51 protein-coding genes and 2 pseudogenes (1 of these 53 cut by a window edge) are annotated in these 56,294 nt (G+C 64.1%); 28 read left to right on the top strand and 25 right to left on the bottom strand.

What is annotated here, in order from left to right:
• From sbmA to ACFX5Q_RS16590, 3 genes are all read right to left on the bottom strand, one after another.
• A protein-coding gene (sbmA, locus tag ACFX5Q_RS16600) for a peptide antibiotic transporter SbmA (protein WP_404279683.1) crosses the window boundary here: on the bottom strand, positions 1 to 590 show its 5' end (the start). 670 nt of this gene lie to the left of the window's left edge; 590 of the gene's 1,260 nt are visible here — the first part of the coding sequence; it begins with the start codon at positions 588 to 590; the stop codon falls past the left edge of the window.
• 121 nt (positions 591 to 711) lie between these two features.
• Positions 712 to 1,869 (bottom strand): YbfB/YjiJ family MFS transporter, encoded by a 1,158-nt coding sequence (locus ACFX5Q_RS16595; RefSeq protein WP_404279681.1) that lies wholly within the window; start codon positions 1,867 to 1,869, stop codon positions 712 to 714.
• 287 nt (positions 1,870 to 2,156) lie between these two features.
• A complete protein-coding gene (locus ACFX5Q_RS16590; RefSeq protein WP_404279679.1) occupies positions 2,157 to 2,360 on the bottom strand; it encodes a hypothetical protein in 204 nt (67 codons plus the stop codon).
• Positions 2,361 to 2,458: 98 nt separating this feature from the next.
• Here ACFX5Q_RS16590 and ACFX5Q_RS16585 point away from each other — a divergent pair, with 98 nt between their 5' ends.
• The 3 genes from ACFX5Q_RS16585 (at position 2,459) to ACFX5Q_RS16575 (ending at position 5,098) form a co-directional block, all read left to right on the top strand.
• On the top strand, positions 2,459 to 3,373 hold the full coding sequence (locus tag ACFX5Q_RS16585) for a LysR substrate-binding domain-containing protein (RefSeq protein WP_404279677.1): 915 nt from the start codon (positions 2,459 to 2,461) through the stop codon (positions 3,371 to 3,373).
• Between the two features lie 83 nt (positions 3,374 to 3,456).
• Positions 3,457 to 4,713: an aminopeptidase gene (locus ACFX5Q_RS16580; RefSeq protein WP_404279675.1), complete on the top strand. Its 1,257-nt coding sequence runs from the start codon at positions 3,457 to 3,459 to the stop codon at positions 4,711 to 4,713.
• Positions 4,714 to 4,735: 22 nt separating this feature from the next.
• Entirely contained in the window at positions 4,736 to 5,098 is a 363-nt protein-coding gene (locus ACFX5Q_RS16575; protein ID WP_404279673.1) for a DUF488 domain-containing protein, read from the top strand.
• Between the two features lie 30 nt (positions 5,099 to 5,128).
• On the opposite strand, the gene ACFX5Q_RS16570 is transcribed toward ACFX5Q_RS16575, so the two are convergent.
• The gene (locus ACFX5Q_RS16570) at positions 5,129 to 5,476 is read right to left on the bottom strand and encodes an ArsC family reductase (protein ID WP_404279671.1); all 348 of its coding nucleotides are present in this window, start codon (positions 5,474 to 5,476) and stop codon (positions 5,129 to 5,131) included.
• Between the two features lie 176 nt (positions 5,477 to 5,652).
• On the opposite strand from ACFX5Q_RS16570, the gene ACFX5Q_RS16565 reads away from it, so the two are divergent.
• Together ACFX5Q_RS16565 and ACFX5Q_RS16560 are read left to right on the top strand one after the other, a co-directional pair.
• Entirely contained in the window at positions 5,653 to 6,006 is a 354-nt protein-coding gene (locus ACFX5Q_RS16565; protein ID WP_404279669.1) for an ArsR/SmtB family transcription factor, read from the top strand.
• Positions 6,003 to 6,482: an SRPBCC family protein gene (locus ACFX5Q_RS16560; protein WP_404279666.1), complete on the top strand. Its 480-nt coding sequence runs from the start codon at positions 6,003 to 6,005 to the stop codon at positions 6,480 to 6,482. Before ACFX5Q_RS16565 ends, ACFX5Q_RS16560 begins: the two co-directional genes overlap by 4 nt.
• A gap of 96 nt (positions 6,483 to 6,578) precedes the next feature.
• Here ACFX5Q_RS16560 and ACFX5Q_RS16555 read toward each other — a convergent pair.
• The 8 genes and pseudogenes from ACFX5Q_RS16555 to ACFX5Q_RS16520 form a co-directional block, all read right to left on the bottom strand.
• Positions 6,579 to 6,866: pseudogene (locus ACFX5Q_RS16555) on the bottom strand (SnoaL-like domain-containing protein); the annotation flags it as partial.
• A gap of 250 nt (positions 6,867 to 7,116) precedes the next feature.
• Positions 7,117 to 8,100, bottom strand: coding sequence for a 2-dehydropantoate 2-reductase (locus ACFX5Q_RS16550; protein WP_404279664.1), 984 nt, complete (start codon positions 8,098 to 8,100; stop codon positions 7,117 to 7,119).
• Positions 8,100 to 9,620: an acyl--CoA ligase gene (locus ACFX5Q_RS16545; protein WP_404279662.1), complete on the bottom strand. Its 1,521-nt coding sequence runs from the start codon at positions 9,618 to 9,620 to the stop codon at positions 8,100 to 8,102. Before ACFX5Q_RS16545 ends, ACFX5Q_RS16550 begins: the two co-directional genes overlap by 1 nt.
• Positions 9,613 to 10,311, bottom strand: a complete 699-nt coding sequence (locus ACFX5Q_RS16540) for a fumarylacetoacetate hydrolase family protein (protein WP_404279660.1) — start codon at positions 10,309 to 10,311, stop codon at positions 9,613 to 9,615. The genes ACFX5Q_RS16545 and ACFX5Q_RS16540 overlap by 8 nt, the downstream gene beginning before the upstream one ends.
• Positions 10,311 to 11,063: an ABC transporter permease gene (locus ACFX5Q_RS16535; protein ID WP_404279658.1), complete on the bottom strand. Its 753-nt coding sequence runs from the start codon at positions 11,061 to 11,063 to the stop codon at positions 10,311 to 10,313. The genes ACFX5Q_RS16540 and ACFX5Q_RS16535 overlap by 1 nt, the downstream gene beginning before the upstream one ends.
• Positions 11,064 to 11,072: 9 nt before the next feature.
• Positions 11,073 to 11,876 (bottom strand): ABC transporter ATP-binding protein, encoded by an 804-nt coding sequence (locus ACFX5Q_RS16530; protein ID WP_040584280.1) that lies wholly within the window; start codon positions 11,874 to 11,876, stop codon positions 11,073 to 11,075.
• Position 11,877: 1 nt separating this feature from the next.
• The gene (locus ACFX5Q_RS16525) at positions 11,878 to 12,705 is read right to left on the bottom strand and encodes an ABC transporter permease (protein WP_404279655.1); all 828 of its coding nucleotides are present in this window, start codon (positions 12,703 to 12,705) and stop codon (positions 11,878 to 11,880) included.
• A gap of 9 nt (positions 12,706 to 12,714) precedes the next feature.
• Positions 12,715 to 13,710 carry an ABC transporter substrate-binding protein gene (locus ACFX5Q_RS16520; RefSeq protein WP_120014187.1) on the bottom strand — a complete coding sequence of 332 codons (996 nt, stop codon included), beginning with the start codon at positions 13,708 to 13,710 and terminating at the stop codon, positions 12,715 to 12,717.
• Between the two features lie 189 nt (positions 13,711 to 13,899).
• Here ACFX5Q_RS16520 and ACFX5Q_RS16515 point away from each other — a divergent pair, with 189 nt between their 5' ends.
• A complete protein-coding gene (locus ACFX5Q_RS16515; RefSeq protein ID WP_192183030.1) occupies positions 13,900 to 14,592 on the top strand; it encodes a FadR/GntR family transcriptional regulator in 693 nt (230 codons plus the stop codon).
• An 85-nt stretch (positions 14,593 to 14,677) separates the two neighbouring features.
• Here the strand turns inward: ACFX5Q_RS16515 and ggt are convergent, their stop codons facing one another.
• From ggt to ACFX5Q_RS16470, 9 genes and pseudogenes are all read right to left on the bottom strand, one after another.
• Entirely contained in the window at positions 14,678 to 16,264 is a 1,587-nt protein-coding gene (gene ggt, locus ACFX5Q_RS16510) for a gamma-glutamyltransferase (RefSeq protein WP_404279652.1), read from the bottom strand.
• Positions 16,265 to 16,283: 19 nt separating this feature from the next.
• Positions 16,284 to 16,505, bottom strand: a pseudogene (locus ACFX5Q_RS16505) (ABC transporter permease); the annotation flags it as partial.
• Between the two features lie 45 nt (positions 16,506 to 16,550).
• Positions 16,551 to 17,978: an aldehyde dehydrogenase family protein gene (locus ACFX5Q_RS16500; protein ID WP_404279650.1), complete on the bottom strand. Its 1,428-nt coding sequence runs from the start codon at positions 17,976 to 17,978 to the stop codon at positions 16,551 to 16,553.
• A gap of 34 nt (positions 17,979 to 18,012) precedes the next feature.
• Positions 18,013 to 19,098 (bottom strand): ABC transporter ATP-binding protein, encoded by a 1,086-nt coding sequence (locus ACFX5Q_RS16495; protein WP_404279648.1) that lies wholly within the window; start codon positions 19,096 to 19,098, stop codon positions 18,013 to 18,015.
• The gene (locus tag ACFX5Q_RS16490; protein WP_404279646.1) at positions 19,088 to 19,696 is read right to left on the bottom strand and encodes a cupin domain-containing protein; all 609 of its coding nucleotides are present in this window, start codon (positions 19,694 to 19,696) and stop codon (positions 19,088 to 19,090) included. The genes ACFX5Q_RS16495 and ACFX5Q_RS16490 overlap by 11 nt, the downstream gene beginning before the upstream one ends.
• A 199-nt stretch (positions 19,697 to 19,895) precedes the next feature.
• Positions 19,896 to 20,966, bottom strand: a complete 1,071-nt coding sequence (locus ACFX5Q_RS16485; RefSeq protein ID WP_404279644.1) for an ABC transporter substrate-binding protein — start codon at positions 20,964 to 20,966, stop codon at positions 19,896 to 19,898.
• 26 nt (positions 20,967 to 20,992) lie between these two features.
• Complete coding sequence (locus ACFX5Q_RS16480; RefSeq protein ID WP_404279642.1) at positions 20,993 to 21,826, bottom strand: ABC transporter permease; 834 nt, start codon at positions 21,824 to 21,826, stop codon at positions 20,993 to 20,995.
• Positions 21,823 to 22,710 (bottom strand): ABC transporter permease, encoded by an 888-nt coding sequence (locus ACFX5Q_RS16475; RefSeq protein ID WP_404279640.1) that lies wholly within the window; start codon positions 22,708 to 22,710, stop codon positions 21,823 to 21,825. Before ACFX5Q_RS16475 ends, ACFX5Q_RS16480 begins: the two co-directional genes overlap by 4 nt.
• A gap of 84 nt (positions 22,711 to 22,794) precedes the next feature.
• Entirely contained in the window at positions 22,795 to 24,078 is a 1,284-nt protein-coding gene (locus ACFX5Q_RS16470; protein ID WP_404279638.1) for an NAD(P)/FAD-dependent oxidoreductase, read from the bottom strand.
• Between the two features lie 229 nt (positions 24,079 to 24,307).
• Between ACFX5Q_RS16470 and ACFX5Q_RS16465 the strand changes: the two genes are divergently transcribed.
• From ACFX5Q_RS16465 to ACFX5Q_RS16445, 5 genes are all read left to right on the top strand, one after another.
• The gene (locus tag ACFX5Q_RS16465) at positions 24,308 to 25,465 is read left to right on the top strand and encodes a fumarylacetoacetate hydrolase family protein (RefSeq protein ID WP_404279636.1); all 1,158 of its coding nucleotides are present in this window, start codon (positions 24,308 to 24,310) and stop codon (positions 25,463 to 25,465) included.
• A 300-nt stretch (positions 25,466 to 25,765) separates the two neighbouring features.
• Positions 25,766 to 26,698, top strand: coding sequence for a substrate-binding domain-containing protein (locus ACFX5Q_RS16460; protein ID WP_404279634.1), 933 nt, complete (start codon positions 25,766 to 25,768; stop codon positions 26,696 to 26,698).
• Positions 26,699 to 26,820: 122 nt separating this feature from the next.
• Positions 26,821 to 27,807: an ABC transporter permease gene (locus ACFX5Q_RS16455; protein WP_404279632.1), complete on the top strand. Its 987-nt coding sequence runs from the start codon at positions 26,821 to 26,823 to the stop codon at positions 27,805 to 27,807.
• Positions 27,808 to 27,810: 3 nt separating this feature from the next.
• Positions 27,811 to 28,605 carry an ATP-binding cassette domain-containing protein gene (locus ACFX5Q_RS16450; RefSeq protein ID WP_404279630.1) on the top strand — a complete coding sequence of 265 codons (795 nt, stop codon included), beginning with the start codon at positions 27,811 to 27,813 and terminating at the stop codon, positions 28,603 to 28,605.
• A gap of 50 nt (positions 28,606 to 28,655) precedes the next feature.
• The gene (locus ACFX5Q_RS16445) at positions 28,656 to 29,678 is read left to right on the top strand and encodes a LacI family DNA-binding transcriptional regulator (RefSeq protein WP_404279628.1); all 1,023 of its coding nucleotides are present in this window, start codon (positions 28,656 to 28,658) and stop codon (positions 29,676 to 29,678) included.
• A 299-nt stretch (positions 29,679 to 29,977) separates the two neighbouring features.
• Here the strand turns inward: ACFX5Q_RS16445 and ACFX5Q_RS16440 are convergent, their stop codons facing one another.
• Entirely contained in the window at positions 29,978 to 30,559 is a 582-nt protein-coding gene (locus ACFX5Q_RS16440; RefSeq protein ID WP_404279626.1) for a TetR/AcrR family transcriptional regulator, read from the bottom strand.
• Positions 30,560 to 30,804: 245 nt separating this feature from the next.
• On the opposite strand from ACFX5Q_RS16440, the gene ACFX5Q_RS16435 reads away from it, so the two are divergent.
• Genes ACFX5Q_RS16435 through ACFX5Q_RS16425 form a run of 3 tightly spaced genes read left to right on the top strand, consistent with a single transcriptional unit; the run spans position 30,805 to position 35,407 of the window.
• Positions 30,805 to 31,056: a hypothetical protein gene (locus ACFX5Q_RS16435; protein ID WP_404279624.1), complete on the top strand. Its 252-nt coding sequence runs from the start codon at positions 30,805 to 30,807 to the stop codon at positions 31,054 to 31,056.
• Positions 31,050 to 34,238 (top strand): efflux RND transporter permease subunit, encoded by a 3,189-nt coding sequence (locus tag ACFX5Q_RS16430; RefSeq protein WP_404279622.1) that lies wholly within the window; start codon positions 31,050 to 31,052, stop codon positions 34,236 to 34,238. Before ACFX5Q_RS16435 ends, ACFX5Q_RS16430 begins: the two co-directional genes overlap by 7 nt.
• Before the next feature lie 17 nt (positions 34,239 to 34,255).
• The gene (locus tag ACFX5Q_RS16425; protein WP_404279620.1) at positions 34,256 to 35,407 is read left to right on the top strand and encodes an efflux RND transporter periplasmic adaptor subunit; all 1,152 of its coding nucleotides are present in this window, start codon (positions 34,256 to 34,258) and stop codon (positions 35,405 to 35,407) included.
• 72 nt (positions 35,408 to 35,479) lie between these two features.
• Here the strand turns inward: ACFX5Q_RS16425 and ACFX5Q_RS16420 are convergent, their stop codons facing one another.
• On the bottom strand, positions 35,480 to 36,415 hold the full coding sequence (locus tag ACFX5Q_RS16420) for a LysR substrate-binding domain-containing protein (protein ID WP_404279618.1): 936 nt from the start codon (positions 36,413 to 36,415) through the stop codon (positions 35,480 to 35,482).
• Between the two features lie 106 nt (positions 36,416 to 36,521).
• Between ACFX5Q_RS16420 and ACFX5Q_RS16415 the strand changes: the two genes are divergently transcribed.
• The 8 genes from ACFX5Q_RS16415 (at position 36,522) to ACFX5Q_RS16380 (ending at position 46,263) form a co-directional block, all read left to right on the top strand.
• On the top strand, positions 36,522 to 37,310 hold the full coding sequence (locus tag ACFX5Q_RS16415; RefSeq protein ID WP_404279616.1) for a 2OG-Fe(II) oxygenase: 789 nt from the start codon (positions 36,522 to 36,524) through the stop codon (positions 37,308 to 37,310).
• 99 nt (positions 37,311 to 37,409) lie between these two features.
• Positions 37,410 to 38,102 (top strand): GntR family transcriptional regulator, encoded by a 693-nt coding sequence (locus ACFX5Q_RS16410; protein WP_404279614.1) that lies wholly within the window; start codon positions 37,410 to 37,412, stop codon positions 38,100 to 38,102.
• Between the two features lie 33 nt (positions 38,103 to 38,135).
• Positions 38,136 to 39,239, top strand: coding sequence for a mandelate racemase/muconate lactonizing enzyme family protein (locus ACFX5Q_RS16405; RefSeq protein ID WP_404279612.1), 1,104 nt, complete (start codon positions 38,136 to 38,138; stop codon positions 39,237 to 39,239).
• A gap of 1 nt (position 39,240) precedes the next feature.
• A complete protein-coding gene (locus ACFX5Q_RS16400) occupies positions 39,241 to 40,425 on the top strand; it encodes a mandelate racemase/muconate lactonizing enzyme family protein (RefSeq protein ID WP_404279610.1) in 1,185 nt (394 codons plus the stop codon).
• Between the two features lie 248 nt (positions 40,426 to 40,673).
• A complete protein-coding gene (locus tag ACFX5Q_RS16395; protein ID WP_404279607.1) occupies positions 40,674 to 42,338 on the top strand; it encodes an ABC transporter substrate-binding protein in 1,665 nt (554 codons plus the stop codon).
• 70 nt (positions 42,339 to 42,408) lie between these two features.
• Complete coding sequence (locus ACFX5Q_RS16390; RefSeq protein WP_081482077.1) at positions 42,409 to 43,362, top strand: ABC transporter permease; 954 nt, start codon at positions 42,409 to 42,411, stop codon at positions 43,360 to 43,362.
• Complete coding sequence (locus ACFX5Q_RS16385) at positions 43,359 to 44,243, top strand: ABC transporter permease (RefSeq protein ID WP_404279604.1); 885 nt, start codon at positions 43,359 to 43,361, stop codon at positions 44,241 to 44,243. Before ACFX5Q_RS16390 ends, ACFX5Q_RS16385 begins: the two co-directional genes overlap by 4 nt.
• Positions 44,236 to 46,263 carry a dipeptide ABC transporter ATP-binding protein gene (locus ACFX5Q_RS16380; RefSeq protein WP_404279602.1) on the top strand — a complete coding sequence of 676 codons (2,028 nt, stop codon included), beginning with the start codon at positions 44,236 to 44,238 and terminating at the stop codon, positions 46,261 to 46,263. The genes ACFX5Q_RS16385 and ACFX5Q_RS16380 overlap by 8 nt, the downstream gene beginning before the upstream one ends.
• 7 nt (positions 46,264 to 46,270) lie before the next feature.
• On the opposite strand, the gene ACFX5Q_RS16375 is transcribed toward ACFX5Q_RS16380, so the two are convergent.
• Positions 46,271 to 47,191: a LysR family transcriptional regulator gene (locus tag ACFX5Q_RS16375; RefSeq protein WP_404279600.1), complete on the bottom strand. Its 921-nt coding sequence runs from the start codon at positions 47,189 to 47,191 to the stop codon at positions 46,271 to 46,273.
• 114 nt (positions 47,192 to 47,305) lie between these two features.
• Between ACFX5Q_RS16375 and ACFX5Q_RS16370 the strand changes: the two genes are divergently transcribed.
• The 5 genes from ACFX5Q_RS16370 to ACFX5Q_RS16350 all read left to right on the top strand — a co-directional run bounded on the left by ACFX5Q_RS16370 (position 47,306) and on the right by ACFX5Q_RS16350 (position 53,997).
• Positions 47,306 to 48,961, top strand: coding sequence for an ABC transporter substrate-binding protein (locus ACFX5Q_RS16370; RefSeq protein WP_404279598.1), 1,656 nt, complete (start codon positions 47,306 to 47,308; stop codon positions 48,959 to 48,961).
• A 2-nt stretch (positions 48,962 to 48,963) separates the two neighbouring features.
• Entirely contained in the window at positions 48,964 to 49,854 is an 891-nt protein-coding gene (locus ACFX5Q_RS16365) for a DUF427 domain-containing protein (protein ID WP_404279596.1), read from the top strand.
• 609 nt (positions 49,855 to 50,463) lie between these two features.
• The gene (locus ACFX5Q_RS16360) at positions 50,464 to 51,786 is read left to right on the top strand and encodes an NAD(P)H-dependent oxidoreductase (protein WP_404279594.1); all 1,323 of its coding nucleotides are present in this window, start codon (positions 50,464 to 50,466) and stop codon (positions 51,784 to 51,786) included.
• A 21-nt stretch (positions 51,787 to 51,807) separates the two neighbouring features.
• Positions 51,808 to 53,301, top strand: coding sequence for an FGGY-family carbohydrate kinase (locus tag ACFX5Q_RS16355; protein ID WP_404279592.1), 1,494 nt, complete (start codon positions 51,808 to 51,810; stop codon positions 53,299 to 53,301).
• Positions 53,302 to 53,394: 93 nt separating this feature from the next.
• The gene (locus tag ACFX5Q_RS16350) at positions 53,395 to 53,997 is read left to right on the top strand and encodes a hypothetical protein (protein ID WP_404279590.1); all 603 of its coding nucleotides are present in this window, start codon (positions 53,395 to 53,397) and stop codon (positions 53,995 to 53,997) included.
• A 24-nt stretch (positions 53,998 to 54,021) separates the two neighbouring features.
• On the opposite strand, the gene ACFX5Q_RS16345 is transcribed toward ACFX5Q_RS16350, so the two are convergent.
• Positions 54,022 to 54,984: a sugar-binding transcriptional regulator gene (locus ACFX5Q_RS16345; protein ID WP_404279588.1), complete on the bottom strand. Its 963-nt coding sequence runs from the start codon at positions 54,982 to 54,984 to the stop codon at positions 54,022 to 54,024.
• A 237-nt stretch (positions 54,985 to 55,221) separates the two neighbouring features.
• On the opposite strand from ACFX5Q_RS16345, the gene ACFX5Q_RS16340 reads away from it, so the two are divergent.
• Positions 55,222 to 56,205 carry an ABC transporter permease gene (locus ACFX5Q_RS16340; RefSeq protein WP_404279691.1) on the top strand — a complete coding sequence of 328 codons (984 nt, stop codon included), beginning with the start codon at positions 55,222 to 55,224 and terminating at the stop codon, positions 56,203 to 56,205.
• The last annotated feature ends 89 nt before the right edge of the window (positions 56,206 to 56,294 follow it).

The following is a 56,294-nucleotide window of genomic DNA, read 5'->3' as shown; positions in this document are numbered from 1 at the left end:
TCCTGGATACGCTGTGAGGCACCTTCGATGTGGCGCAGCCTGCTCCAGTTCTCGACGAAATAGTTGTTCATCGCCGTGCGCCAGCGGAAGATCCAGTGGCTGACGATGAAGGCATTGACCACCTGCACATTCATGCCGACCAGCGCCAGCCACGAAAAATCGGCCAATCCGAGATAGAACTCGCTATCGGTCGACTTTCCCGTGCCCGACATCAGCCCCTGCACGTAGTCGAAGAATGGTCCATACCAGGCATTGACCGCGACGCTGACCTGAACGTTGAAATAGATGAAGAACAGGATGACGGCCGTCATCAGGATCGACCAGTTCTGCCAGGGATGCGGGGAATACCAGGCCCAGAAGGCGTAGAAGGCAGCGACGCAAAGTACGAAGTAGATGTAGAACCATAGGAATGGCTTGGACCAGAGCACGGCGATACCGATAATGGGCGGCGCACCGGCGGCAGCGGGCGGCAGGCCAAGGATGGCGCCCACTTGCTCGCCACCGAAGAACCAGAACAGGATCGCGGCAAGACTCCAGACGGCGGCCGAGGTGAAGAAGAGCTTCGGCTGCGGGAAAAAGGATACGAACACTGTGGCGGGTTCCTCGGTCGAATCGCAAATCAGCGAGGTTGCTGTAAGCGGGCATAAGTTCACACATTAGGGGGAAAGAAAATGCCCGTGCCCCATGCCCGGCACCGAGCAAGCCCACAAATCATGGCGATTTTGGCGCAGCCGACCATGCAATCGAACCGGACGCCAAAAGAATGACGGCCGCCATGATCGAAGCGAGCACGTAATTGCCGGAGGCCTGGGCGAGCAGCCCAGCGGCGATCGGGCCGATGATCTGGCCAATGCCGAAGGCGGCCGTCATCATCGCCAGGATACGGCGTGGCGCCTGGGGAACCAGTTGTCTTGCCGTCTGCAAGCCGAGAGCGGTAATCGCGATGAAGGTGCCGCCGAGCAGAACGCCGGCCAGCAGCGGCCCGGTATGGCCGCCAACCGCGACGCTGGCGGCGACGCCGACCACCTCGACGAGGCAGGCCAGGGCGTAGGCGGCATAGAGCCCGACCCTGGCCGCAACCTTCTGCCAGAGCCAGAGCGAAGGAAGACCGGCAAGGCCGGTGACCATCCATACCGCTGCCTCGAAGACGCGCCCGCCGCCGCCCTGGCGGACGATGGCGACCAGGAAGGTCGCCGTCACCACATAGCCGAAGCCGAACAGACCATAGGCAACGATCATCTTCAGCAGCGGCCTGTCGTCCTTCGGCAGCGGCGGCTCACGGCCGGCGACGCCGTTGGCGGTCGACGTGGAGCCGACCAGCCAGGCGACGACCACCAGGCCGCAAGCGGAAATCGCCGCCGACCACAGCCAGCCCGCCGCCCAGCCGGCATGGTCGGTGACGAGAATGGCCATCAGCACCGAGGAGGCCGCGATGCCCAGGCCGACGCCGCCGAAATGCAGGGCCTGCAGATCGTTGCGGTCGGCCCGAATGAGATGGCTGAAGACGATGCTCGACATGAACACCATGACGAAGGCGCTGGCCAGACCGGCAAGAAAGCGGATGACGAGAAAGGCCGCCATCGTATCCGTAAGCCCCATCAGAGCGGCAAGCAGTGCGCTGGCGGCAAGGCCGGAGAACATCAGCAGGCGCTCGCGCCCATGCGCCCAGCCGCCGGCCGCGGCCATCGCGCCGACGAGATAGCCGAGATAGTTGGCGGACGCGATCCAGCCGGCGTCGGCCGGCGTCAGGCCAAGCTCCTCCATCATGCCGGGCAGGATCGGCGTGTAGACGAAACGGCCGATTCCCATGGCGACAGCGAGCGCCAGCATGCCGGCGATGGCGAGGCGCAAGGGCGAAGCGGTTTTCATTGCAGCGCACAATAGGTGCATGCGCGGATGAGACAATCCGCTTGTGTTGGGCCAGCGCGGCCGTGCTCCGTCGCGGGCGGTTTTCGCCGTCGCGCTGCCCCTCATCCGCCTGCCGGCACCTTCTCTCCGTATAGTGACGGGGAGAAGGGTCTGGCTGCAACCTCGGCTCGATTTTCTCCAACGCCGGCGATTGGCGAAACCATCGATGACAGCGTCCTTCTCCCCGGCACTATACGGGGAGAAGTGCCCGGCAGGGAGATGAGGGGCGGCGCCGACATCATGCGATCTTAGCCGCAGCCTGCCGTCACCGTCTCGTAGGCGGTGCGCCGCGCCGTCAGGCGGAACGGCACGTCGCCCAGTTCACGCTCCGACATGGTGTCGAGCACCGGGTGCGAGAGCGGATCGATAACCCAGCGGGCGATCTCGTCATGGCGCGGGTCTTGCCCTGCTCCGGAGACGGACAAGACTTTCAGGAATGATAAAATCTTCATCGTCGTTGCCTCCAAGGTCTGGCTTTCCTCCCATAAAATCGGCCTTTCTACCCGGTATTTCAATTGAGATTTCGGCCATATCAGTTTAGAAAAACTTCATGGCTATGCTGAACCGCGTCCATCTGAACGGCCTGCGCGCCGTGGAAACCGTCGCCCGGCTGGGATCGCTCGCCGCAGCGGCTTCCGAGCTCGGCGTTTCCGTCAGCGCCGTCAGCCAACAGATCAAGCGCACCGAACAGCAGCTCGGCCAGACGCTGTTCGAACGGACGCCGGGCGGGCTGGTTCCGACGGAGTTCGGTGTCGTCTTCACGGCGCGTCTCAGCGCCGGTTTCCGAGAGCTTGCGCAGGCTGTGGCGCTGGCAGGCGAGGCGAGCGAATGCACGCTGGTGGTTTCGGTCGCGCCAGCCTTCGCCTCGAAATGGCTGCTGCCGAGACTGTCCAGGCATTTCGCCCGGCATCCGAACGTGCTGCTGCGCATCGACGCTTCGGGTCGGATCGCCGATCTCGACCATTCCGACATCGACATCGGCATCCGGATGGGTGACGGCAAATGGCCGGGCGTGCGCGCGGAACTGCTGCTGGCGCAGGAGGTCTTCCCGGTCTGCGCGCCGTCGATCGCAGCCAAGCTCAGGTCGATCGAGGATCTGGCGCAGACCTGCGCCATCACCGACGAGCGGTCGATGATCAGCTGGGACAGCTGGTTCGAAGCGGCGGGCGTCGAGCCGGTCACCTTCCTCAAGGGCGCGCGCTTCACCGACCCGATGCTTTGCCTGGAATCGGCGATCGCCGGCCATGGCGTTATGCTGGCCTGGCAATTGCTGACGGCCGACGCCCTCACCGACGGCCGGCTGGTGGCGCCCTTCGGCGTGCGCGCCGAGAGCGGCCTGGGCTATTGGATGGTGACCTCGGCGACCAAGGCCGAAAGCCGCAAGGTGCGCGATTTCAAGGCCTGGATCCGCGAAGAGATCGACGCGACGATGGCGCAGTTCCGGACGCTCGACAGCGCCGCCTGAGCCTGGTCCACCGCAATGCGGTGGAAAGGATGGCCGCGCCGGTCTATGTATGGACCAGACCCCACATCACGGCAGGCAGGATCATGACCACACATTCGCGCGGCGTTTCCGCAACGATCGACCCGGTGAAGCTCGACAGGCTGGCCGAGGTCGCCATCAAGGTCGGGCTGCAATTGCAGCCGGGACAGGATCTGGTGCTGACCTCGTCGATCGCCGCCCTGCCCTTGACGCGGCGGATCGTCGAGCACGCCTACAAGGCCGGCGCCGGCCTGGTGACGCCGATCTTCAACGATGACGAGATCACGCTGGCACGCTTCCGCTACGGCGCCGACGACGGCTTCGACCGCGCCGCCGGGTGGCTCTATGAGGGCATGGCCAAGGCCTTCGCCGGCAATGCCGCACGGCTTGCCGTGCGCGGCGAGGACCCGTCGCTGCTGTCGGCGCAGGATCCTTCGAAGGTGGCGCGGGCCAACAAGGCGAATTCGATGGCCTATCAGCCGGCGCTGGAGAAAATCACCGGCTTCGACATCAACTGGAACATCGTCGCCTATCCGGACCTCGCCTGGGCCAAGCAGGTGTTCCCCGATGACGCCGACGACGTCGCGGTGGCAAAGCTCGCCGATGCCATCTTCGCCGCCTCGCGCGTCGACGTGGAAGATCCGATCGGCAACTGGACGGCACACAATGCGGCGCTCCGCAGCCGCACCGAATGGCTGAACGGCCATAATTTCCATGCGCTGCATTTCACCGGGCCGGGCACGGACCTCACCGTCGGCCTGGCCGACGGCCATGAATGGATGGGCGGCGCCTCGACCGCCAAGAACGGCGTCACCTGCAACCCGAACATCCCGACCGAAGAGGTGTTCACCACGCCGCATGCACGGCGCGTCTCGGGCCATGTCTCCTCGACCAAGCCGCTGTCCTACCAGGGCACGCTGGTCGACGAGATCTCGGTGCGCTTCGAGGAGGGCCGGATCGTCGAGGCCAAGGCCTCGAAGGGCGAGGATGTGCTGAAGAAGGTGCTCGACACCGACGAGGGCGCGCGCCGGCTCGGCGAAGTGGCGCTGGTGCCGCATTCCTCGCCGATCTCGGCCAGCGGCCTGCTGTTCTTCAACACGCTGTTCGACGAGAACGCCGCCTGCCACATCGCGCTCGGACAGTGCTATTCAAAATGCTTCGTCGGCGGCGCCTCGCTCAGCCAGGACGAGATCGCCCAGCGCGGCGGCAACAAGAGTTTCATCCATATCGACTGGATGATCGGCTCGGACAAGATCGACATAGACGGCGTCGGCAAGGACGACAGCCGCGTGCCAGTCATGCGCAAGGGCGAATGGGCCTGAGAGGGTCCGCGCGGAGGTTGCGATGGCCTTCGAGATAACGGTCAAGCGCATCTATGAGCCGGCTGAGGCGGGCGACGGACAGCGGGTACTTGTCGACCGCGTCTGGCCACGCGGGGTTGCCAAGAAGGACGCGGCGCTGACGCTATGGCTGAAGGACATTGCGCCGAGTGAAGAGTTGCGCAAATGGTTCGGACATGAGCCCGAGCGCTGGGCGGAGTTCCAGAAGCGGTATGGGGCCGAGCTTGGCCGGAATGATGAGGCGGTGGCGGAACTGCGCGGCCTGCTTCGTGAAGGCAAGGTGACGCTACTCTACGGCGCGCATGACGAGGCGCACAACAATGCGGTGGCGCTGGCGGGGTACCTACTTCGTCATCCTCGGGCTTGACCCGAGGATCCAGAGCGGGCCTAGGGCACCTTACCCCACTGCCGCCTGATAAACATCCGGCTTGAACCCAACCAGGATGCGGTCGCCAACCTCCAGCACAGGGCGCTTGATCATCGTCGGTTTCGCCAGCATCAGCGCCCTGGCCTTCTTCGCATCGAGCGATCCTTTCTCCTTGTCAGACAGTTCGCGGAACGTCGTGCTCGCCTTGTTGAGCAATACCTCCCAGCCGACTTTACCCACCCAGCCATCCAGCCGCCCGGCGTCCAGCCCTTCCACCCTATAATCGTGAAACCGGTAGGCGATATCCCGGCTCTCCAGCCAGACGCGCGCCTTCTTGATCGTGTCGCAGTTGATGATGCCGTACATGGTGATCGTCAAGACAGAACCTCGGAACGATGGATTTGCGAATCTGACGGCAGGCTAGGCCCGCCCTGCCCGCTTTGCCAACGGCTTTGTCGGCGCCTTCGAATTTCGGTCTTGCCAATACTAAGGAATTTTCCTAAGTAATTTGCGAGGCGCCCGTAGTGATGCGCGATCCGCAAGAAGGAAAACGTATGAGCCTACAGACGGCAACTCCCAACCCGCCACCAATCGACGGCATTTTCCGCGCCCTTGCCGATCCGACGCGGCGTCTTGTGGTGGAGCGGCTGAACCGGAGCCCGGCTTCGGTCAGCGAGCTTGCCGAGCCCTTCGACATGGCCCTGCCCTCCTTCATCGAGCACCTCAAGGTGCTGGAAGGTTGCGGGCTGGTGCAATCGGAAAAGGCCGGCCGCGTTCGGACCTACCGGCTTTCGCCCGAACCGCTGAAGCTGGCTGAAAACTGGCTATCCGAGCAGCGCGCTCTTTGGGAGCGCCGCCTCGACCAGTTCGACGCCTATGTCATGACCCTCAAGGAGACAGAAAAATGAGCTATCCGTTCAAGCCGGACCCCAGACTGGACCTCATGCTGGAGCGCGTCGTCGATGCGCCGCGCGAATTGCTGTGGCGCGCCTGGACGACGCCGGAGCACGTCAAGCAATGGTTCACGCCGAAGCCATGGATCATCACGGACTGCGAGATCGACCTTCGGCCCGGCGGGTTGTTCCGGACGCGCATGCAGTCGCCGGATGGCAAGCAAGTCAACGACCGCCATTGCTGCTATCTCGAGATCGTGCCGAACGAGCGGCTCGTCTGGACCGACGCGCTGCTGCCCGGCTTCCGGCCGTCGGGCGAGCCTTTCATCACCGCGGTGATATCGTTTCAGCCGGAAGGCAAGGCGACACGCTACACCGCGACCGCCATCCACCGCGACGAGGCGACGCGCAAGAACCATGAAGAGATGGGTTTTTACGATGGCTGGGGCACGGTGCTCGACCAGCTTGCGGACTATACGAAGACGATCTGAGATTGTCATAGGCGGCCGGGGCACCGCCCTGGCCGCCATATTTTGAATCACGCAGCGAAGCGGGCAGCCACCAGCAAGCCGGTGGTGTTTCCGGCCTCAATAGTAGAAGCGCTCTTCGGTGATTTTGCCGTTCTTGACCGTGTACAGGCCAACCTCATCCATGGTGACGCGCTCACCGGTAGCCTTGGGCGTTATGTCAAACTTGAAGCGGACCGCGAACTGGTCGCCGTTGACATAGGGGCCTTCGACCGAGCCGCCATGGACTTCGTTGTTCTCTTGCCACCACTGGCCCTTCTGCTTGACCGTGTCCTTGCCTTCGCAGACGGCCATCGGCCCGTCCATGGCTTCGTAGCTAACGACGTTGTCGGCATTATACTTCTCTGCAGCGGCTTCGTTGTTGCCTTGCTTGAGGAGCTACGTGAAATCCTTGGCAATTTCCGTAATGGTCATGTGTTCCTCCTGTTCAGACGCTTTCCAAGTAGGGAACCGCTTGCTGGCCTGCCACCGTCGACCCGTTCGGTAGCTGACAACTCGTGTCAGGATGGAGCAATGTCTGCAGCGACTTGTGATGCTCAAAGGGCGGCCAAGGCATCGTCTTGCCCGCGTGCGATCCGGTTTGGAGCAACCCGCTCCCCTATACCTGATAGCAGCCGCGTTCGATGGCGAGGCGCCGCACCAGCGCCAGCACGCTGTCTATGGTGGGCGTTGGTTGGCCGGTCAGCCGACCCAGTTCCTGCACCGCCGTGACCAGCGCGTCGATCTCCATTGGACGGCCGCGCTCCAGGTCCTGAAGCATCGAGGTCTTGTGCTCGCCGACATCGCCGGCGCCCTTGATGCGCCGGTCGACCGCGACGGGAAAGCGTACGCCGAGGCTTTCGCCGATCGCCTGCGCTTCCAGCATCATGGCGCGGGCCAGCGCGCGGGTCGCGTCGTCGGCGACGATGGCCACGAGCGTGCTACCGGTCAGCGCCGAGACCGGATTGAAGGAAAGATTGCCCCAGAGCTTGACCCAGGTCTCGCCGCGGATATCGTCACGAACCGGCGCCTGCAAGCCCGCCGCGACCAACTCCCTGGCGAGCCGCGTGACCCGCCCGCTCTTCTCGCCTGATGGCTCGCCGAGCGAGAAGCGCGTGCCCTCGACATGGCGGATCAGGCCGGGCGCATCGACCTCGGCGGCGGGATAGACGACGGAGCCGATGACGCGCTCCGGCCCGAGACGCTGCCAGATAGTGCCGCCGGGATCGACGGCTTGAATACGGGTGCCTTCGAGCGCACCGCCGGCCTTGTAGAAATACCACCAGGGCACGCCGTTCTGCATGGTGACGACGGCGGTGTCGGGCCCAAGCAGCGGCGCGATCTGATCGAGCGCGGGGCCGACTGAATGCGCCTTCAGCGCCAGCACGACATAATCCTGCACGCCGAGCTCTTCGGCCCGCGCGGCGGCCCTAACCGGAGCAACGGATTCATGGCCGTCCTCGATCAGGCGGAGACCACTTGCCTTGATCGCATCGAGATGCGCGCCGCGCGCCACGATCGACAGATCGACTTTGCCGGCGATGGCCAATTTGGCGGCGAGGTAGCCGCCGATGGCGCCGGCGCCGAAAACGGTAACGCGCATCAGCCGAGACCGAGCTTGGCGGCAAGGCCGATGCGCTGCAGCTTGCCGGTCGCGCCCTTGGGAATCTCGTCGAGGATGAGGACCTTGCGCGGCACCTTGAAATCGGCGAGCCGCGTCGCGGCAAAGCCGCGTATGTCGGCTTCGCTGGCGCTCAACCCTTCGCGCAGCACGACGGCGGCGGCAACCTCTTCGCCGAGCTTGTCATGCGGCATGGCAAAGGTGACGACCTGCGCCACCGCCGGATGATCCATCAGCACGCCGTCGACCTCGAGCGGCGAGATTTTTTCGCCGCCGCGGTTGATGATCTCCTTCAGCCGTCCGGTGACGCGCAAATAGCCGTCTTCGTCGAGCACGCCCTGGTCACCGGTGTGGAACCAGCCATGGGCGAAGGCGCTGGCATTGGCGTCCGGGTTGTTCTCATAGCCGGCCGTGACATTGGGGCCGCGAATGACGATCTCACCGGTCTCGCCGGTTTCGAGCAAGCGCCCGTCGGGAGCCATGACCGCGACCTCCGGCCCGGCGGCGGCGCCGACGCTGCCTGGCTTGCGTTGGCCAGGCGGCAGGCGGTTCGACGCCATCTGGTGCGCGGCCTCGGTCATGCCGTAGGATTCGATCACCGGACAGGAGAAGGCCGCTTCGAGCTCGGCCATCACCTGCGCCGGCAGCGAGGCCGAAGACGAGCGGATGAAGCGGAGCGGTGCCGCGGCCAGCGCATCGGCATTGCGCGCGGCGCGCGGCAGGATCGCCTGATGCATGGTGGGTACTGCCGTGTACCAGCTCGGCTTTGCTTCGCCGAGCCAATGGAAGAAGCGCAGAGCGTTGAAGCCCGGCGTGCAGAAGACGCTGCCGCCGGCGGCGAGCGAGGACAGCACCGCGGCGATCAGCCCATGGATGTGGAACAGCGGCATGATGTTGAGGCAGCGATCGCCGGCGGCCAGGCCGAGCGTTGCGCCGATATGGGCAGCCGAGGCGGCGAGGTTGGCATGGCTGAGCGGCACCAGCTTAGGACGTGAGGTGGTGCCCGACGTGTGCAGCAGCAGCGCGATATCGCCATCCTGTGCCAGCCCGGACAAAACAGACGGACCGACCGGTTCGCCCTCGATACTGAAGCTTCCGGCCGGCGCGTGATGCAATGCAACGAGCCGCAGCACGCGGATACCGAGGCGCTCGGCGACGGCGACCGCCGGACCGTTTTCGTCCCTGGCGACGAGGATTGCCTTGGCGCCGATGTCGGAGAGATAAAAATCGAGCTCGTCGGGCCGGTAGGCGGGGTTGAGCGGTGCCGTCGAAGCGGCCGCCGCCACCGCGACGAAGGCCGTCGCCATCTCCGGCCCGTTGGGCAGCACGATGGCGACGCGATCGCCACGACCGAGCCCCAGCGCGTTGAGCCGCGCTGCCGTCTCGCGGATCAGGCGGCGCAACCCGCCATGCGTCAGGGTTGCCCGGTCGGGTGCTGAAATCGCCGGCGCGCCGTCTGTACCTGCGGCGATCCGTGCGATGATCGAATTCGTTTCAGACAACCCTGACCTCGATGTCGCCAACACTGTCGATATGGCCGGTGAGAATGTCGCCGCGCTGGACGGCGCCGACGCCGGACGGCGTCCCCGAAAGGATAATGTCTCCGGGCATGAGCGTAAACAGGCCAGACAGGTAACTGATCATTTCAGGCACCTTCCAGATCATCTGGTTGAGATCGCCCGTCTGCTTGCGCTGCCCGTTCAGGTCCAGCCAGATCGCACCTTGGGCGGGATGGCCGATCGCGCTTGCAGGAACCAGCGGGGTGCATGGCGCCGACGCCTCGAAGGCCTTGCCGACCTCCCAGGGCCGACCGAGATCCTTGGCCACGGCCTGCAGGTCGCGCCGCGTCATGTCGAGGCCGACGCCGTAGCCGAAAACGCAGTCGAGCGCTTTGGCCACCGGAATGTCCTTGCCGCCGCTTTTCAACGCCACCACCATCTCGATCTCATAGTGGACGTCGCTGGAAGCCGGCGGATAGGGAAATTCTCCGGATGTGTTGAGGTTGTCGGGGTTCTTCTGGAAGAAGAAAGGCGGCTCCTTGTTCGGATCGTGGCCCATTTCGACGGCGTGCGCCGCATAGTTGCGGCCGACGCAATAGACCCGATGCACCGGAAACAGCTTGTCCGACTGAGCGACCGGGATGGCCGGAATCGTGGTCGGTTCGATTGCGTAGTCTGCGCCGTGAATGTTCATTATCTTGCTCCTGCGTAGTATTCGACTTTGGCTTCGGCCCGCTCGATCAGTTCGGCGATCAGGAGGGCGAAGGCGAAAAGGATGATGGTGAGGGCCCAGAATTCGGCCATGCGGAAATTCCGCGAGAAGGTCTCGAAGAGTGCGCCATAGCCGACGATGGCGACCAGAAGCTGGCCGATCACAACGCCCTTCACGCCGCGGATGAGGCCGAGTCTTATGCCGGCGAGGATTTCCGGCAGCGCCGCCCAGAGGATGATTTTCAGGTACAGCGCCCGTCGCGAGGCGCCATAGGATCGCGCCATCTCGATGAGAGACGGCGAGATGTGCCGCACGCCGGCGCGGGTATCAAGGACGATGATCCAGATCGCAAACAGGAACACCGCCGCGACGATCGTCCTTTCGCCGAAGCCGAACAGGATCATCAGCACCGGCACCAGGGCCGAGAGCGGGGCGCTGGAAAAGATGTTGACCCACATGCCGAGCAGGTCGTCGGCGATCTTCACGCGGCCCATGAGAATGCCGAGCGGCACGCCGATCACGATCGACAAGACCATTCCGGTGAAAAAGGCGCGCAGCGTCGTGATCGTCGCGCTCTGCCAGGACGGAGTCTGCACCAGACCCACAGCCGCGCTCAGAACCTCGCTGAGTGGCGGCAGCAGGAAGACCAGGTCGAGCCTGCCGACGATCTCCCACAGCACGCACCAGACAAGCAGCGATGCCATCATCGGGACGCGGTAGCCGAACAGGGTCATCTCAGGGCCTCATTCGGCATATTGCTTCAACCCCTGCCAGATTTCCTGGACCGTATCGAGATAGTGCTTGTCACGGTGGATGAGGTCCGGGTCGCCGGAGCGGTCGATCTCGGGTTCGATGATCTGCGAAACTCTGCCCGGCCGGGGCGACAGCAGCACGATGCGATCGGATATATAAACCGCCTCCTCGATCGAGTGCGTGACGAAGATGAAGGTCTTGTTCTGGTTGCTGCGCAACCTGATCAGGTCTTCCTGAAATTTCCGCCGGTTCTGCTCGTCAACAGCCGAGAACGGTTCGTCGAGAAGCAGCACGTCGGCATCGACCGACAAGGCGCGCGCCAGACCGACGCGCTGGCGCATGCCACCCGAAAGCTGGTGTGGATATTTATCCTCGAACCCGGCGAGCCCGACCTCGGCAATGTAGTGGCGTGCGATCTCCTCGCGCTCGGCTCTTGCCTTGCCGCGCAGTTCGAGCCCGAAGGCGACGTTGCGGAGCGCGGTTGCCCACGGCATCAGCGCAAAATCCTGGAACACGAAGGCACGCTCGGGGCCTGGCGCGGTGACCACCTTGCCGTCGACCGCGATCGAGCCGGCATTGGCCTTGATCAGCCCGGCGATGATCTTGAGAAGCGTCGTCTTTCCGCAGCCGCTCGGGCCGAGCAGGCTGGTCAGCTTGCCACGCGGAAAGTCGAGGTCTATGCCGCGCAAAGCTTCGGTGCTCCCGTAGCTCTTGGAGATTCCCCTCACCTCGACGATCGGATCGATTGGTGCGGGCATCGATGACGGTTCCTTTCGCAGTACAGCAGCGCGCATCTCAGGCTCCTCTTGTCTCGGGCCTGAAAACACGGACCTCGATCCACTGCAGCACAATCAGCGTCAGGGTCGAAAGCGCGATAATCGAGGCAATCGTTGCATACATTTCGGCATAGTCGGCGCGCGAACGGTGAAAGGTGATCAGGTCGCCGATTCCGGTCGGCGTGATCAACAGTTCGGCCAGCACGACGCCGACGAAGCCCGCCGCCACACCCAGGCGCAGACCCGCGAAAATGACCGGGCTGGCGTCAGGAAGGACGATCTGTGTGACCACTTGCCAGCGCGTTCCGAGGAACGAGCGGCACATGACGACGAGCGACTCGTTGACGTTTCGCACCGCCTTATAAGTGTTGAGCACGATGACCGGCAAAGCCAGTATCATCACAGCAAGCGTCTTGGCGGTCATGCCGATGCCGTAGACGAAAGTCACCATCGGGATGAAGGCGGCGACGGGCGCGGCCTGGAGCACGATAAACACCGGGATCAGCAGCCATTCACCGGTGCGCCACAGGCCGCACAGCGTTCCGAGGCCGACGCCGAGGAAAGCCGACAGCAGTATACCGAGCAGCAAGGGTTGCAGCGTCGAGACATACGCCAACGGCAGGCTGCCGTCGGCGATCAGCCCGATGAATGCGGTGAAAGTGGCCGAGAAGGTTGGAAACGCAAAGCTCACCGGTATGCGGCCGGCGATTTCCCAGATGCCCGCAAAAAGGGCGATCGAGACCAGCCTCAAGAGAACTGGCTGGTCCCGCCATCCACCCACTTCGCCGCGTGTCGAACGGGTCGCGAGGCCGACGGCCTCGCTCTCCGTCCTGATGCCGGTCGCCATCCGCCGGACCTATTTCTTGCCGAGCTTGGCGACGGCGCGGTCGATAGCAGCGACATCCCAGAAATCCTCGACCTTGAGGGAGGCCGGCTCGCCTTCGATCTGGCCGGCAAGGCTGAAGAACGCAAAATCGTCGGCTGCGGCCTCCGCTCCGCCGCCGTTCAGCACCAGGCTGCCGGCGGTGGCCGATTCCTTGTAGTACTCGGAAATTTCCGCGTCAGCGTCTGCGCCAAGGTCGGGCAGCAGCTTGTACTTGTTGCGAAACTCAACTGCGACGGCGGGGTTCTCGGTGATCTCGCGCCCCGTCTTCATCAGTTCCTCGACGAGGATATCGACATCGGCGGCATTGTTCTTCAGATAGTCGGCGGTGGCGAACAGACCTTCGTCGGTGGCGCTGAGGTCATCGACCGGCAGCACGATGAACTTGCCGGGCGCTTCCGCCTCGAGCGCGCGCCGATTGGCCGCGTCGACGATCGAGGCTTTCAGGGTGCCCTGGATAAGCGCATTGCGCCGGACCTCGGAGCCGGGGACGTAGCTGACAGTGCCGAGCTTGATGCCGTGGGTCTTGGCCATCAGCAGCATGACGGCCTCGGTGCCGGAGCCGCGCGCCTGCACCGCCACGTCCTGTCCGTCCAGATCCTTCCACTCCTTGTAGAACTCACTGTTGACCACCGGGAAAAAGCGCAGCGTCGAAATCTGCGCGAACAGGCGAATAGGCACGCCCGCCTTCTGGATCAGCGTGTAGGGTGCACCGATGCCGACATCTGCCTGGTTGCCGACGATGGCTTGGGCGGCCAGGTCTTCATCGTTGAGCACGATCAGTTCGACGTTTACTCCGCGTTCCTTCGCGCGTTCGATGGCGGTGAGCGTCTGGATGGATTCGATTCCCGGCAAATCCCCGAACGCGATCCGCATATCGCCGGCGCTGGCAGCCTCGATCGACATTGCACTGCCGATCGCCGCGGCGAGCGCTGTTGCAAGGACGGCACGCCTGGACAGCTTGGTCATGTTGATTCCTCCCGTTTTTCGTGTAACCAATATTGCAAATGGTTAAGGATTTTGGTTAGATTGGTCAAGCAATAATTCGCCTTCGACCAAGTTAACACACGATCCGCGGTTCGCAGTTCGGATATTGACGGCCTCACGCTATCGATTTATCACCAAGGATAGGAATCAATCGGCGAATTGGTTAAACCAATGGACATTGTCGGAGACGGCGGTCACGCAGCGCTGGTACAGCTTCAGGCCTATCTGGCGCAGATGGACCTTTCCGGCGAGACGCGGCTGCCGGCCGAACGGGAGCTTTGCGAAAGTCTCGGCGTTTCGCGGGGCGATTTGCGCAAGGCTCTGGCGGTGCTTGAGAAGGACGGCCGCATCTGGCGTCACGTCGGCAAGGGCACCTTCGTCGGAAGCGGCCCGATCGAAGAGACGATCGGCATTTCGGAAATCGCCGGGCGCACCAACCCCGCCGATGTGATGCGCGCGCGCCTTATCATCGAGCCGGAAATCGCGCGCGAGGCAGCCCTGCACGCCACGCTTGACGATATAGCCGCGATGCGGAAATCCCTCGCCCAGACCCGCGAAGCGGCGACGTGGCGGCAGTATGAAAACATCGACAATCTGCTCCACCGCCAGATCGCTGAGGCGAGCAGCAACAACGTGCTGCTCGGCCTGTTCGACGTGCTGAACGCGGTGCGGCGTACCGTGGTCTGGGGCCGTCTGCGTGCCGATGGCACGCGCCCCCCGGCCGACCATCACAGTTTCGCCGACCACGAGAAGATCGTGGAGGCAATTGCCGACCGCGATCTTGCGGGCGCCGCGGCCGCGATGCGCCTGCATCTGGTGCAGGTTGGTCGGCGTTTGATTCCGGCACATGAGGCGGCTGAATAGTAACTGCGCTGCCGTTTCGACGATCAGTCGGCTCAGCCCGTCATGGGGTGAGCGTGATCCTATCGGGCGCCAGAATCGTATGGCCTCAATAGCCGAGCGCCATTCCATCCTTGCGCGGGTCGGACGCGCCGGTCAGCGTTCCCTTCTCCCAATCGATCAGCACCGCCTGCCCGCCGCCCAGAGGGTGATCGGGCTCGATCACCTGATGGCCGCGCCGGCGCAAGCCCTCAATCGCGTCGGCCGGAACGCTTCGCTCCGCCTCGACGACGTCGTTGTTGTAGAAGACGCGCGGCGCGTCCAGCGCCTGCTGCGGGTCCATGCCGAAGTCGATCATGTTGGTGAGCAGGTGGACATGGCCGAACGGCTGGTAGCCGCCGCCCATGACGCCAAACGGCATCACCGCGCGGCCATTCTTGGTCATCATGCCGGGCATGATCGTGTGCATCGGCCGCTTGCCGGGTGCGATGCAATTGGGGTGCTTCGGATTGAGCCGAAAGCTGGAGCCACGGTTCTGCAGCATGACGCCGGTCCTCGGACCGACAACACCACTGCCGAAGGAATAGTAGGTCGAGTTGATGAAGCTCACGGCATTCAAGTCGCGGTCGACGATGGAGATGTAGACCGTGTCGCTGCCCGGCAGTTCCAAGCGAGGCAGATGCGTCATCGCGTGCTCGCGGTCGATCGCGGCGCGCAGCCTGTCGGCATAGGCGCCGGACAGAAGCTCCTTCACCGGCACCGCGACATGGTCCTGATCGCCGATGAGATTGTCGCGATCGCGGTAAGCCAGCCGCCCCGCCTCGATCTCCAGATGCAGGCGCTCGGCACCGTTGGGATCGAGCGCGCCGAGCTCGAAGCCGGAGAGCACATTCAGCATCAGCAGCGCCGTCAGCCCCTGGTTGTTCGGTGGCATCTGATGAATGCCGTAGCCGCCATAGGAGGTGCCGACCGGCGTCTTGTAGTCGCCCCTTGTCGCGGCGAAATCATCCAGCGTATGCAGTCCGCCGAGCTGCCGGAGTCGGCCGACAATGTCTTCCGCCACCGCGCCTTCATAGAAACCGGCGCGGCCGCTCTTAGCGATGATGCGCAGCGTCGCGGCCAATTGCGGCTGGCGGTGAACATCGCCGGCTTTCGGCGGCTTGCCACCGGGCAGGAAGATGCGCGCCGCCGCCTCATCGAGCGACAGATCAGTTTCCGGATCTTCCCAGTCGAAGGCGACGCGGTCGTGCACGACATAGCCGTTCTCGGCGTAGTGGATGGCAGGCGCGAGAGCGTCGGCGATGCCCTTGCGGCCATGATCGGCCAACAGCCGGCACCAGGCGTCGACTGCGCCCGGCACGGTTACCGCGTGCGGACCTTGCTTGGGAAGCTCGCTAAAGCCGTTCTCCAGATACCAGTCGACGGTCGCGGCGGCGGGCGCGCGACCCGAACCGTTGAAGGCCAGCACCTCGCCCTGCCCTTTCGGGCAGTAGAGGACAAAACAATCGCCGCCAATGCCGGTCGATTGCGGCTCGACCACCGCCTGGACGGCGGCGGCGCAGACGGCGGCGTCCATGGCGTTGCCGCCGGAGCGCAGCATGTCGATGGCGGCTAGTGTCGCGAGCGGATGCGAGGTTGCGGCCATCGCCTCGGTGGCGCGGACCGGCGAGCGGCCTGGAAACTGGAAATCACGCATGCTTTCTGGGTATCCCTGCTTAACGCCCGCGGCCGAAGATCTGCGCGGCGGACAACAAAACGATCGATAGCACGATCAGGCAAGTCGAAATGGCGGCAATGGTCGGATCGATCTGGTCGCGCAGCGCGTTGAACATGCGGCGCGTCAGCGTCGTGGTCTCCCCGCCGGAAATGAACAGCGACACGACCACCTCGTCGAAGGAGGTGATGAAGGCAAACAGCGCGCCCGACACGATCGAGAAGGCAGCTTTCCCGGCGCATCGCACTGGGAAGCGTAACGCCAGACGTCAGGCGCCGTAGCCGATGATGCCCTTGACCTCGAGGAAGTCGTGGATGGCCCAGTCCGCATACTCACGGCCGTTGCCGGACTGCTTGTAGCCACCGAAGGGCGCGAACGTGTCCCACTCCGGATAGTTGATCGACACCTGGCCGGCGCGTAGGCGGGCTGCGATCTTGCGGGCGCGATCGATGTCCTGCGACTGCACATAGGCGGCAAGGCCGTAGACGGTGTCGTTGGCGATCTTCACCGCCTCGTCCTCGTCATTGTAGGAAATGACCGAGAGCACGGGCCCAAAGATCTCTTCCTTCTCGACGGTCATGCCCGGCGTGACGTGGCCGAACACGGTCGGGCGCACATAGTAGCCGCGGTTCAGATGCTCGGGGCGGCCGGGACCGCCAGTGACGAGCGTGGCACCTTCCTTGATGCCGGCCTCGATCAGCCGCTGGATCTTGTCGAACTGGATGTTGGAGACCACCGGTCCGAGCTTGGTCTCTTCCGAGCGCGGATCGCCGACCTTGTGCGCTTCGGCCGCCTGCTTGGCGATCGCCAGCGCCTCGTCATGGCGGCCGGCCGGCACCAGCATGCGCGTCGGCGCATCGCAGGACTGGCCGCTGTTGCCGAAACAGGCATTGACGCCCTGGCGCACGGCGGCCTCGAAGTCGGCATCCGGCAGCACGATGTTGGCCGACTTGCCGCCAAGCTCCTGCGCCACGCGCTTGACCGTCTCGGCCGCCGTCTTGGCGACGATGATGCCGGCGCGGGTCGAACCCGTAAACGAAACCATGTCGACATCGGGATGGCCGGCCATGATCTGGCCGACATCGGGGCCGGTGCCGTTGATCATGTTGTAGACGCCCTTCGGCGTGCCGGCAGCGTCCATCACTTCGGAGAAGACGATGCCGCTGATCGGCGCGATTTCGGAGGGCTTCAGCACCACGGTGCAGCCGGCGGCGATGGCGGGGGCTACCTTGCAGACGATCTGGTTGAGCGGCCAGTTCCAGGGCGTGATCAGCGCGCAGACGCCGATCGGCTCCTTAACCACCATGGTGCCGCCGCGCTTCTCGCTGAAATCGTAATCCTCCAGCGCCTTGATGGTGGCTTCCATATGCGCCCTGCCCGCCCAGACCTGCGCCTCGCGCGCCCAGGTGATCGGCGCGCCCATCTCCTGGCTGACGGCCTGGGCGATGTCCTCGTAGCGCTCGTTGTAGACTTCGAGGATGCGCTTCAGGAGCGTCAGGCGCTCGGCCTTGCTGGTCTGCGAGAAAGACGGGAAGGCGGCCTTGGCGGCAGCGACCGCCTTGTCGACGTCGGCCTTCGAGCCAACGGATATCTTGGTGTAGGCCTCTTCGGTGGAGGGGTCGATAACGTCCAGCGTTGCCGGCGCCACGGGCGCTACCCATTTGCCGTCGATGAAGAAATTCAGATGATTGCTCATGATAGGGCTCCGTTATCTGGAAATGTCGAGGAGATTAGCTGGAGAGCATAGGGCAGTTGGCGCCACGGCGCAGGCTGATATGCGCCACGTCACCGACGCTGAATTGAAAACCCTCGGCCCGGCGCGGCGCGTCGATCACCACCGGCATCCCCTGCCCCAGTTCGGCATGCAAGCGCAAGGTGCGGCCGTGGAAGACGATGCTGTTGACCCGCGCCGGCGCGGTGCCGGAGGCCGCCTCGGTTGCCACCAGCAAATCCTCGGGACGCACGCCGATGGTGCGTACAGCGCCTTCGCCGGGTGCCTCGCCGGCTTCCAAAACAGCCTCCAAGGGCAACGTGCCAGCGGCGAAGCGCAGGCGGTCGCCGTCGCGGCCGACAAAGCGCGACTGCAACAGGTTCATCGTGCCGATGAAGCTGGCAACGAATTTGGTGGCGGGCCGGTCGTAGAGCGTCGCCGGCGGCGCGATCTGCTCGATGCGGCCCTTGTTCATGACGACGATGCGGTCGGATATCGACAGCGCCTCGGTCTGGTCGTGGGTGACCATGACGAAGGTGGTGCCGAGCCTTGACTGAAGCCGCTTCAGTTCGACCTGCATCTGCTCGCGCAGATGCGCGTCGAGCGCCGACAGCGGCTCGTCGAGCAACAGCACGCGCGGTTCGCAGACAATGGCGCGGGCGAGCGCGACGCGTTGGCGCTGGCCGCCCGAGAGCTCAGACACGCGGGCGCCGATCTTGTCGCCGAGGCCGACCATGTCGAGCGCTTCGCCGACGCGCTTGGCCTGTTGCGTGCCGGACAGCTTGCGCAGCGACAGGCCGAAGCCGACATTCTCAGTGACGTTCATGTGCGGGAACAGCGCATAGTCCTGGAACACGGTGTTGACCGGCCGGTCGAATGGCCTGAGCGCGGTGATGTCGCGGCCTTCGAGCAACACCTTGCCGCTCGACGGGCTCTCGAAACCGGCGATCACCCTGAGGCTGGTGGTCTTGCCGCAGCCGGAGGGTCCAAGCAAGGTCAGGAATTCGCCGCGGGCGATGTCGAGGTCGACGGCGTCAAGCCCGACGATGCCGCCGGGGAAAATCTTCGAGACCGCATCCAGCCGCACCAGGGCATCAGGCGCCATCGCGCACCTCCGATGGTTTTGTCGTGTTGACCCACAGGATCTGGCAGCGCTCGACACCCGGGTTGCGGAAGGCGTGCAAAAGCGTGCTCTTGAACGCAAAACTGTCGCCGGTCTTCAGCCCGTAGGTGGTCGAATCCACCACCAGCTCGACCTCGCCCGACAGGACATAGCCGAACTCATGGCCGGCATGCGCATAGGCTTCGGCGGTGCCGCCGCCGGCCTCGACGCTCACCAGCATGCCGGTGAGCGTGGCGGCGGGCGGCGACAGCAGCGCCTTGGCGATGCCCTCCGACTTCACCGGGATCTGCCGCCGCTTGTCGGCGCGCACGCAGTAGAGATCGTTGACGGCATCGTTGCCGTCGGCGATCAGTGCCGACGGCTCGATGTCCAAAGCGGCGGCGAGCGGCCAGATCACTTTGACGCGCAGCGAGGACATACCACGCTCGATCTGGCTCAGCGCCCCGATCGACACGCCGGCCTTGGCGGCAAGCTCGGCCAGCGACAGGTTGCGCTCCAGCCGCAGCGCCCGCACGCGCCGGCCGACCCACACGTCGGCATCGTCCTTCGGCCTTTCAGCCGCCTCGTCCAGCATGTCCATCCGTTCGTCCTCGTTGCTCTTTAACGGCGCGGCGCTGTAAGGCTCCCCCTTCTCCCTTGTGGGAGAAGGTGTCGCCGAAGGCGACGGATGAGGGGTGTTCCAGCTTGGCAAAGACGGCGATCCGTCACGCACCCCTCATCCGTCTCGGCGCTGCGCGCCGATCCACCTTCTCCCACAAAGGGAGAAGGAAAGACCGGCCTCACCCGCCCGCCTTGACCTTCTCGAACATCTTGGCGAGATCGTCATTCTGCTTCATCGGCCCGGTGAAGACGGTGGTCTTCAGGATCACCTCCGGGTCGGACGGCAGCTGCAGCTTGTCCAGTTCCTCCTTCGGCACGGCGGCGAAGGCCGAGCTGGTCGAACTGCCATAGCCATAGGCCTGGATCAGGTATTTGCCGGAATCTGTCTCCAGCCGGCTGTTGATGAAGTCATAGGCGAGGTCGACATTCTTGGCGTCCTTGAGCATGACGAAGCCGCAGGCCCAGGTCAGCATGCCTTCCTTCGGCTTCATGAACTCGACCGGCACGCCCTGCTTCTTCAGCGAAGTGGCCGACGCGTTCCAGGTCATGGCGGCGACCAGCTGGCCGCTGGCCAGCGCCTGCTCCACCGAGGTCATGTCAGTGGTGTAGTTGGAGAGCAGCGGGCGCTGCTCGCGCAGCTTCTCCGCCACCTTGTCCATCTGTTCGGGCGTCATGTCGAACGGATTGACGCCGGCGAGAAGCGCCGCCACGACTGGCGTGTCATGCACGGCATCGATTGTCGCCATGCGCCCGGCATATTGTTTGTCCCACAGCAGGTTCCAGCTCGCTTCGGGATCCTTCACCAGGTCGGTGCGGTAGAGGATCGAGGTGTTGCCCCAGTCCCACGGCACCATCCAGACCTTGCCATCGCCGGCCTGCAGGTCGGGCAGGTTCTTGAAGACGGGGAAGATCGAATCCCAGTTCTTGATGCGCTTGGTGTCGATCGGCTGCAGCAGGCCTTCCTTGTTCCAGCGCGCCACCTTGTCGTAGCAGGGATGCGCGACGTCGGGGCGGAAGCCTGCCTTGACCTTGGTGAAGGCGTCGTCGTCGTCGCCGAAGATCGAGGCCTCGACGCCATCGGGATGGGCGGCAAGGAAGCTCTTGTTGAAGTCGGGCAGTTCGTAGCCCGACCAGGTGAAATATTGCAGCTTGTCGCCGGCGAAGGCGACTGTCGACGAAAGCGCCAGCGCGAGTGCGGCGAGGCCGGCCCGCGCCTTGTTTCCGGTGATCGATTTCAGGTCGAATGCCATTTTCGTTCTCCTCTTCGTTGTTATGATCAGGCTGGATTGGCGGCGGCTGTCCGGCGGGCGGTCCCGAGCCCGCGGTGGCGCAGAATTTCGGCGAAGGCGGCGATGATGAAGGACGCGACGAGGATCGCGGTGCCCAGCGCCATGACGGTCGGCAGCGAGCGCGGGAAGCGCAGCTGGCTCCAGATGTAGAGCGGCAGCGTCGGCTCGGTGCCGGCCAGGAAGAAGACGACGATGAACTCGTCGAAGGAGGTCAGGAAAGCCAGCATGAAAGCCGACAGCACAGCCGGCAGGCTGAGCGGCAGCATGACGCGCCGGAACGTCGTCCAGTCGGAGGCGCCAAGGTCAAGTGCCGCCTCGCGGATGGTTTTCGGAATGGCGGCGAAGCGGCTGCGCATGACCACCACCGTCGTCGGCAGCGCCACCAATATGTGGCCGAGCACGATAGCGACGCGCGACGGGCCGAAGCCGACGAGGTTGACCAGGATCAGCAGCGAAATGCCGACGATGACGCCGGGAATGAGGATCGGCAGCCGGGCAATGGCGCTGATGATGGCGGCCAGCGGCGAGCGGCCATAGAGGTCCATGTAGGACACGGTGATACCGCAGAGAGTAGCGCCGCTGGCGGCGATGGTGCCGATGATGAGGCTGTTGGCCAAAGCGCCCGACAGGGCCGGATTGCCGTAGAGCGTCGCGTACCATTGCAGCGTAAAACCTTGCAGCGGAAACGCCGCCTGGATGGAATCGTTGAAGGAAAACAGCGGGATCAGCAGGATCGGCAGATAGAGGAAGACCAGATAGGCAAGCACATAGGCGCCGAGCCAGCGGCCGCCTGCATTGGCCTCGGTGCGCGCCGTGCTCATGTGCGGCTGCCAAATCTGCGGTCGGCGCCGCGCGCGACCAGAACCACGCAGAGGATGACCAGCATGACGCAAACCGAAAGGGCGGCGCCGAACGGCCAGTCATTGGCCTTACCGAACTCGGACTGGATCAGCGAGCCGATCATGGTGCTGGCCGGACCGCCGACCATGGCAGGCGTCACATAGTCGCCGACCGTCGGCACGAAGACGACGAGGGCCGCCGCCAGCACGCCCGGCATCGAATTCGGCAGCACGACGCGGCGGAAAGAGGTGAGCGGCCTGGCGCCAAGATCGGAGGCGGCTTCGAGCAGCGACTTCGGAATGGTGTCGAGAGCCACATAGATGGGCAGGATGGCGAAGGGCGCATAGGCGTGGGCGAGCGTGACGACGACCGCGGCCGGCGTGTTGAGGAAGGCAAGCGTCGGCTCGGACCAGATGCCGCTTTCGATCAGCGCCGAGTTCAGCACGCCATTATAAGCGAGCACGATCTTCCAGGCGAAGACGCGCAAGAGATAGCTGGTCCAGAACGGCAGCGTCACCAGCAACAGCAAAAGGCCGCGCCGCCGCCCGGCGTGGAAGACGAGATAATAGGCGACGGGATAGGCAGTCACCACCGTGGCAAGCGTCACCAGGCCGGCGATTGCCAGTGAACGTAGCGTCACCGTCCAGTAGAGCGGATCGGACGCCACGGTGGCGAAGTTCGCGATGGTCAGGCCAGCACCGAGCAGCGAGCCGTCATTGCCGCGGAAGGCCAAGAAAAGCACGAGGCCGAGGGCAAACAGGATTAGGAAGAAGGTGACCAGTCCGCCCGGGAGCAGCATGGCAAGATGGAAGCCCGGCGAAGTGCGGGATTCCGGCAGCGACTGCCCTGCTGCGATGGTCGACATCGAACCGTCCAACGGAATTATGAAATCGACTTAGCTTTTTCATATTCGTGAAACTGTCAAGCTGATTCATGGCTAGCCATGAAATCAGCGTTCGAAGGCGTCCAGCATCCGATACCAGGCGATCGTCGCGGCGACGCCAATCTGGCGGAAAGCGTGGAACGGGATCGGCCGGATCGGCGTCAGCGGGAACGGCAACTGGTTGATATCGCCGTTGGTAAGATAGCTCGCCATGCGCCCGCCGAGCGCGGTCATCAGGCCGACGCCGCGGCCCTGGCAGCCGACCACGGCGAGCAGGCCCGGCTCCGGCTCGTGGATATGCGGCAGATGGTCCGGCGTCATCGCCACACGGCCGAACCAGCGTTTTTCTATCGCAACGCCGGCAAGCGCAGGATAGAGCCTGACCAGCGCCCGTTCGAGATGCGCCCAGTCACCCTCACTGGTCGGCAGCGCCATGCGGCCGCGCCCACCCAGGACCAGCCGGCCGTCGGCGCTCTTGCGGTAGTAGACGAGGATGCGGCGCGAATCCGACACTGCTTGCCCTTCCGGCAGAATCGTCGCCGCGAGATTGGAAGACAACGGCGCCGTCGCGATCTGGAACGAATGCAGCGGCACGATGGTCTGGGCCAGGCCAGGAAGCAGGCCGCCTGTATAGGCGTTGGTTGCAAGGACAACCGCCTTCGCCCGCAATTCGGCGCCGTTTGCGGTCGAGACGCGCCAAAAGCCGGCGTCCTTGGCAAGTTTCACCACCTTCTGGCGCTCGGCGATCCGGGCGCCGGCGGCTGTGGCAACGCGCGCCAGTTCCGATGTATAGGCGAGCGGGTCGATGACGCCGGCGCGGCGGTCGAGCCAGCCGCCGAGATAGCCCTGCGCGCCAGTCATCGCCGCGATTTCCGCTTGGCTCAGAAGCTCAACATCGGCACCACGCGCCCGCCACTGCCTATCCCGGTTGGCTGCCGCCTTCAGCGCGGTCTCGGTGTGCGCGGCCTGGATCCAGCCATTGCGAACGAACGGCACCGCCAGTCTCTCGTCGCGGATCAGGTCGAACACCGCATCGGCTGTCGAGGCGGCAAAATTGACCAGCGCCTCGCCGCGTTCGAGCCCGAAATGCTCAAGCAGCCATTCCGGATCATACTTCAGGCCGGGGATGACTTGGCCGCCATTCAGCCCCGATGCGCCCTCTCCGATCGCGCCGGCCTCCAGTACCTGGACTGCAAGACCGAGGCGCGCCGCGTGCAAGGCGGTCGACAGGCCCATGATGCCGCCGCCGACGATGACGACATCGACAGGGCTGCCGGCCGGAAAAAGCGACGGGAATGCCGATACAGCCTTGGGCTTTTGCCAGATCGGATCGGAAAACGGTGCGGGCAAGGATCACCTGAGGTTGATTGTGCGTGAAAATCCTATTGTCGATTTCACATATTTGAAAGAGCGTTTCGATCTTGTTGCGACGCCTGTGGGTATTTGCCGGCCGGCGCCATCGAAAACCGCATCACGAACGGGATAGACCTTTGACCGGAATCCGACGAAAGTGCCGCGCCGATCGGCCCGCCTTTCAACCAAGGTGGACCGCCGTAACCAGACTGGGAGAACCGCAGCCATGATCAATCCAAGCCACCTGCCCGCCGACGGCCTGTTCATCGGCCGTGCTCGGACAGGCGAAGCGTCCTATCCGCTGGTGGTCACGGTGCGCGACGGCACGGTCTTCGACATCACATCAAGCACGGCGCCAACCGTTCGCGATGTCTGCGAAATGGCGGACCCCGCAGGCCATGTTCGCACCGCCAAGGGCAAGCCGATCGGTTCGCTCGACGCGATCGCCGCCAACAGTTTCGCGGCGACGCGCGATCCGGCAAAACCCTATCTGCTCTCCCCGGTCGACCTGCAGGCGGTCAAGGCCTCCGGCGTCACCTTCGTCGTCAGCCTGCTCGAACGGGTCATCGAGGAGCAGGCGCGCGGCTCGGCGGAAAAGGCCGACGCCATCCGCGCCGACATTGCCGGCCTGATCGGCCATGATCTTTCCAAACTGAAGCCAGGCTCGCCCGAAGCGATGGAGATCAAGGCCAAGCTGATCCAGCGCGGCGCCTGGTCGCAATATCTGGAAGTGGGCATCGGTCCCGACGCGGAGATCTTCACCAAATGCCAGCCGATGGCCTCGGTGGGTTTCGGCGCCGATGTCGGGCTGCATCCAGTGTCGACCTGGAACAATCCGGAACCGGAGATCGCCATGATCGCCGCCAGCAGCGGCAGCATCGTCGGCGCCACGATCGGCAACGACGTCAATCTGCGCGACGTCGAGGGACGTTCGGCGCTGCTGCTCGGCAAGGCCAAGGACAACAATGCCTCGGCGTCGCTCGGCCCGTTCATCCGGCTGTTCGACGACACCTTCTCCATCGAGGACGTGAAGCAGGCCATCGTGCGCCTGAAGGTCGAGGGCGAGGACGGGTTTTCGCTGGAGGGCGCTAGCTCGATGGCCGAGATCAGCCGCTCGCCGGAAGAACTGGTCGCAGCCGCCATGGGTCCGCACCACCAGTATCCGGATGGGCTCGCGCTCTATCTCGGCACCATGTTCGTGCCGTCGAAGGATCGCGGCGAAAAGGGCAAAGGTTTTACCCACAAGGTCGGCGACATCGTCACCATCTCGTCGGAGAAATTCGGCGCGCTGGTCAATCGTGTGCGGCTGTCGCCCGATTGCCCGCACTGGACCTATGGCGCCAGCCATCTCATGCGCGACCTCGCCAAGGCAGGTTTGATCTAGCCGGCCCGCGTCGCCTGCGACCCTTTCCTTGCTGAATGCCTGGACGGTTCGGCGGGCGAGGTTGACGGTCCGTGCCGACGAGGCTCCGAGCTTCCGGAAAATATCACCTCAACTGATGCGATCTGATGGGATTGCTGATGGCGCTGTGCCGTGCGCCAACGTCCATTGGCAGATGGAGGCTTGCCAGTGGCCGAAAAAGGGAATGCTCTTAGAGCGCCCGGTCGGTGCTGGTTGGAGATGCGGTCCGTTGGCCGCTTCGCGCCTGATGGGGAGGTCGTTTTCAACATGGGAGGAAATCAAATGCTGACGAGGCTAAGACTGCTCGTGCTTGGCTTGATCATGGCGCTTGCCATTCCGGCAATGGCGCAGGCCAAGACGTTCTACTGGATTTCGCATGGCGGCCCGGCCGACCCGGTCTGGACCTACTTCCTGGCCGGCGCCAAGCAATGGGCGACGGACACCGGCAACACCGTCAACACCTCGTTCCACAATAACGACGTGGCCTCGCAGCAGGAGGCGGTGCGTGCCGCCATCTCGGCCAAGGCAGACGGCATCGTCACCACCAGCCCCGACCCGGGCAGCCTGGTCGAGATCGTCAAGGAAGCGCGCGCTGCCAAGATCCCGATCATCAACTTCAACACGCCTGACCCGAAAGCCAATTTCAATGCCTATGTCGGTGGCGACAATGTCACCTTCGGCAAGCACTGGGCGCAGTATCTGGTCGACAAGGGCCTGGTGAAGAAGGGCGATTTCGTCTGGATGCCGGTCGAAGTTCCCGGCGCCACTTATGGCGTGCAGGAAGAGGAAGGCATCAAGAGCGTGTTCGAGCCGCTCGGCATCACCTACGAAATCACCGAAGCCACGCTCGACCAGGCTGAAGTGATCAACCGCATGGTCGATTATCTCACCGCCAACAAGGCCAAGGTCAAGGCGATCATCGGCCTCGGCGACCTCGTCACCGGCTCGATCAAGCGGGTGTTCGACCAGGTCGGCGTCAAGCCTGGCGAAATCCCGGTCGTCGGCTGGGGCAACTCGCTCGACACCACGCAGGAAGTGCTGAACGGCTACGTCAATGCCGGCCAGTGGCAGGACCCGCAGGCGACCAGCTATGTCGCGCTTTCACTGGCCAACATGGCTGCCAGCGGCATTCCTCCGGGCTTCAACGTCATCACCGGCGCGCTCTACGAGAAGGACACCGCCGAAGTGTACGACAAGATCCTGTCCGGCAAATAAGCCCCACGACTACCAGCGCCGCGCGCCTTTCGACGCGCGGCGCTGGACGCTATCGTCGCCGACCCCGCGCCGTCATCTACGGTGCAGGTCTCAGCCCATTCCATTCATGTCGCGGGTTGCTCGTGGAAAATCGTTCCCTCATCCAAGGCCTGATCGGCAGGCCGGAATTCGGGCCATTCGTCCTGCTCGTCATCGAGCTCGTCGTCTTCTGGGGTATCAATCCCGACTTCCTGTCGCCGCAGAATATCTCCAACATACTGGCCTTCACCGTCGAGCTCGGCCTGATCGCGCTGGCGATGACGCTTTTGATGACATCGGGCGAATTCGACCTCTCGGTCGGATCGCTGTTCGGCTTCTCGCCGGTGCTGATGTGGACGCTGTTCAACAGCGGTGCCACCTCGCTGGAGATGGGGCTCGTCATTGCGCTGGTCGTCGCCACCTTCATCGGGCTGGTCAATGGCTGGTTCGTGACGCAGCTCAAGATCCCCTCCTTCCTGGTGACGCTCGGCATGCTGCTGGTGGTGCGCGGCACTGCTTTGTTCGTCACCGACGGATTCCCGCAGCGGACCTGGAGCGCCGAAGGCAGCTGGCTGGCGGAAGCGCTGGTCGGCGATTTCTTCATCGGCCCGTTCCGTGTCTACATGTCGCTGTTCTGGTTCATCGCCGCCGCGATCGCGCTGGGCTACGTGCTGACCCAGAGCCGCACCGGCAACTGGATCCAGGCCGCCGGCGGCAACCCCAATGCGGCGCGCGCCCGCGGCGTCAACGTCAACGGCGTCAAGATCGGCCTGTTCGTACTGTCGTCGCTGATGGCTTCGCTTGCCGGCGTCATTTCCTCGCTGCGCACCTCGGCGGCCAATCCCAACAGCGGCACCGGCTATGAGCTGGAAGTCATCGCCATGGTGGTGATCGGCGGCACGGCGCTGACCGGCGGACGCGGCACGATCATCGGCACCGTGCTCGGCATCCTGATCCTGCGCGTGATGCGCAACGGCATCGTTCTGATCGGCGTGCCCGGCCTTGCCTACAACATCTTCATCGGCGCCATCATCCTCGGCATGATGGCGCTCCACTCGTGGCTGGAACGCCGGCATCAGTCAGGGACGTGAACCATGGCTGAACCGCTCATCCGCATGACGAACATCCGCAAGTCCTACGGGCGCGTGCAGGCGCTGGTGGACGCCAATTTCCACGTCAATGAACAGGAGATCGTTGGGCTGCTCGGCGACAACGGCGCCGGCAAGTCGACGCTGATCAAGGTGCTGTCGGGCGCGGTGCCGCTGACCAGCGGCGACATCTTCATCCGCGGCAAGAAGGTGAACCTGCGCAGCACCAGCGATGCCATCGCCCACGGCATCGAGACGATCTACCAGGATTCAGCACTGGTCACGCAATTGTCGATTGCCCGCAACCTGTTCCTCGGCCGCGAGCCGATCAAGCCGCCGCGCTTCCTCAACCGCATGGACCAGGAGGCGATGAACGTAGTGGCCCGCGATCTGCTGAAGCAGGTCGGCATCTCCAAGAACATTCCGCCGACCACGCCGATCGGCTCGCTGTCGGGCGGCGAGCGGCAGGCGGTGGCGATCGCGCGCGCCATGCATTTCGACAGCGACCTGATCATCCTCGACGAGCCGACCAACAATCTCGGCGTCGCCGAGACGCAAGGCGTATTGAGCTTCGTCCGCAACGCCCGCGATTCCGGACACTCCTGCATCTTCATCGCCCACAACATCCATCACGTCTTCCAGGTGGTCGACCGCATCGTCGTCATGCGCATGGGCAAGGTCGTGGCCGACGACATCGATCCGAAGAAGACCAATGTCGCCGAGGTCGAGCGGATCATCACCGGCATGTCCGACAAGGAAATCCGCGCGGCTCTCGCAGAGGACACGCAACGGCCAGGCTGAGCACCACCCATCGCTGGCACAGGATCGCAGCAGCTCCTATGACTGTGACAATGAAAGCCACCGTTGCCGATATCGCCAGAAGCTGCGGGCTGTCGACCGCAACGGTCGACCGGGTGCTGAACAACCGCGCGGGCGCCAGCGCCGCCAACCGGCAGCGCGTGATGGAGGCGGCGAGGCAGCTCGGCTATCTGCCCGTGGTCGACCAGGTGGCGTTGCCGTCGAGGCCGGCGCATCTGGAATTCTTCCTGCCGATCGGCTCGAACGCCTTCATGATCGATCTGGCCAAGCATATCGAGGACTATGCCGCGCGCCTGCCGCTGGTCGCATCCTGCCGCATCCACAGCCTCGCCGGCATCGCGCCCGGCGCGCTGCAGGGTGCCATCGAAAACCTCTCGCTCAAGGCGAACGGCGTCGGCGTCATCGCCGTCGATCATCCGAGAACGCGCAACATCCTGCGCGAGGTGGTCGAGGCCGGCATCCGCCTGGTCACGCTGGTCTCGGACGTTCCGGCGGCACCGCGCTCGGCCTATGTCGGCATCGACAACCGGGTCGCCGGCCGCACCGCGGCACTTTTGATGGGACGGTTCCTCGGCGGCCGCACCGGACATCTGGCCATGGTCGTCGGCTCACGCTCCTATCGCGGCCATGAAGAACGCGAGATGGGCTTCCGCTCCGTACTCTCAGAGGAATTCCCCAACCTCAGCGTCTCGAGCGCCGTCGAGATCAATGACGAGCCGGAGGTGAGCTACACCGCGACGATGAAGGCGCTGCACAACGAGCCTGAATTGCTCGGCATCTATTGCGTCGGCGCCGGTCGCTCGGGCGTGGCGAAAGCACTGCTGGAGGCAAGGCCGAAGAAGAAGCCGGTGTTCATCTGCCACGACCTGACCAGGGAAACGCGCGGCTATCTGGTCGACGATATCGCCGATGTCGTCATCGACCAGAATGCGCGGCTGATCGCCGAACAGTCGGTCATCCGCCTGCTCGGCTCGATTGCGTCTTCGGCGCCTTACCTGACGAAAAAATTCATCGAGCCACGCCTGATCTTCAAGGAAAACGTGCCGGTTCAATAGGTTAGTGCGCCGCAGCAAGGTCGCTTTGTCCGGATTTGTCGGAGGAATGGTGGCTGATGCGGCAATTCTGCACACCTGCTATGCAACTTTTATGGTTGCCGAATCATTAAGCAATCGGTAGATATCTGGGTGTCGGCCATCTACTCCTCCCAGATGCGATGCCGACGCTGAATGCGGCGCACCTCCTCCCGCGTCTCATTCGAAATCGAGCCCGCTGCCACCTCCTCCCGGCAGCGGGCTTTTTTCGTTCCGGGTACAGATTCAGGATTCTTCAGCGTCAAAAACGCGAAGCGTCGGTCCTATCGCGCCCGGAACGACGCAATCAAACCCTCCGCCATGCGCACGAACTGCGCGCTCGGGCCTTCGGCGCCGACGCTCTGCATCGAGACGCGCGCGCCCTCGAGCAGCAGCGACAGCGTGTCGGCGAGAAGCTCGGCCTGGCCGACGCCTGCGTCGCGGCAGAGCGCCACCAGGCGGTCGCGCTGGGCTTCCTTGAGTTCCTTGATGACGCGTCGCGCCGGATGATCGGTCTCGCTGAGCTCGATGGCGGCATTGGCCATGTCGCAGCCGCGGCTGTCGGCGTTGAGCATATCGGCGGCCTTGCGAACCCAGGCATGCAATTGCCCGAGCTTGTCGCCGGGATATTCGGCCTCGAATGCGTCCCATATCGCGGCGGCCTTGCATGCGGTGGCGCGCAGGCATTCGATGATCAGGTCGTCCTTGGACTCGAAATGACGGTAGAGCGTCATCTTGTTGGTGCCGGCGGCCTCGGTGATGGCATCGACGCCGACGCCCTTAATGCCATGTTTGTGAAACATGTCCTGTGCCGTCTCCAGGATCCGATCCCGGGGCCGAACGCGTTCCGTAGTGCCGTCTGTCATCGAAGTCTCCTTGTCTCCCTAAAAATTCGGCGCACCTCTTGACTAGGGTGTTACCGGTCTGTAACGTCACGAATGTTACTTACTGGTAACACCCGTCTTGCCTCCCGTCAACGACAGGTATCGCCGTTGGGGCCTACCGGACGAAATAGGGCAAGAACACTGCATGTCATGCGGCTTCGGCCGGTGAGAACGAGAAAAACGGTTCGCGATCATCCGATGCGAATCGCCAGCCAGGAGCCGCTCCTATGTCGCAGCGCAAGGATTTGACGATCGATGAAGCCATCCGGGATCCGATGATCCGGCTGGTGATGAAGGCGGACCGGGTCGATCCGCGCGCCTTGGAGGCGACGCTGCGTTCGCTGGCGGCCGCGCAGGCGCCAGCCCGCAAGGCGGCGCCGCGCTTTCCGGAAGAGACGGCGCGCGGCCGGCAGCTGTCCAGAATCGCCAACGCGTTTGGCGAAGCAAAAGCATTCAACGAGGCCTGCGTGTCATGGTGAACTATTTCATCCACCGCCCGATCTTCGCGTCGGCGATCGCCATCATCATGGTGCTCGCCGGGGCGATTTGTTATTTCCTTTTGCCGGTCTCGCAGTTTCCCGACATCACGCCGCCGCAGGTCGTGGTCAGCGCCCATTATCCGGGCGCCAGCGCGCAGGTGGTCGCCGATACGGTGACGACGCCGCTGGAGCAGCAGATCAACGGCGTTGAAGGCATGACCTACATGTCGTCGTCGAGTTCCAATGACGGCTCCTCGACCATCACCATCACTTTCGATGTCGGCTATCCGCTGAGCACGGCGGCCGTCGACGTCCAGAACCGCGTCTCGCAGGCCGCCTCGTCGCTGCCGGCGATCGTCAACCAGGGCGGCGTGACGATCAAGAAGCAGAACCCGAACTTCGTTCTCATCGTCAACCTGACCTCGCCCGACAAATCGGTCGACCCGGTGGCGCTGAGCAACCTTGCCTATCTGCAGATCGTCGATCCGTTGAAGCGGTTGCAAGGCGTCGGCGACGTGCAGATCTTCGGCGAGCGCCGCTATTCAATGCGCGTATGGCTCGACCCGGACAAACTTGCCAATCTCGGCATCACCGCAGTCGACGTCCAGAACGCCATCTCGGAACAGAACGTCCAGGTGGCGGCCGGCAAGATCGGCCAGTCGCCGGCGCCCGCCGGCACTGCTTTCGAAATGCAGGTCAGCGCTGTCGGCCGCCTGAGCGACCCGAAAGAGTTCGGCGACATCGTCGTGCGCGCCAACACCGACACCGGCTCGCTGGTGCGGCTGAAGGACGTCGCCCGCATCGAGCTCGGCGCGCTGCAATATTCGTCCTCGGCCTTCTTCGGCAAGGACCCGACCGTGGTGCTCGCCGTCTACCAGATGCCCGGCTCCAACGCGCTCGATCTGCAGCAGCGCGTCAAGGACAAGATGCAGGAGCTGTCGGCGCGTTTCCCCAAAGGCGTCTCCTATGCCATGCACTATGACACGACGCGCTTCGTGTCGGCCTCGATGCATGACGTGCTGATCACGCTCGGCGAAGCGCTGGTGCTGGTCGTGGCGGTGGTGTTCATCTTCCTGCAGAGTTGGCGCACGACGATCATCCCGACCATCGCCATTCCGGTGTCGCTGGTGGCGACCATGGTCGTCATGGAGATGCTCGGCTTCTCGCTCAACATGCTCTCTCTGCTCGGCATGGTGCTGGCCATCGGCCTTGTCGTCGACGACGCCATCGTGGTGGTGGAAAATGTCGAACGACAATTGGAGGCGGGTCTCAAACCGCTGGCGGCGACCAAGGCCGCGATGGCCGAAGTCACCGGACCGATCATCGCCACCACAGCAGTGCTGATGGCCGTCTTCGTGCCAGTCGCCTTCATCCCCGGCGTCTCGGGCAAGCTCTACAACCAGTTCGCACTGACAGTGGCGATTTCGGTCGGCATCTCGGCCTTCAACTCGCTGACGCTCAGCCCGGCGCTGAGTGCTGCCTTCCTGCGCCATCGCGGCGAGACGCAGTTCGCGCCGTTCCGCTGGTTCAACACCGGCTTCGACAAGCTCTCGCATGCCTATGCGCATGGCGTGCGCATCCTGATCCGGCTGCGCTGGATCATGCTCGGCCTGTTCGCGGCCGGGCTGGTCGCCACCTACTTCGTCTGGCAGAAGCTGCCCTCGACCTTCCTTCCGGTCGAGGACCAGGGCTACTTCTTCGTCGTCATCCAGCTGCCTGACGGCGCCTCGCTGGAACGCACCGACGCGGTGGCGCAGAAGGCGCGCGACATTCTGCAGGCGACGCCTGGCGTCGACATCGTCGGCTCGATCAGCGGCCTGAACTTCCTGACCAGCGCGGCACAGTCGAACTCGGCGGTCGAGTTCGCCATCCTGAAGCCTTGGGAAGAACGCGGCCCCGACCAGAGCGCATCGAAGCTCGTCGCCGATGTGCGCGGCAAGCTGATGCAGATTCCGGAAGCCTTCGCGCTGTCCTTCGATCCGCCTTCGATCCCGGGTATCGGCACCACGGGCGGCTTCGAATTCGTCGTCGAGGATCTCACCGGGCGCGGCAGCGTGGCTCTCAACGATGCGACGCAAGCCGTCATCGCCGAGGCGCGCAAGCAGCCGGAAATCAATCCGCAGCAGCTGTTCTCGCCGTTCTCGACCTCGACGCCGCAGTTCAACTACGACCTCGACCGCAGCAAGGCCAAACTGCTCGGCCTCAACCTGCCCGATGTCTTCAACACGCTGCAGATCTATCTCGGCTCGCTCTATGTGAACGACTTCAACCTGTTCGGCCGCACCTTCCGGGTGACCATCCAGGCCGACAAGGATGCACGTGCCGGTGCGGCCGACATTTCGCGGCTCTATGTGCGCAATGCGTCTGGCGGCATGGTGCCGCTCTCGACGTTGGGCAAGCTGGTGCCGTTCGTCGGTCCGGAAACCGTCCCGCACTACAACAACAACGCCTCGGCCACGATCAATGGCGGCGCTGCCCCCGGCTATTCTTCGGGTCAGGCGGTTGCCGCGATGGAACGGGCCGCTGCCACCGCGCTGCCAAGGGATTTCGGTTTCGAGTGGACCGGCATCACCTTCCAGGAGCTCAAGGCAGGATCGATCGCGTCGGTCGTCTTCGGCCTCGCCATCGTCTTCGTCTTCCTGATCCTGGCGATGCAGTATGAAAGCTGGGCGATGCCGTTCATGGTGCTCTTGGCGGTGCCACTGGCCCTGTTCGGCGCCTTCGCAGCCCTGTTCTTGCGCGGCATGCAGATCGACGTCTACTCGCAGATCGGCTTCGTCATGCTGATTGGCCTCGCCGCCAAGAACGCGATCCTGATCGTCGAGTTCGCAAGGCGGCGACGCGAGGAAGGCCTCACCATCGTCGACGCGGCGATGGAAGCCGCACGGCTAAGGTTGCGGCCGATCCTGATGACGGCCTTCGCCTTCATCCTCGGCGTGTTGCCGCTGATGTTTGCGACGGGCGCCGGTGCAGCAAGCCGGCAGTCAATCGGCACCACCGTCTTTGGCGGCATGGTGGCAGCGACAATCCTGTCGCTGGTGTTCGTGCCCGTCTTCTACGCGGTGATCGAACGGCTGCGCGAAGGCCGCGAGCGCAGCGAGCCCACGGCCGCACATGAACAGGACAATATTGAACCGACTGCCGAACCAGCGCCGATGCGCCTGGCCGAAGCGGCCGAATAGGATTGGAGATATTAATCATGCGTAAATGGAAAATCGCTTTGGGAACGGCCGTCGCGCTGGGCGCGATCTCGGTGGCGAGCGTGCATCTGCTCGACATGGGCAATCTCGGCGTCAATGCCGGCACCGCAGGGGCGGCTCCAGCTCCGGCGGCGTTCGTCATGCCGGTGCCGGTGGTCGGCGTGGTCCGCAAGACCATCCCGATCTATCTCGACTATGCCGCGCGCACCGAGCCGATCCGCAGCATCACGTTGCAGGCGCGCGTGCCGGGCTATCTGCAGGAGCAGGCTGCCGCCGACGGCAGCGACGTCAAGCAGGGCGACCTGCTCTACAGAATAGCTCCGGAGGATTTCCAGGCGGCTCTCGACCAGGCCAAGGCGCAGGTGCAGCGCGACACGGCAACACTCGACTATGCGCGCTCCAATCTCGGCCGCGGCACGGAGCTCGCCAAGAGCGGCTACCTCGCCAAGGACAGCTTTGACCAGCGCACCAGCACGTTGCGCGAGGCCGAGGCGTCACTGGCGGTCAATCAGGCCGCGGTGCGAACGGCGGAGCTCAATCTGAGCTATGCCGAGATCAAGGCGCCGTTCCCCGGCCGCATCGGCCGCAACCAGGCCTCCGTCGGCACGCTGGTCAGCGTCGGCGGCACGGTGCTCAACACGCTGGTGCAGCTCGATCCGATCTACGTCACCTTCAATCCGAGCGAAACGGATCTGGCGCAGATAGAGCAAGCCAAGGCGGCAGGCCCAATCAATGTCGATATCCTGCTTCCCGGCGAGACGGAGCCGAGCCAGAAGGGTCAGCTCACCTTCATTGACAACACCGTCGACCATTCGACCGGCACCATCACGGCACGCGCGACGATCGGCAATGCGAAGTTCACGCTGCTGCCCGGCCAGTATGTCCGGGTGCGGCTGCACATCAAGGAACAGCCCGACGCGCTGATGGTGCCGCAGGTGGCGCTCGGCTCCAGCCAGCTCGGCAAATACCTCTATGTCCTCGGCAAGGGCAACACGGTCGACCAGCGCATCGTGTCACTCGGGCCGGTCAATGGCGATCTCATCGCCATCTCCAGCGGCATTGCCGAAGGCGATCAGGTCATCACCGGCAATCTGCAGAAGATCGGACCCGGCATGCCGGTTTCGCCGCTGCCCCAGAAACCGGCCACCTGACAACCCCCGTCAGGCCCGGTCCAACGGCGACCTCGGCCTCAAGCCGGGGGCGCCGTTTTGCTGTTTTTGCTTTTACGCAATTCCGGACGGAAAACCGCTGCGCACTTTTCCTGGAATTGCTCCGAGCAGTTCGACAAGGCCGGCGACGTCGGCACGCTCGGCCTTGGCCGGCAGCATGAAGGCGCAGTAGGGATGGCCAAGCCGCACCGAGACCGGTGACAGCGCGATGAGGCGCCCCGTCTCCAGATCGGCGCGAGCCATGACCCGCTGGCCAAGCGCGATGCCGAGGCCGAGCCGGGCCGAGGCGATCGCCAGGCTGGACAGGCCGACGCGCCGTCCTTGCGACGGATCGGGCGAGCGGTTTTGTCCTGACGCCGCGAACCAGTCCGCCCAGCTCGGATGCGTGGCATAGTTCGGACCCCAGTTGGTGTGGATGAACATGCTGTCGTGCACGCCCTCGAGGCCGGATGCGCCATTGCCGTGGTGACGCCAGAAGTCCGGCGCGCAGACCGGCAGCACATCGTCATGGACGAGGCGGACGAGCTTCAAGCCGGGATAGTGATAGTCGCCATAGCTGATGCGCAGGTCGATGTTCTGACGGGCGATGTCGACAGGGTCATCCTCGACCCGAACGTCGATCGCCATCTGCGGAAAGGCCTCCAGAAGCACTGCCAGTTTTGGCGCCAGCCACAGTTCAGCCAACGAAAACGGCACGCTGACGACGAGACGCGTCCTCAAGCCGCCTTCCAGCATGCGCCGCCCAATCGCGGCGATATCACCCAGAGCGCGCGACGCTTGCGGGTAGATGGCGTGGCCGGCATCGGTCAGTGCGATGCGGTTGCCGCTGCGCACGAACAGCTGCTTGCCGAACCAATTTTCCAGATTGCGGATCTGCTGGCTGACTGCAGCCGACGAGACGCCGAGTTCGGTGGCGGCCAGTGTAAAACTGGCGGTGCGCGCGGCGACTTCGAACGCCCGCACTGCATTCAGCGGCGGAAGCTTTTCCATGCCGTCTCCTCCCCAAGTTTTTCTTATGAGAGACTAACAATTTTCTGCGTTGAGAGAAAGATTTCCTTGCTGTCTAGTGACTGCAGGATTTCACGAGGACGCGACGATGAAAGACATTCTCGACCTGGACCGCTACCCACTCGACCGCGAGGGCAGCCCCGAATGGAAGCGCCTTCTGGCTGAGTCCGTCACCGCACTCGAGGCTGACGGCATGTTCAATCTCGAAGGTTTTCTGCGCCCCGGCGTCGCCGAGAAGGCTGCGTCGGAAATCCAACCGGTGATGGACACGCGCTCGCACATCCACAAGCGCACGCACAACATCTACTTCAAGCCTGATATTCCCGAGCTTGCCCCCGACCATCCGGCGCTGCGCAAGGTCGAGACCATCAGCCACACCGTCTGCGCCGACCAGATTCCCGGCAGCACAGTGCTCGCCATCTACGAGTACGAACCGCTGCTGCGCTTCCTGGCGGCGGCGATGGGCAAGCAGCAGTTGCATGTCATGCAGGATCCCCTCGCCCGCACCAATGTCATGGGCTACCGCGCCGGCGAGGCGCTCAACTGGCATTTCGACCGTTCGGAGTTCACCACGACGCTTCTGCTGCAGGCCGCCGAGCGCGGCGGCGATCTCGAATACCGCACCGATCTGCGCTCGGACGACAATCCCAACTATGACGGCGTCGCGAAACTGCTCGAAGGACGCGACCCCGAGGCGAAGATATTGCGGATGAAGGCGGGCACGCTGAACGTCTTTCGCGGCAAGAACACCGCGCATCGCGTCACCACCGTCGAGGGCAATCGCGAGCGGATGATCGCGGTGTTTTCCTACTACGAGAAACCGGGCGTGATGTTCAGCGCCGAGGAGCGGGTGGGCTTCTACGGAAGAGCCGCATAACGCACCGCGGATCAGAAAAGCGCACCGCCAAGAAACTCACTATTGCTAGATTGTCGACAATCTGCTTGTCTTACTTCCGGTTCTCCCCGGAGTGAGCGCATGGCCAAGCTGGACTTCAGTCCGATCGCGGATACGACTCGCAGGGCCGAGATCGTGGCGCTGCTCAGGCGGGCGATCCTGACCGGCCAGCTCGAGCCGGGACAGAAGCTCAACGAACTCAGGATTTCCGAGCAGATGCGGGTGAGCCGCGCGCCGCTGCGCGAGGCGATGCGCGAACTGGTGCAGGAGGGCATCCTGACCAGCATCCCGTATGCCGGCACATTCGTGATCAATGTGACCGCCAAGGACATCGACGACGCCTATTCATTCAACAAGGTGATGGACGAGTTTGCCATCGAGCGGGCCTGGAAGCTGCGCGACCGGCGCTTCTTCGACGAGCTCGACCGGCGCCACGAAGCGGTGAAGCAGGCGACGCGCGATCTCGACACAACCCGCCAGATCGAAACAGCGCTGCAGTTGCACGGCCTGATCTACGAATGGGCCGACAATTCGGTGCTCCTGGAAACCTGGCAGCGGCTGACCAGCCGGCTGCAGATGTATTTCGCCCTCCACCAGCGGGCCCGCAACGAGCCGGTGCCCTCGGAAGACGTCCACGAGACCTATGTGCAGCTGCTGAAGGGCAAGGACATGCGTGCCGCCCAGCGCCATGCCCGTGAACATATCGACCTCGATTTCGAAGAGCTCCTTGCCTACGCGCGCGGCCTCGAAAAGCGCGCGTCGAAGGGCGCCTGACCAATCCGAACTTTGCTGACAACGGACAACAACGTGAAGATCAAAACCATAAAAGCCTACCATGTCGTGCAGCCCTTCGTGGACGGGCCATACCGCATGTCGAAGGGGCGCGTCGCCGACGCGTTCGACGCGGTGATCGTCGCCATCACCTCCGACAGCGGGGTGACCGGCTGGGGCGAAATGGCGCCGCTCGGCAATTTTTACTCACCAGCGTTCGCAGCGGGTGTCCGCGCGGGCGTGGTCGAGATCGCGCCGCATCTGATCGGCCAGGACCCGCGCGGCCTGGCCGGCATCGGCCGGCTGATGGACACGGTGTTCAAGGACCATCCCTATATCAAGTCGGCTCTCGACATGGCCTGTTGGGATCTCGCCGCGCGCGCCGCCGACGTGCCTCTGGTGACGTTGCTCGGCGGCCGCGAGAGCGAGACGGCGGAACTTTACAAGGTCGTCACCCACGGCACGGTCGACGCGATGGCCGCACTTGCCAAGCGCATCGTCGGCCAGGGATTCCAACGGCTGCAGGTCAAGGTCGGCGGCAATGTCCGTGACGACATCGAGCGCGTGACGGCTGTCGCCGCCGCGGTGCCGAAAGGCACCGTCATCTTCTGCGACGCCAATGCCGGCTGGACGCCCTACCAGGCGCGCCAGTTCGCCGACGCGACGCGCGCCATCGACTACACGTTCGAGCAGCCCTGCACCACCATCGATGAAAACATGTCGGTGCGCCGCTCGCTGGACAAGCCGATGGTGCTCGACGAATCCGTCGCCTCGCTGGACGACATGCTCGACATCCACCGCAAGGGTGCCGCCGATGGGCTGACGCTCAAGATCTCGCGGCTCGGCGGCGTGACCAAGACCCGCCAGATCCGCGACCTCGCCGTCGATCTTGGCTTCATGATCACGGTCGAGGACACCGGCGGCGCCGAAATCGACACAGCTGCGATGGCGCATCTGTCGCTGTCGACGCCGGAGGAGCGCCGCCTGCACGCCATCGCCTTCCATGAATGGGTGACGATACGCACCGCCTCCAACATGCCGCCGGTGACCGGCAGCCGCATGGGCATTCCCGATGGTCCGGGCCTCGGCATCGATGTCGTGCCCGACCTGCTCGGCAAGCCCTTCTTCGAGATCGGCTGAGATGAAGATCCGCCGCATAAAGGCGACGCCGATCAACCTGCGGCTCGAAGCGCCCTATGCCTGGGTGTTCGGCGAACTCGACGGCTTCTCGCCGACGATCGTCGAGGTCGAGACGGAGGACGGTCTGATCGGCCTCGGTGAGGCGCCGACGCCAGCCGCAGCGGCGATCATCAACGACGTGCTGGCGCCAAGACTCGCCGGCCGCGACGCGTTCGACATCGCCGGCGCGGAAGAAGCCTGCCTGCCCTACTGGACCGGCGTGCAGTCGATCAACGACCGCAGCCGCATCATGGCCTTCGGCGCCATCGAGATGGCGTTCTGGGATCTGCGTGGCAAGGCGTGGAAGCAGCCGCTTTACCAGCTGCTCGGCGGCGCTGTGCGCAAGGACATCCCGTTCACCGACTATTTCTCGCTGCGCGGCGACGGTCCCAAGGTGAAGGGCGAGACGACGCCGGAAGAAGTCGCCGACTATTGCGTCGAACTGCACGAGACCCATGGCACGACTTTCTTCGAAGGCAAATTCTCGACGCAGGATCCCAAGATCTCGCTCAAGATGGTCGAGCTGATCCGCAGAAAACTCGGCGATGAGGCGATGATTCGCATCGATTCCAACCAGGCCTATTCGCTGGCGACCGCCAGGCGGCTGGCGCGGCCGCTGGAAGAGCTGGGCGTGCGCAACTGGGAGGATCCGGTGGCGACCATCGAGGAGATGCGCGAATTGCGCCGGCATTGCTCGATCCCGTTCTCGACCCACAATATCGATATAGCCCGCGCGATGGAGATCAAGGTGCCCGATGCCATCGTCGGCAATCCGACGGCGCATGGCGGCATCGGCCGGCTGCTGCGCTTCGTCGGTGCCTGCGAGCATGCCGGCATCGATTTCTGGTGCTACAGCGGCGACAGCGGCATCGGCAGCGCCTGCTATCTGCATCTGTGCGCAGCCCTCGGATGGATCCGCGAGCCAAACCAATCGCTGTTTCGCATGTGGCCTATCGACGTGATCGAGGAAGGGCCGTTTTCGCCGCGAAATAATGTCGTGCGCGTGCCCGAAGGCCACGGCCTCGGCGTCACCCTGTCGCGCGAGAACCTTGCCGCCTGCCATCGCGACTTTGTCGAGAACGGGCCGTGTAACAAGTATAACGACCCGGCGAAGCCCGGCACCTATCGGCGCCTGCCGTTGAACTAGGAGTGATCACACAAACCAACAGGAGACGGATACAACAAGAGAAGCCCGCAGCCGCGACAAGGATCGCGTAACGCGGGACGAACGGAGCTTCGAAAATCCGGCCCTGCCGCGCAGGACCGGAGAGGACCGCATGTTAGAGTTCCGGTCGAAGACCACATTGACGGCCGGGATCCAGGAGAACTCCACGGAATTCGTCAATCACAAGAACATTCGTCAATCACAAGAACACAGGGGAAAGGGTAAGTCCCATGAGCAAGAACTATCGCCTTCTCGATCTCATCCGGCGCTCGCGCTCGCCGCTCGAAAACCATCTCATCGATGGGCTGATCGACTGCCGGGTCAGCCGCCGCGACTTCATCCGCCATGGCAGCCTGCTCGGCCTGTCGCTGCCGCTGCTGGGCAGCATCGGCACAGCCGCCGGCCTCGGTGCCATGCCCTCGCTCGCTCGCGCAGCGGGCGCTCCGGGTGCGACCATCCGCGTGGCGAGCAGCGTGCCGGCAGCAGCGATCGACCCGGTGACCATCGCTGACGCCGGCGGTCTACTGGTGATGCAGCAAGTCGCCGAGTTCCTCTGCATCGACGGGCCCGACCTGGTGTTGCAGCCGGCGCTGGCCGAAAGCTGGAAGCCGAACGACAAAGGCACGGTCTGGACCTTCAAGCTGCGCAAGGGCGTCAAGTTCCACAGCGGCGGCGAGATGAAGGCCGACGACGTGGTGGCCAGCATCGACCGGCTTGCCGACCCGGCCAATTCGTCCAACGCGCTGTCGGTGTTCAGCGGCATATTGCAAAAGGGCGCGACCAAGAAGGTCGATGACCATACGGTCGAGTTCCATCTCGACGCGCCGAACGGCAACTTCCCCTACATGGTGTCGTCGGACAATTACAACGCCGTCATCATCCCGGCGAGCTACAAGGGCGACTACGAAAAGAGCTTCGACGGCACCGGGCCGTTCAAGATCGAGAAATACACGCCCAAGGTCGGCGCCTCCTTCGTGCGCAACGAGGACTATTGGGGGACGAAGGCGCTGCCGGAGCGCACCGAGTTCACCTTCTTCGCCGACATGCAGCCGCAGATCCTGGCGCTGCAGGGCGGCCAGGTCGACATCATCAACCAGATGCCGGTGCTGGCCGGCGTCGGCCTGCTCAACGATCCGAATGTCGACATCATCAGCCTGAAATCGGTGGCACACCAGCAGTTGCACCTGCGCTGCGATTCCGATCCGTTCAAGGATCCGCGCGTGCGCCGCGCCATCGCGCTCAGCCTCGACCGCAAGAAGCTTGCCGCCGGTCTGATGAAGGGCCGCGCCCTGGAGGGCAACGACAGCCCGTTCGCCTCTGCCTATCCCTCGACCGACCCGAGCGTGCCACAGCGCGAGCAGGACATCGCGCAGGCCAAGCAGCTGATGGAAGCGGCCGGCGCCGGCAAGGGCTTCAAGGTGACGCTGACCACCGAGCGCTATCTGGAAATCCCCGAATATGCCCAGCTCATCCAGAACTGGGTCAAGGAGATCGGCATCGAGCTCGAGCTCAACATCCTCGACCAGGGCGCCTATTACGGCGATGCGGTGTTCGGCAAGTCGAACTGGCTGGACTCGGTGATGGGCATCACCGATTACGGCCATCGCGGCGTGCCCAACGTCTACCTTGCAGCACCGCTGAAGAGTGACGGCACCTGGAACGCGGCGCACTTCAAGAACAAGGACTACGACACGCTCGCGACCAGCTACATCGCGGCGCTCGACCTTGAGGCGCAGAAGGCTAGCGCCGGCAAGATCCAGAAGCTGCTGCTCGAGGAAACGCCGGTCATCTTCGGCTATTTCTACGACTATCTGACGGCGACGGCGAAAGGCGTGACCGGCGTGCAGCCGACTGCCATGTCGCAGTTGTTCCTGGACAAGGCATCGAAGGCCTGAGCAGAAAGGGAAAGCCAATCCTCTAAGCCGGCTCCCTCATGGGGAGCTGGCTCCACAAGGAGTCCTAGCCATTCTCTCCTTCCTTGTCCGGCGCCTGGCCCTATCGCTCGTCACGCTGTTCCTGCTCAGCATCATGGTTTTCCTGGGTGGCCAGGTGCTGCCCGGCAATGTCGGGCGCGCCATATTGGGACCGTTTGCCGACCAGCGCGCCGTCGACACGCTCAATCACACGCTCGGCGTCGATCGGCCGCTGCTCACCCAATATGCGAGCTGGATCTGGAATTTCCTCCAGGGCGATATGGGTACCTCCTATATTTTCCGCTCGCCGGTGGCGCCCTTCGTCATCGATGCGCTGGGCAATTCGATGAAGCTGGCGGCGGTCGCCTTCGTGCTGGTGGTGCCGATCGGCATCCTCGGCGGCGTCATCGCCGCGCTCAACCTCAACCGGCCGCTCGACCGCATCATCAGCCTCGGCGGCCTGTCGGTGACGGTGCTGCCCGAATTCGTCACCGGCATCATCCTGATCCTGATTTTCGGCGTCTGGCTGCGCTGGCTGCCGATCTCCGCCGCCTGGCCGCGCGATGCCGGCTTCTTCACCCAGCTCTATTATCTGATCCTGCCTTCGCTGCCGCTGTTCCTGGTGCTGTTCGGCTATATCGCCCGCATGGCGCGTTCCGGCATGATCGAGGCGCTCGATTCCGACTACACGCGCACCGCCGTGTTGAAGGGCCTGCCATGGCGGACGGTGATCTGGCGGCATGTGCTGCGCAACGCGCTGCTGCCGACCATCACCGTCATCGCGACCCAGACCGGCTACCTGATCGGCGGCCTCGTCGTCATCGAGACGCTGTTCCGCTACCAAGGCATCGGCTCGCTGATCTTCACCGCCGCGCGCGGCAAGGATTTCCCGATCCTGGAGGCCGGCATCCTGACCATCGGCATCGTCTATGCGGTGGCCACTTTGGCCGCCGACTTCCTCTATTCCGTGCTCAACCCACGCATCCGGCTGGGGACAGACCAATGAGCGCCACCGACAGTCCCGCCACCAGCCCCGCGCCCGGCAATGCAGGGCGACGCGGTCCGACGGCGGAGGTCTTTTTCTCCCTGCTGCGGTCGGGCACGTTCCTCACTGGCCTCGGCATCGTGTTGTTCTGGATCGCCTGCGCACTGTTCGGCGAGCATTTTGTCCCTTACGACCCGCTCGCCGACGACATCATCAACGCGCTGGCGCCGCCGTCGGCCGAACACTGGTTCGGCACCGACCAGATCGGCCGCGACGTGTTCTCGCGCGTCATCGTCGGCTCGCGCGACATCCTCACCGTGGCGCCTTTGGCCACCTTGCTGGCGACCGTGGCCGGCACTGCGCTCGGCCTGTTCACCGGCTATTTCCGCGGCATCGTCGACGACGTCATCAGCCGCATCCTCGAAGCCTTCATGGCGATCCCCGTGGTGATCGTGGCGCTGCTCGCCATCGTCGCGCTCGGCACCTCCAAGACGACGGTCATCGTCGTCATCGGCCTCAGCTTCGCGCCGATCATCGCCCGTACGGTGCGTTCGGCGGTGCTGGCCGAACGCGAGCTCGACTATGTCGCAGCAGCGCAACTCAGGCACGAGAGCGCTTTCCACACGATGTTCGTCGAGATCCTGCCCAACGTCATCCCACCGATCCTGGTCGAAACGACGGTGCGGCTCGGCTATGCCATCTTCGCCGTTGCCACGCTGTCCTTCATGGGCTTCGGCATCCAGCCGCCCTCGCCCGACTGGGGGCTCTCGATCTCCAGCAACTACGGCATGATCGGCGGCGGCTTCTGGTGGACGGTGCTGTTCGACGCTCTGGCCATCGCCTCGCTGGTGATCGGCGTCAACCTTGCGGCGGACGGCGTCCACGGAGCGTTCAATGACTGAGAAGGCAGCCAACGCGCTCGAACTTTCCGACCTCTCGGTCGCCTACCGCGTCGGCGGCCGCAACCGGGCGGTGCTGCGCAACCTCAACCTCGCCATCGGCCAGAGCGAAGCCTATGGGCTGGTCGGCGAATCCGGCTGCGGCAAATCCACCGTGGCGCTGTCGGTGGTGCGCTATCTCCCGAGGAATGGCTCGATCACCGGCGGCGCCATCTCGCTCGACGGTAAGGACGTGATGAAGCTCGATGGCGAAGCGCTGCGGCGGACGCGGGCGGAAAGCGTGTCGATGGTCTATCAGGATCCCGGCAAGGCGCTGAACCCGTCGCTGCGCATCGGCCGCCAGCTGACCGAGATCTTCGAACTTGCCGGCGTCACGGGAGAGGCGGCCTCCGAGCGGGCGATCGCCATGCTGAACCGGGTGCGCATCTCCGACCCGGCAAGCGTCATGCAGCGCTATCCGCACCAGCTTTCGGGCGGCATGCAGCAGCGCGTGGCGATTGCGATGGCTTTAGCCAACAATCCGACCATGCTGATCCTCGACGAGCCGACGACCGGCCTCGACGCGACGGTGGAGGCCGAAGTGCTCGACCTGATCGCGCTGCTTCGCCAGGAACTCTCGGCCTCGATCCTGTTCATCAGCCACAACCTCGCGGTCGTCTCCAAAATGTGCGACCGGGTCGGCGTGCTCTATGCCGGCATGCTGGTCGAGGAAGGCTCGACGCAAGACGTGTTCAACGATCCGCGCCATCCCTACACCGTGGCGCTACTGCGCTGCCTGCCGCGCGGCGGCCAGCGCAAGGACCAGGGCCGCCTCGACACCATTCCGGGGTTCCTGCCCGGCATCGGCGCCGACATCAAAGGCTGCGCCTTCGCCGACCGTTGTGCTTTGGCCACCGACCGTTGCCGCAGCGAATTGCCGCCGCTCTACGATCTGGGCGGCCGGCTGTCACGCTGCCATTACCACGAACAGGCGCCGGCGCTGCCGCGCGCGACACCGAGCGATGTGGCAGCCGCACCGAAGGCCAAATCGGAACCGGTCCTCCATGTCGAGGGATTGAACAAGACCTATGCCAGCCACGGCCATGCGCTGAGGGCCGTAAAGGATGTTTCCGTCAGCCTGCGGCCCGGCGAGACGCTCGGCCTGGTCGGCGAATCCGGCAGCGGCAAGACCACCTTCGCCAGGCTGCTGCTCGGCCTGGTGCCGCCGGACGAAGGCGGCTCGATCACGCTTGAGGGCAAGGCGCTGGCGCCGCGGCTGGACAGCCGCACCGACGACCAGATCAAGGCGATGCAGATCGTCTTCCAGAACCCGGACTCGGCGCTCAACCGCTCGCATTCGATCCGCCATCTGATCAGCCGCGCGCTGAAGCGGCTGGCGGGCTTGAGCGGCGCCGCACTGCAGGCCCGCCTCGACGAGCTTGTCCGTTCGGTGCGGCTTACCGATCGGCATCTCGCCGTCAAACCGCGCCAGCTCTCGGGCGGGCTGAAGCAGCGCGTCGCCATTGCGCGGGCCTTTGCCGGCGAGCCGCGCATCGTCGTCTGCGACGAGCCGACCTCGGCGCTCGACGTGTCGGTGCAGGCGGCGATCCTCAACCTGCTCGCCGACCTGCAGTCGAAAGAGGATGTCAGCTACATCTTCATCTCGCACGATCTCGGCGTGGTGCGCTATCTCTCCGACCAGATCGCCGTGCTCTATCTCGGCAGAATCATGGAACTGGGGCCATCCGAAGCGGTGTTTTCCGGCCCGCACCACCCCTATACGGAAGCGCTTTTGTCGGCGGTGCCGAAGCTCGACCAGACCGAGACCTCGCGCATCCGCCTCGACGGCGAAATCCCCAGCGCCACCCATCCGCCGCCGGGCTGCGTGTTCCAGACGCGCTGCCCGCGCAAGATCGGCGCGATCTGCGAGACGCAGGAGCCGCCATTGGCGGAGGCTGAGCCCGGCCATTCGATCCGCTGCCATATTCCCTATGCCGAGCTGGCAAGGTTGCAGAAACCGGCGATGCAGGTGGTGCCTGCCTGACGATCGGCTAAAGGCGATCGTTCTGCGCGATTGAATCCGCCATGCTGAAGGCGCGGTCGCCTTCGGCAAAGCCCTCGCCCGTCGTCCAGTCCCTCGCAAGATCGCGCAATCCCTCGAGCGCGACATTCAACGTGTCCGACGAGGCCGGGTTCGACGGATAGGCGAGATAGATCGGCCGCTGGAACACCGGCGCGCCCTCGATGCGCCTCAACTCGCCGCGCTCGATATGGCCGCTGACGGCGCTGAGTGGCAGATAGGCGGCCGATTGCTGCGACAGCACGTGCTGCAACCCGATGAAGACCAGCCCGGCCGATATGGCCGGCTTGACCAGGCCGGCAAAGGCGCGGTCATGCTCGACGCGAAATTCGAGCCCCCAATCCATGAGGATGTAGTTCTCCGTCCACGGCCCGGTCTGCGCCATGTGCTGCACAAGCACCACCTGGTCGACGGCCAATGTCTCATAGACGATGCCGGGATGCGGCCGCGGCAGATACAGGATGCAGATGTCGAGCAGGCCTTCGGCCATCTGGTCGATCGCCAGATCCGGGAAACTGCCTTCGAGCCGCAGGGCCACGTTCGGGCACCTTTCGCGCATCCAGGCGATCCAGGGCGAGGTGATGCGGTCCCAGAGGTAAGCGGGCGCGGTGAGCCTGAGCAGCGTCTCGTAGCCATCGGGGACGGCGATGTCCTGCCTGGACTGCTCCCAGGTGCGGGTGATCGAGGATGCGTGCGGCAGGAATTGCCTGCCGGCAGGCGTCAGCGTGATGCCATCGCGGTCGCGCACGAACAGCTTGCGCCCCAATTGCTCCTCAAGCCCCCTGATCCGGGCGCTGACGGTGGACTGGGCGAGGTTCAGCCGGCTCGCCGCGACGGTGAAGCTGCCATGCGCGGCAACCTCTAGGAAACTGCGCAGATTTTCCGTGTCCATGGCTCCACCTTGCATCGAAGATTTCGATGACCCCCATCAAAAAATATCGCTTTCCGGGTGGGATCAACAGTGAACTAGATGGCCGAGCCCCCACGATAAGCAAGGAATGCCGCCATGCCAAAGCATTTCAGGATGATCGATACCGCCCGCCGGAATCTCACGGCAATCGAAAATTCCGCTATCGACGAGTTGCTGGCCGGCAGGATCGGCCGCCGCGAATTCCTGCGCCATGGCAGCGTGCTCGGCCTGTCGCTGCCCTTCCTCGGCGGCATCGTTTCATCGCTCGGACTTGGAGCGCCGCAGGCGCGCGCCGAAGGCAAGCCGGGCGGGACCGTGCGCGCCGGCATCGCTACGCCCGGCGGCGCCATCGACCCCGTCACCTATTACGACAGCGGCAGCTATCAGCTGGTGTTCCAGACCGCCGAATTTTTGTGCGTAACCCAGCCCGACCTGACGCTGAAGCCGGTACTGGCGGAGAGCTGGTCGCCGAACGAGGACGGCAGTGTCTGGACCTTCAAGCTGCGCAAGGACGTGAAATTCCACAATGGCGAGGACTTCAAGGCCGACGATGTCGTGGCGACCTTCGACAGGCTCGCCGATCCGAGCGGTTCATCCAATGCGCTGTCGGTGTTCAAGGGCCTGTTGTCGAAGGGCGGCACCCAGAAGGTCGACGACCACACCGTCGCCTTCCATCTCGACGCGCCGAACGGCAGCTTTCCCTATTCGGTGTCGATCGACAATTACAACGCCGTCATCCTGCCGGCGAGCTACAAGGGCGACTACGAGAAGACCTTCGAGGGAACCGGTCCGTTCCGGCTGGAGAGCTACACGCCGAAGGTCGGCGCGAGCTTCGTGCGCAATCCCGACTATTGGGGCGAGAAGGCGCTGCCGGACCGGATCGAATTCAAATTCTACGGCGACGTGCAGCCGCGCATCCTGGCGCTGCAGGCGGGCGAAGTGGACCTGCTCGATGCCGTGCCGCTCGATGTCAGCCAGGTGGTGCTGAACAGCCCCGATATCACCGTGCTGCGCGTCGCCTCGACTGCGCACCGCCAGTTGCATATGCGCTGCGACATGGCGCCTTTCACCGACAAGCGCGTACGTCAGGCGCTGGCGCTCAGTATCGACCGCTCCAAGCTGGTCGACGGGCTGTGCCGCGGCATGGCGGCGACCGGCAATGACAGCCCGTTCGCGCCGGCCTTCCCGGCCACCGACAAGTCGATCCCGCAGCGCGCGCAGGACATCGCCAAGGCCAAGCAGCTCATGGAAGCCGCGGGGTTCGGCAGCGGCTTCGACATCACGCTGACGACACTGCGCTATTCCGACATTCCCGGCTACGCGCAGCTGTTCCAGAACTTCGCCAAGGAAGTCGGCGCCCGCCTCTCGCTCAACATCGAGGACCAGGACAAATATTACGGCAAGGCGGTGTTCGGCCAGTCGGACTGGCTGGACAGCCCACTCGGCATCACCGACTACGCGCACCGCAGCGTGCCGAACGTGTTCCTGAAGAGCCCGCTGGTCAGCGACGGTCCGTGGAACGCGGCGCATTTCAAGAACACGGCCTATGACGGGCTGGTCGCCGGCTATCTCAAGGCGCTCGACCTCGATGCGCAGCGCAAGGCCGCTTCCGACATCCAGAAGCTGCTGCTCGAAGAGACGCCGGTCATCTTCAGCTACTTTCCCGATTTGCTGGTGCCGGTGCGCAAGAATGTCAGCGGCCTGCCGCCGATCGCCGCCGGGCTGCTGCTCGATCGTGTGTCCATAGGCTGATCATGACCGCGCACCAACGCCACGTCACGAACGAAAAGAAACGGGAGACCACCATTCGCAAGTCCCATTTGCGCGGTCGCGGGCCGCATTTCCCCGTGCTCGACACTATCGTGCAGTACGAATTCGAACCGGGCTACGTCGCCTTCACCATGCCGTCGCCGAAACGGCTGCGGGTTCAGGTCGGCTCGATGACCGTCGCCGACACGACCAAGGCGCTGGTGTTCTACGAGTCCGACCATTTGCCGGTCTACTACTTCCCGATCGGCGACGTGCGCGAGGAGTTCCTGCTGCCCAGCAAGACCACGACGGAGGACCCGTTCAAGGGCGTCGCCACCCACTATTCGCTCAACACCGGCATCACGCTGGTCGAGGATGGCGCCTGGCGCTATCTCGACCCGGTCAAGGGCTGCCCGCCAATCTCGGACTACATGTCTTTCTACTGGAGTAAGATGGGCCACTGGTTCGAAGAGGACGAGGAGATCTTCGTCCATGCCCGCGATCCGTTCCGCCGGGTCGACTGCCTGCCCTCGTCGCGGCGGGTGCAGGTCATCCTCGACGGCGAGCAGGTGGCCGATTCACGCCGTGGCGTCTTCCTGTTCGAGACCGGCCATCCGGTGCGCCACTATCTGCCGATCTCCGACACCAGGCTCGATATGTTCGCCCCCAGCCGCTACATCTCGCGCTGCCCCTACAAGGGCATCTCCAACTATTACCACGTGACGACTTCCAAGAAGCGCCACGAGAACCTCGTCTGGTACTATCCCGAGCCGGTACACGAGGCCGAACGCATCAAGGGGCTGGTCTGCTTCCACCACGAACTGGTCGACAAGATCCTGGTCGACGGCGTCGATATCCCGAAAGAGGCGACGGCCGCATCGGACGGCTATTTCTGAACCGTTGCGTTGGGCTCGTTCCTCGAGACGGAGTTCTGATGGGTCGGCAAGGCAACCGCATACCTCAGAGATTGGCCGAAACTTCTTCCCGTCGTCATCCTGGGGCGTAGCAAGGAGCGAAGCGACGCGGCGCAGATCCCAGGATCCATGCCGTGACGTTGACGCGTCGCAACGGTGGAGACTTAGCTCCTGCGCGACCCCTTGGCAACTATCGGGCAACTCGCCGCGATGTTGTCCTGAACCGCAGCATTCTTCGGCTAATTTTACGGCATGGATCCCAGGGTCTCCGCGACGGAGCTACGCTCCTGCTCCGCCCAGGGATGACGAAGTTGGGGAAGCTTCGGCCAATCTCGAAGGTTTGCGACAGCGCCGTACAGCCGCGGATGGATTGATCTTACCGCCTCTTGTTATCGGCTCGGGTCGTCGGCGTCCCGATGTCCCGCAATGCTCCCCAAGCAAGCTGATTTGCCTGCCGTGTGGACCCTCCTCTCCTGATCTGAATCCTGCAGCATCTGTCGAAATGCCGGTTGAAATATTTTTCAAATGGAAATAGGAATGTTCAAAAGATGAATGCGACGCAGCGGCGCGTCAGGAACTGGAGGAAGCGACATGTCCCATCCGCAATTCGCAGCGGAACTCTTGCAGCGCGCTGAAAAGCAGGGGCCGATCACCATCGGGCTGGCCGGCGCCGGGCAGATGGGCACCGACATCGTCGTCCAGGTCGCGCTGATGCCGGGCATGCGCATCGGCGCCATTTCCGAGGTCCGGCCGCAGGCGGCGATCGATGCGGCACTGCTTGCCGGCCACGACCGTTCCGCCATCGTCCAGGCGCCCAATGCCGCGGCCATCGACCGCGCCATCGAGGCCGGCAAGATCGCGGTGACCGAGGACCTGCATGCGCTGGCCGCCGCCGGCCGCATCGACGTCATCATCGACGCCACCGGCAATCCCAATATCGGCACGCTGTTCGCGCTCGAAGTGATGAAGAACGGCAAGCATATCGTCATGCTCAATGTCGAGGCCGACATCACCATCGGCCGTTTCCTGAAGGAAGAAGCGCGCAAAGCCGGCGTCGTCTACACGGGTGCGGCCGGCGACGAGCCCGCCTGCACGCTGGAGATCATCGGTTTTGCCAAAAGCCTCGGCTTCAACATCATCGCCGCCGGCAAGGGCAAGAACAATCCGCTGAAAATCGACGCCATGCCCGCCGACTACGAGAAGGAGGCCAGCGAGCGCAACATGAATGCGCGCATGCTGGTCGAGTTCGTCGACGGTTCGAAGACGGCGATCGAGATGGTGGCGATCGCCAACGCCACCGGCCTGGTGCCCGACGTGCCGGGCATGCACGGCCCGACGGCGACGCTCGAGGAGTTGGCCAGCGTGCTCTGCCCGCGCGAGGATGGCGGCGTGCTGCACCGCAAGGGCGTCGTCGACTACTCGATCGGCAAGGGTGTGGCGCCCGGCGTCTTCTGCATCATCGAGACGAAGCATCCGCGCGTGCTGGAGCGCATGGTCGACCTCAAGGTCGGCAAAGGCCCCTATTTCACGATCTTCCGGCCCTACCATCTGACCAGCCTAGAAGTGCCGCTCTCGGCGGCGCGCGCCGTGGTCTACAAGCGCGCCGACATGGAGCCACTCGACCATCCGGTGGCCGAAGCGGTGGCGGTGGCCAAGAGCGACCTCGGCACCGGTCAGTCGCTCGGTATGATCGGCGAGAACGACTATCGCGGCTTCGCCATGACCTGGGAGGGCGCGCGCGCCAAGGGAGCGCTGCCGCTCGGCCTCGCCGAACGCGCCAAGGTGGTGAAGCCGGTCAAGACCGGCGACTTCCTCACCTATGAAAATTGTGTACCCGACGATTCGATGGTGATAACCCAGATCCGCCGTCGTCTCGACCAGTCGGACGGACGGTTCGTTACCAACGCAGCCTGATCTCCACCGGATCTTCGCCTGATGGACGATGTCGTAATCGGGATCGACGCCTCGACGACGGCCGTGAAGGCGATCGCCTTTACGCGTGACGGCGCGGAGCTTTTCCAGGCGCGCGAGACCTATCCGCTTTCCAATCCGAAGCCCGGCCATTTCGAGCAGGATGCGGAGCACTGGTGGACAGCGCTTGTCACGGCGTTGAAGCAGGTTGCCGACAAGGTCGGCGCCGAGCGCGTGGCGGCAATTTCGATCACCCATCAGCGCGAGAGCTTTACGCTGATCGACGGCGCCGGCAAGCCGCTCATACCGGCGATCCTGTGGCTGGACGAACGCGCCCGCCCGCAAGTGGCGCGGCTTTCAGCGGAGCTTGGCCGCGAGGCGATCCGCGACTGGAGCGGCAAGCCGCCGGACCCGACGCCGGCGCTCTACGCCGGCGCCTGGCTCGCCGAACATCAGCCCGAGGTTTTGGCCAAGGCGGCAGCACTTGTCGACGTGCATGGTTTCTTCGTGCACCGGCTGACCGGTCGGCTGGTCACCAGCACGGCAAGCGCCGATCCGCTCGGGCTGCTCGACGTCGCGACAGGCGCCTGGCATCCCAAGCTCGTCGAGGCCGCCGGGCTTCGGCCGGATCAACTGCCGGAGTTGATCGGACCGGGCGAAATCTGCGGCGGACTGGCCGAGAGCGTTGCCGGGCTGACCGGCATGAGGGCCGGGACGCCCATCGTTGCCGGCGCCGGCGATGGCCAGGCGATGGGCCTGGGCATGGGCGTCTATGGCGCTGGGAAGAGCTACCTCTCGCTCGGCTCCGGCGTCGTCAGCGGCTGCTACTCTCCGGAGGTTACGACCTCCGACGCTTTCCGAACATTGGTCTCGCCAACCGGCTCCGGCTTCATGCTGGAAACGGTGCTGCGCTCAGGCATGCAGCTGGTCGACTGGATCGTGCGCACCACCGGTTCGGCCTCGGCGGCAACACTGGAGAAGGCGGCGGTCGATGTCGCCGCCGGCAGCGACGGCCTGCTGATCATGCCCTATTGGGCGGGCGTGATGAGCCCCTATTGGGACGGCGCTGCGCGTGGCGCCATCGTCGGCCTGTCGCTCGATCATGAGCCCAAGCATCTCTTCCGCGCGACCCTCGAAGGAATCGCCTTCGAGCAGGCCATCGCCAGCGAGGCGATGGAAAGCCAGACCGGCGGCAAGCCGGCGGCGATGATCGCCGCCGGCGGCGGCACCAATTCGGCGCTGCTGATGCGGATCATGGCCAGCGTGCTCGAGCGGCCACTCTCCGTCTCGCCGGTCAACGAAGCGGCGGCGCTGGGTGCCGCGATGCTGGCGGCGTCGGCCGTCGGATGGTTTGCGTCGCCAGAGGCCGCGGCCGAGGCGATGACCGCGGCGCCGACCAGACATGTCGATCCCGTCGATGAACTGGTCCCGGGCTACCGCGCCCGCAAAGCGATCTACCGCGACCTGTATCACGCGACGCGTGACATCCACGCACGGCTCGCCAACGCCTCGGCGTAGAGTAGACGGCAGTTCGAAGCCCGAAACGTCTGGCGTTCTGTCCGCCCGCGCAGCCGCTTTTGCGCCTGTCCGGCCAATGCTAGATTTGCGGCCATGAAGACTGCATCTCATCTCGCGGCCCTGTCCTGGATGGTCGCCCTTGCCACAATCCCGATGTCCGCGCTCGCCGAGAGCGAACCTACCGAACCGCCATTCGAGGTCGCGCTCGACATCGACTCTGATGGCCAAATGGATCGAGCCGTCATCGCGCAGGATACCGACAACGGGCAAGCGGAGCTCTCCATCTATCTGGCTGCCGGCGAAGGAAAGCTCGACCCTTCGCGCAAACCGAGCTTCGTCAAGAAGTCGCTTACGGAGGACCGGATTCTTGCGCTCGAAAGCAAGGGCAAGGGATCTCTTGTTGTCACCTCCTGCTTCGGCTGCGGCGCCAACAAATCGACGGAAGCGACACTGACGATCGTCTATCGCCAGGGCAAATTCCTGGTCGCCGGCTATAGCCGCGACTGGGACTGGAACGTCCAGAGATCCGATGGCACGGTCGAGACGACACTCGGCGGCTGCGACATCAATTTTCTCACCGGCAAGGGCGTCGCCTCGCAGGATCTGGATGACGGCAAGCCGGTCGAAGGGACATTCACGCCGATCGATCTGGCGGACTGGTCGGACGACAGCCGCCCCAAACCCTGCGAGTTTTGAAAGACCCCGGCTGAGCGCCAGACCTCAGCGACCAAGCAGGCCCTTGGCCGCGTCCTCGTCGGTGACCAGCACCGATATCTTGGTGTTGGCGAGCGCGGCGCGCATGATGGCCACCTTCTCCTGCCCGCCCGAGACCAGGATGATGTTCGGGATGTCCGACAGCTCCTGCAGCGGATAGGCGCAGACGCGGCGGTTGACCTCATGGTCGACCGGGCGACCCTCGGCGTCGATGAAATGGCAAAGAATATCGCCGACGGCGCCGGCCGCCTGCAATTCCTCGAGCTCGCTCGGCTTGATGAAGCCGTAATTGGCGATCGGGCTGTCGTTGGAGAACGAGCCGACGCTGAGCACGGCGATGTTGGCGCGGCGCGCCCGGAAGACGACATCCTGGACGCTGCGCTGGCTCATGAAGGCGTCGCGCTGCTCCGGCCGGTCGGCATAGACCGGCACCGGCAGCAGGAAGCATTCGGCGCCGATCTTTTCGGCGAACTCCCAGGCGCTCTCGGTCGGGTTGAGCGGCTGGGCATGGGTGAGGCCGCCAAGCATGGAGACCACCGTGGTTCTCGCGATCGGCCGCCTGGGCAGTTCCTTGATGGCGAATTTCAGTGTGCGGCCCCAGCCGAGCGCAATGACATCGCCGATGTTCACATTGTCGGCCAGGTAGGCAGCGGCCGCATGGCCGATCATCAGCGGCGCATTGCTGCGGTCGGCGGCCGACGGCACCACCACGGCCTGGCTCAGGCCGAAGCGCTGCTTCAGGCTCTCCTCGAGTTGCACGCATTCGACGACACTGTCGCGAATGCGGAACTGGACGACCCCTTCCTCGCGCGCGGCGGAGAGGATGCGATGCACCTTGATGCGGCCGATGCCGAGGATCTCGGAGATCCGCTCCTGCGTCAGGCCCTCGACATAATAGTGCCAGGCCGCGCGGGCCTTCAGTTCGGCGTCCGGAAAGCGCGAGGCCCTCTCGTTCTCCAAGGTCGCCATCTTTCTTGCCCTCCCCGCAACAAGCTTCCCGTAAGGCAAACCGCATTGCCGCGCAAACCGCTGTCGAATGCGTTCGCGGCACTTGACAATTTTCTGATGAACAGTTTAGCTGAACAAAATTGCATATCAAAGATAAATTGTTCACAGGGAGGTGCCTGGTGAACAAGAGCGAACGGCAAGCCATCGCCGGTAGCTGACGGAGGAGACGAAGTGACCGTGAGCAATGATGCAAGCGATCTGAAAGCCACGATCGGCGCTCAAGGCGCGACCGGCGCGAAGCTTTCGGCGCTGTTCGCCGGAACTATCGGACCGCTGATCGGCCTGGTGCTGCTCTGCCTGGCGCTGACGCTGACCACCGACACGTTCCTGACCGTACGCAACATCCTCAACGTGCTCGACCAGATCACGGTGCTGGGCATCATGGCGATCGGCATGACGCTGGTCATCCTGATCGGCGGCATCGATCTTTCGGTCGGATCGGTGCTGGCGCTGGCCTCCATGGTGATGGGCTTCGTCGCCCATCCCGATTATCTCAATCTCGGCCTGCCGGCAGGTATAGCCGCGGCGCTCGTCGTCGCCGGTCTGTGCGGCCTGGTCTCGGGCCTGCTGGTGACGCTCACCAAGCTGCCGCCGTTTATCGCGACGCTGGCGATGATGTCGGTGGCGCGCGGCCTCGCCAACATGATCACCGACGGCTCGCAGATCGTCGGCTTTTCCGACTGGTTCACCAACCTGTCGATCATCCGCCATTTCGGCTTCCTGTCGGTCACAGTCGGGCTGATGATCGTGCTGGCGATCATCTTCGCCATCTTCCTCAACTACCGCGCCACCGGCCGCAGCCTCTATGCGATCGGCGGCAGCGCCGAGGTCGCACGGCTGTCAGGCATTCCGGTGAAGTCGCTGACCAACTGGGTCTATGCGATCTGCGGCGTGCTGGCCGGTCTCGCCGGCATCGTGCTCGCCGCGCGGCTCGATTCCGTGCAGCCAAGCTCAGGCCTCGGCTACGAGTTGGACACGATCGCGGCGGTGGTGATTGGCGGCGCCAGCCTCTCCGGCGGCGTCGGTTCGATCGGCGGCACCACCATCGGCGTGCTCATCATCGGCGTGCTGCGCAACGGGCTCAACCTGCTCGGCGTCTCGCCCTTCATCCAGCAGGTGGTGATCGGCGTGGTGATTGCGCTGGCGGTCGCCACCGACACCTGGCGGCGGCGAGCGCAGTGAAGCGCGGGGCGCAATGAGATTCGCCCGGCACCCGGGCGGAAACGGATCGGTCGATCCGAAACTGGGAATGTTCGGCCAAGGGGCGCTGA

This window comes from Mesorhizobium sp. IMUNJ 23033 (assembly GCF_044778005.1).
Lineage (GTDB): Bacteria > Pseudomonadota > Alphaproteobacteria > Rhizobiales > Rhizobiaceae > Mesorhizobium > Mesorhizobium amorphae_A.
The sequence above is the reverse complement of the archived record's forward strand: the minus strand, read 5'-3'. Positions and strand labels throughout refer to the sequence as shown.

Bases quoted from the DNA above. Each gene is read 5' to 3' on its own strand.
- ACFX5Q_RS16350 (WP_404279590.1), top strand. From the start codon at position 53,395: ATGAAGACTGCATCTCATCTCGCGGCCCTGTCCTGGATGGTCGCCCTT.
- ACFX5Q_RS16365 (WP_404279596.1), top strand. From the start codon at position 48,964: ATGACCGCGCACCAACGCCACGTCACGAACGAAAAGAAACGGGAGACC.
- ACFX5Q_RS16530 (WP_040584280.1), bottom strand. From the start codon at position 11,876: ATGCGCGCTGCTGTACTGCGAAAGGAACCGTCATCGATGCCCGCACCA.
- ACFX5Q_RS16565 (WP_404279669.1), top strand. From the start codon at position 5,653: ATGAGCCTACAGACGGCAACTCCCAACCCGCCACCAATCGACGGCATT.
- ACFX5Q_RS16360 (WP_404279594.1), top strand. From the start codon at position 50,464: ATGTCCCATCCGCAATTCGCAGCGGAACTCTTGCAGCGCGCTGAAAAG.
- ACFX5Q_RS16445 (WP_404279628.1), top strand. From the start codon at position 28,656: ATGAAAGCCACCGTTGCCGATATCGCCAGAAGCTGCGGGCTGTCGACC.
- ACFX5Q_RS16410 (WP_404279614.1), top strand. From the start codon at position 37,410: ATGGCCAAGCTGGACTTCAGTCCGATCGCGGATACGACTCGCAGGGCC.
- ACFX5Q_RS16485 (WP_404279644.1), bottom strand. From the start codon at position 20,966: ATGGCATTCGACCTGAAATCGATCACCGGAAACAAGGCGCGGGCCGGC.
- ACFX5Q_RS16385 (WP_404279604.1), top strand. From the start codon at position 43,359: ATGAGCGCCACCGACAGTCCCGCCACCAGCCCCGCGCCCGGCAATGCA.
- ACFX5Q_RS16395 (WP_404279607.1), top strand. From the start codon at position 40,674: ATGAGCAAGAACTATCGCCTTCTCGATCTCATCCGGCGCTCGCGCTCG.
- ACFX5Q_RS16540 (WP_404279660.1), bottom strand. From the start codon at position 10,311: ATGAACATTCACGGCGCAGACTACGCAATCGAACCGACCACGATTCCG.
- ACFX5Q_RS16480 (WP_404279642.1), bottom strand. From the start codon at position 21,826: ATGAGCACGGCGCGCACCGAGGCCAATGCAGGCGGCCGCTGGCTCGGC.
- ACFX5Q_RS16575 (WP_404279673.1), top strand. From the start codon at position 4,736: ATGGCCTTCGAGATAACGGTCAAGCGCATCTATGAGCCGGCTGAGGCG.
- ACFX5Q_RS16435 (WP_404279624.1), top strand. From the start codon at position 30,805: ATGTCGCAGCGCAAGGATTTGACGATCGATGAAGCCATCCGGGATCCG.
- ACFX5Q_RS16535 (WP_404279658.1), bottom strand. From the start codon at position 11,063: ATGACCCTGTTCGGCTACCGCGTCCCGATGATGGCATCGCTGCTTGTC.
- ACFX5Q_RS16515 (WP_192183030.1), top strand. From the start codon at position 13,900: ATGGACATTGTCGGAGACGGCGGTCACGCAGCGCTGGTACAGCTTCAG.
- ACFX5Q_RS16580 (WP_404279675.1), top strand. From the start codon at position 3,457: ATGACCACACATTCGCGCGGCGTTTCCGCAACGATCGACCCGGTGAAG.
- ACFX5Q_RS16400 (WP_404279610.1), top strand. From the start codon at position 39,241: ATGAAGATCCGCCGCATAAAGGCGACGCCGATCAACCTGCGGCTCGAA.
- ACFX5Q_RS16460 (WP_404279634.1), top strand. From the start codon at position 25,766: ATGCTGACGAGGCTAAGACTGCTCGTGCTTGGCTTGATCATGGCGCTT.
- ACFX5Q_RS16375 (WP_404279600.1), bottom strand. From the start codon at position 47,191: ATGGACACGGAAAATCTGCGCAGTTTCCTAGAGGTTGCCGCGCATGGC.
- ACFX5Q_RS16490 (WP_404279646.1), bottom strand. From the start codon at position 19,696: ATGGACATGCTGGACGAGGCGGCTGAAAGGCCGAAGGACGATGCCGAC.
- ACFX5Q_RS16430 (WP_404279622.1), top strand. From the start codon at position 31,050: ATGGTGAACTATTTCATCCACCGCCCGATCTTCGCGTCGGCGATCGCC.
- ACFX5Q_RS16420 (WP_404279618.1), bottom strand. From the start codon at position 36,415: ATGGAAAAGCTTCCGCCGCTGAATGCAGTGCGGGCGTTCGAAGTCGCC.
- ACFX5Q_RS16415 (WP_404279616.1), top strand. From the start codon at position 36,522: ATGAAAGACATTCTCGACCTGGACCGCTACCCACTCGACCGCGAGGGC.
- ACFX5Q_RS16475 (WP_404279640.1), bottom strand. From the start codon at position 22,710: ATGTCGACCATCGCAGCAGGGCAGTCGCTGCCGGAATCCCGCACTTCG.
- ACFX5Q_RS16500 (WP_404279650.1), bottom strand. From the start codon at position 17,978: ATGAGCAATCATCTGAATTTCTTCATCGACGGCAAATGGGTAGCGCCC.
- ACFX5Q_RS16355 (WP_404279592.1), top strand. From the start codon at position 51,808: ATGGACGATGTCGTAATCGGGATCGACGCCTCGACGACGGCCGTGAAG.
- ACFX5Q_RS16495 (WP_404279648.1), bottom strand. From the start codon at position 19,098: ATGGCGCCTGATGCCCTGGTGCGGCTGGATGCGGTCTCGAAGATTTTC.
- ACFX5Q_RS16465 (WP_404279636.1), top strand. From the start codon at position 24,308: ATGATCAATCCAAGCCACCTGCCCGCCGACGGCCTGTTCATCGGCCGT.
- ggt (WP_404279652.1), bottom strand. From the start codon at position 16,264: ATGCGTGATTTCCAGTTTCCAGGCCGCTCGCCGGTCCGCGCCACCGAG.
- ACFX5Q_RS16590 (WP_404279679.1), bottom strand. From the start codon at position 2,360: ATGAAGATTTTATCATTCCTGAAAGTCTTGTCCGTCTCCGGAGCAGGG.
- ACFX5Q_RS16380 (WP_404279602.1), top strand. From the start codon at position 44,236: ATGACTGAGAAGGCAGCCAACGCGCTCGAACTTTCCGACCTCTCGGTC.
- ACFX5Q_RS16525 (WP_404279655.1), bottom strand. From the start codon at position 12,705: ATGGCGACCGGCATCAGGACGGAGAGCGAGGCCGTCGGCCTCGCGACC.
- ACFX5Q_RS16450 (WP_404279630.1), top strand. From the start codon at position 27,811: ATGGCTGAACCGCTCATCCGCATGACGAACATCCGCAAGTCCTACGGG.
- ACFX5Q_RS16520 (WP_120014187.1), bottom strand. From the start codon at position 13,710: ATGACCAAGCTGTCCAGGCGTGCCGTCCTTGCAACAGCGCTCGCCGCG.
- ACFX5Q_RS16370 (WP_404279598.1), top strand. From the start codon at position 47,306: ATGCCAAAGCATTTCAGGATGATCGATACCGCCCGCCGGAATCTCACG.
- ACFX5Q_RS16425 (WP_404279620.1), top strand. From the start codon at position 34,256: ATGCGTAAATGGAAAATCGCTTTGGGAACGGCCGTCGCGCTGGGCGCG.
- ACFX5Q_RS16585 (WP_404279677.1), top strand. From the start codon at position 2,459: ATGGCTATGCTGAACCGCGTCCATCTGAACGGCCTGCGCGCCGTGGAA.
- ACFX5Q_RS16345 (WP_404279588.1), bottom strand. From the start codon at position 54,984: ATGGCGACCTTGGAGAACGAGAGGGCCTCGCGCTTTCCGGACGCCGAA.
- ACFX5Q_RS16550 (WP_404279664.1), bottom strand. From the start codon at position 8,100: ATGCGCGTTACCGTTTTCGGCGCCGGCGCCATCGGCGGCTACCTCGCC.
- ACFX5Q_RS16560 (WP_404279666.1), top strand. From the start codon at position 6,003: ATGAGCTATCCGTTCAAGCCGGACCCCAGACTGGACCTCATGCTGGAG.
- ACFX5Q_RS16595 (WP_404279681.1), bottom strand. From the start codon at position 1,869: ATGAAAACCGCTTCGCCCTTGCGCCTCGCCATCGCCGGCATGCTGGCG.
- ACFX5Q_RS16440 (WP_404279626.1), bottom strand. From the start codon at position 30,559: ATGACAGACGGCACTACGGAACGCGTTCGGCCCCGGGATCGGATCCTG.